The following is a 56263-nucleotide window of genomic DNA, read 5'->3' as shown; positions in this document are numbered from 1 at the left end:
TCCAAGGTGATCGTGGCGATCAACAAGGACGAAGAAGCCCCGATCTTCCAGGTGGCCGACTACGGCCTGGTGGCGGACCTCTTCGAGGCGGTGCCCCAGCTTGAGGAAGAGTTGAAGAAAGTCCTCTAAAGGATTGTCTTCAAAGAAAAAAGGCGCCCAATGAGGCGCCTTTTTTTATGGCTTGTCAGGGTTTGCGCGCGACGTGTTGGCGAAGGCGTTTACGGGCTTTCTCCGACAGCACGGTATTGGCGAGCACATGGATGGCGCGATTGGTGCGCCTGACCGAGCGGTAGATCTGGCTGGTGGCTTCGTCATGGGTCATCCGGGCACGCCGGGCGTTTTCCTTCACCTTGTCACTGGACGAGAACCGGTCGATGGCCTCGAAGGTTACGGTGGTGATGGTGCGGTGAACCAGTTCGACGGCGGTGGTTCCCCCGGCGACGGTATCCTCCACCAGCTTGTTGCGATTCCTGACCTCCTGAAGGTCCATGCGGTGCTTCTGCACGATGCTGCGCACCCGTGCGTGGTGACTCTGAAGGCGGCGCAGCAATGCCTGGTTCCGCTGATAGTTCATAAGGGCGTAGCCGGTCAGCGTTGCCGCAGCGCCCAGTAACAGGTAACCGATGATCAGAGAGGGGTTCATGTTGGCTCCTAGCGGTACTCGATACTCATCTCGACGTCGATGTCGCGGGCGCGAAGCTCCTCATCCAGCTCTTTCATAACCTCCTGATACACCATCTTGGTGACCATCACCGGCAAACGGTCGGCCACCACCCGGGCCGACCGGCTTTCCCGCTTGGCGACACTGATCGGATCTACGACCCTTAGCGTAAGCACCATCTCCGGGTTGGATGGGGGCTCGTTCTGGTCGGTAGCCTCCATAAGTACCTGAAGCGTATGACGCTGTTCACGAACCTGCCAGAAAAGAAAGCCGGCAACCCCAATTAAGGCAATACTGAGCAGGAGCAGCAGGTAGTCCATTTGCAGTCTGACCTCCGCAGGTAGATTAAGCTGCTTGTGCAGCGTGGACACAGGCGCTCAGTTTGCAGCACTGATGCACCGAAACGATTGGCCGACGAGACGGATATAGGAGCATTTCGTGGTTTGGATCAAGGCTTTTGCCAGCGGGTTTCTGGCGACTCTGATTTTTCACCAGGGCTTGTTCGCCCTGTTCTGGCTGGGCGGCAAAGTGCCGGTACCACCCTTCAATCTGACTCCGGTGCCGCCGTTCGGAGTTCCTGCCGTGGTGTCTTTGGCCTTCTTTGGGGGTTTATGGGGTCTGGTTTTGTGGGGCATCATAGGACGCCTTAACCGCTTCGGGTTCTGGGCGGGCAGCCTGATTGCCGGCGCCCTCGGGCCGACGGCGGTGGCAATGCTGCTGGTGTTTCCGCTCAAGGGGCTCGAGGTGACGGCCCAGACCTGGGTTGGCGGTCTTGTTCTGAATGCGTTCTGGGGCTTCGGGGTAGCCCTGCTGATGACATTAATGACGTCCCGCGCGGCGCGAGCCGGTAACTGACCCGTACCCGACTGCGGTAATTTTCAAATCTGAGGATGATCCATGACCAATCCGGAGCAGACGACAGCCACGCTGGCCACTGACTATGACATCGTTGTGTTTGGTGCGACCAGTTTTGTGGGTCAGATCCTGACCCGTTACCTGGCCGACACCTACGGCGTCGGTAACCAGGTACGCTGGGCGATCGCGGGTCGTTCGCCGAGCAAGCTGGCCAGTGTTCGCGACAGCCTGGGAGGCAGCGCCAGCCAGTTGCCCATTATCGCGGCGGATGCCGGAGATGCAGTGTCTCTGGCAGCCATGTGTCGCCAGAGCAGGGTGATCATTTCCACCGTTGGGCCCTATGCCCTTTACGGGGAACCATTGGTCAAAGCCTGTGTTGAACACGGCACCGATTACTGCGACCTCACCGGGGAAGTGCAGTGGATCCGCCGGATGATTGAGAAGTACGAAGTGCAGGCCAGGGAGAGCGGCGCGCGGATCGTCCACTGTTGCGGATTTGACTCCATTCCCTCCGACATGGGGGTATGGTTTCTCCAGCAGGAAGCGGAAAAACGGTTTGGTCAGCCCTGTGAGGAGGTCCGGATGCGGGTTAAGGTCGCCAAGGGCGGCCTGTCCGGCGGCACTGTTGCCAGCATGATGAATGTGGCCAGGGAAGCCGCGGCGGACCCGGCTTTGCGCAAGGAACTGGCCAACCCGTTCTCTATCTGTCCGCCCGAGCACCGTTCCAGCAAACGTCAGCCCAGCCTGAAGTCCGCAGCCTACGACGAGGATTTCGGCGTCTGGTTGGCGCCGTTCGTGATGGCCGCCATCAATACCCGCATCGTGCATCGCTCCAATGCCCTGATGGGCGCGAGATATGGCAAGGAGTTCACCTACGATGAGGCGATGATGACCGGTAAAGGGCTGAAAGCCAGAGCGACGGCCTACGGCATCACCGGCGCCTTGGGAGGCTTCCTGGTGGCAGCAGCCATTCGCCCTTCCCGCTGGCTGCTTGAACGCTATGTCGTCCCCAAGCCGGGTGAGGGCCCCAGCCCGGAGGCCCAGCGCAGCGGCTTCTATGACCTGAGATTCATCGGGAAAACCGCCAGTGGTGAGGAAATCCGGACCAAAGTGACCGGAGACCGGGACCCGGGGTATGGCTCGACCGCAAAAATGCTGGGTGAAGCAGGTAACTGCCTGGCGTTTGACATTGCCAAGTCGGATAAGGAGGGTGGTTTCTGGACTCCGGCATCCATCTTCGACGGACAGTTGCTGGCGCGTCTTACCGCCAAGGCAGGGTTGACGTTCGAGGTGATCGAACCCCGCTAGGGGTTACCGGACAAGGTCGTTGCCCGCCTACAGCCGGACAATTCTGTCGAATCCTGGCAGGGCCTCGGGACCGTGCCCGAGGGCAATGACGGTCTTGCCGTCAAGCCAGGGATCGATGGCCCTGGCAATCCGCTCACGGCTGGCATCGTCCACCCCAGTGAACGGTTCGTCCAGCACCAGCAGGCTGCGCTGACTTAGCAAGGTTCTGGCCAGCGCAATTCGTCTCGCTTCGCCCCCGGACAGCTGGTGGCCATAGGCGCCCATCCAGGTGTTCAGTTGCCGGGGCAGGGCCGCAAAGCGGTCCGCCATGGCGACCGCTTCCAGTATCCGCCAGAGGTCCAGGTCCGATGCCTGCGGGTTTCCGATCAGCAGGTTGCTCTTCAGGGTATCGTCAAACAGCACGCTTGCCTGGGTAAGGTAGGCGCAGGGAGCGGCAGTTACCGTACCGCACGTGGCGGTCTGCAACCCGGCAATCAGATCGGCGATGGACGATTTGCCGCTGCCGGACGGGCCAACTACGCCGAGGCGATCACCCGCGTTAACCATCAGCGAATAATGTTTCAGCAATGGGGGCTGCGCGCCGAACCGCACGGTCACATCCGCAAGGATAACTGCGTGGTCGCCTGTACCGGCGCCGTCCGTGGCGGTCTGGATACCCTTGTCTGCGTGGTTGGAGGTCGCGCTATCACTGCCAGTGTCGCTGCCACAATCGCGGTTTAGCCGCCGTGCCGCCCCCAGCATCGCGCCCATTCGCCCGAATGCGTCGGGCAGGGTGCTGTAAATCTCGGCAAGCCCCAGCACCGCCAGCGGCAGCAGCACCACCACCGGCCCTGTCATGGCGTCGCGGTTGAACAGCCCCAGGCCAAACCAGAGTGCGGCTACTGCCGCAAGGTTGACGAGTACGCCACTGCCGGCCAGGTGCCAGCCAATCCGCTGGTCTGCGGTGGCCTGGTCCCGGGCTACCGAACCGGCGAGGCGACAAAGCCGGGCACCGTGTTTGCCGGCGCGTCCCGCCGCTGTCAGCTCTCCGAAGCCTTCCAGGTGTTCCACCACCGTTGTCCTTACCCGATCAAGGTCGTCGGCCCGCTTCAGCGTCAGCCGCTGGGTCCGCAGACTGACCAGCACGGTGGTCAGAATCAGTGCCAATACCAGCAGGCCGCCGAGTACGGCAGCAAGCTCCCCATCCCCCAGCAGCCAGGCTCCCCCAACCACCACACCCGTCACCAGCACGGCAAGTCCGGCGGGTGCAAGCAGCCGCAAATACAGGGTATCAAGCGTATCGACATCACTGGTCAGGCGTGACAGCCACTCGGGGCCCCTCAGCCGTGCCCGTGAAGCAGTATTGCTGGCCGACAGCCGGGTGAACAGGCGGATCCGGATGTCGGCCAGCAGGCGCAGCACTGTGTCATGGTTGTAGACCCGCTCGGCATAGCGGGCCACGGTACGGGTGACGGCGAACAGGCGGATACCGCCACCCGGTACATAGAGGTTCACATACGCCTGGACGCCGGCTGCCAGCATCAGTCCGGTAATCGCCGTAGCCGTCAGGAACCAGCCCGACAGCGCGAGCAATCCCATGCCGGCCAGTAACGTCAGCAGGATCAGCAGGGCGCCGGCAAGCAGCCGGCCGGGACGGCGAAGGATCAGGGCCAGCCAGGGTTTGAGGTCACGCATCCCGCACCTCCCCGTTATTGACCAGCAGAATTCGGTCGGCCAGAGTCAGCAGGGCCTGGTGGTGCGTTGAAAAGACCAGCGTCTTGCCAGCCTCCGCCAGCTGGTGCATGGCCTCCAGCACATACACCTCACTGTCGGCATCGAGGCCGGCGGTCGGTTCGTCCAGCAATACCAGGTCGTAGTCGGCAATGAACACCCGGGCGAGGCTGAGGCGGCGGGCCTGGCCCCCGGAGAGGCCGACGCCGCCTTCACTGACGGTACTGTGGATACCGGCGGGGCGGCTGTCGAGCAACGGACCGAGACCAACCCGGCGAAGCGCCGCCGCGATCGCGACATCTGATGCTTCGGGCACGGTCATCCGCAGATTGTCTGCCCAGCTACCCTGAACCAGGAACGGTGACTGGCTCAGCCAGCCGAACGGCCGGTTACCCGGTGGCTCGCCAAAAACCGACAACTCGCCCTGGTCCGGATGAATAAAACCCGCCAGCAGGTGGAGCAGGGTACTCTTGCCACCCCCGGACGGCCCGGTAAGCGCGACAATCTGGCCCAGCCGAATGGTGAGGTCCAGGCCATCAAGCACGGCCGGCTGGTGAGGATAAGCAAGGTGAACGCCGGTCGCCCGGATCAGGTCCGGTGACGCCGGCGCATCCGCCGCGCCGGATACCAAACACGGCTGCGGCCGGGGCGCCAGCCGGTCCATGCGGGCAAGTAACTCGCTGGCAGCGCCCAGTGCCGCTGCCCGGTCATGATAATGCTGCGACAACAAGCGGATCGGCTGGAAAAACTCCGGTGCCAGTAACAGGATAAACAGCCCGCTGAACAGGGTCAGCTCCGGCGAGGGACCGTAATTGATGTAGCCCAGCAGGCCAAAGCCGATATAGATGGCGACCACGGCGATAGCCACGGAGGCAAAAAATTCCAGGACGGCGGAAGACAGAAACGCCACCCGCAGGGTCTTCATGGTGATCCGGCGATAATCGTTCGATCTGCTGCGGAGGGCGTCGGTTGCGGATGCGGTCTGGCCAAATATCTGCAGGGTGGTCAGCCCCCGTACCTTGTCGAGAAACTGGCCCGACAAACGGCCGATCACCTCGAAATGCTGTTGGTTGAGTTTTTCTGCGCCCATGCCCACCAGTGCCATGAACAGCGGGATGAGTGGGGCAGACAGTAACAGGAAGATGGCGGCCAGCCAGTCGAGCCAGAACACCACCACCAGGATCATCAGCGGAACGATTGCGCTCAGCGCCAGCTGGGGCAGGAAACGGGCGAAATAGCCGTGCAGGGCCTCGACGTGATCCAGCCACTCCCGCGCCAGGGTGCCGGCGGATACCTCCCGCAGGCCGACCGGCCCGCTGCGTCGCCAACTGGTATTGAGCTCACGGCGCACCCGGGCCCGCAACGCGCGACTGCAATTGGCCGCGTAACTGGCCTGCAGCCCCTGGGCAAAGCCCCGCAGCACGATCACTGCGATCAGGGCCAGGAACCAGGGCAGCAGATCCGGGGGCGGAACCCGGTCAATAATGCCGCGGTGAACAATCGTCGCCAGCAAGCCCATCTGGATAATGGTGGCCAGCCCGGCCACCATTCCGGCGGCTACGGTCCGGGTAATCAGGGGGCGTCCGGTGCCCGCCAGCTGGCCAAGCCACGCCCGGGCGCCGGGGCGAGCCCCGGGCCGGGCGTCAGCTGCACCCTGGTTACTCACTCAGTGATAGCCCGCGTCGGCCCGGACCTTGCCGCGGAACACCCAGTAGGTCCAGGCGGTATAGGCCAGTACGATGGGAATGACGAACAGCAGGCCCAGCAGCAGGAAGAGCTGTGACTCATAGGCTGACGCCGCCTCCCAAAGGGTGTATTCCGGCGGCACCACGTAGGGCCAGCGGCTGACCAGCAGCCCCAGGTAGGTAAAGATGAAAAGCCCCATGGTGGCGACAAAGGGCATGCCCTCTGAGCGGTTGCGAACCGAGCGGAAAATCTGCCAGGCGCATAACAGCGTCAGTACCGGTAAGATCCAGATAACACTGAGGTTGGAGAACCAACGCTCACGCACCAGGTCGTCCACAAAGGGTGTCCAAACACTGATGATAGCGAAGATCACCAGCACACCCAGCAGCAACGGTGTGGTAATGCGATAGGCCCATTGCTGCAGGTCGCCCTCGGTTTTCAGGATCAGCCAGGTCGATCCCAGCAGCGCGTAGCCCGCCAGCATTCCCAGGCCAGTCAGCACCGTAAAGGGCGTCAGCCAGTCCAGGGCGCCGCCCACGTAAACTCCGTTGGCGGTTTCGAAACCCTGGATGTAGGCGCCGACCACCGCGCCCTGGGCAAAGGTGGCGACAGTTGAACCACCGGCAAAGGCCCAGTTCCAGAGGTAGCGGGAGGTCCGGGCCTTGAAGCGGAACTCGAACGCGACACCGCGAAAGATCAGGCCAGCCAGCAGCAGGAACACGCCAATGTACAGTGCCGGCAGGAAGATCGTGTACACCAGGGGAAAGGCGGCCAGCAGGCCGGCACCGCCCAGCACCAGCCAGGTTTCATTGCCGTCCCACACCGGCGCCACCGAGTTCATCATGGTGTCCCGGGCCTGCTCGTTGGGAGCAAACGGGAAGAGAATGCCGACACCAAGGTCAAAGCCGTCCATCAGCACATACATGATGATGCCGAAGCCTATAATGAATGCCCAGATCAGGGCCAGATCGAACAGTTCCATAATCAGTGACCTCCCCGGGTGGCTGGCTGGTCAGCGTTGGCTGACTCGTTGCCTTCGTCGTACTCGAACGGAACGTGCGTTGCCGAGAGCGGTCGCATGGGCCGGTCACTTTCCAGGTCGTGCTCCTGTTCCGAGCCTTCCAGCCCTACGTACAGCACCCGCATCAGGTAATAGACTCCGGCGGAAAACACCATGGCGTAGACCACGATGTAGCCGATCAGGGTGAACAGCGCCATGCCGCCGGTAAGTGACGGAGTGACGGCTTCAGCATGCGTCATCAAGCCGTAGACCAGCCACGGAGAGCGCCCGACTTCGGTGACAAACCAGCCGGTGAGCACCGCGACAAACGGCGCGATACTCATAAACCGGAGGGCCTGCAGGAACCAGGGTGTACGCCAGTAACGACCACCCGCCCGCAAGACCAGACCCGTCAGGGCGAACAGGATCATCAGGGTGCCGATGCCCACCATGATGCGGAACGACCAGAACACGATCGCCACCGGGGGCTGTTCTTCCCGCGGCACCTCGTTCAGGCCGGGCACGACACCATCCCATTCGTGGGTCAGGATCATACTGGCCAGGCTCGGAATACCGATTTCGAAGTGGTTGGTCTGGTTTTCCTGATCGGGTATGGCAAACAACAGCAGTGGCACATTGGAAGAGGTCTCCCAGTTACCCTCCATGGCGGCGACCTTGGTGGGCTGGTGCTCCAGGGTGCTCAGGCCATGGAAATCGCCCACCACCAACTGGGCCGGGGCAATGAACAACAGCAGCCACAGGCACATGGACAGCGCCTTGCGGTTGGCCTCCACCTCACGGCCCCGCAGCAGGTACCAGGCACTCACGCCTGCCACCACAAAACTGCCGGTAAGGAAAGACGCCAGCGCCATGTGCATGAAGCGGAACGGGAATGACGGATTGAAAATGGCCTCGCTCCAGGAGGTGACATGGAAAATGCCGTCCCGCAACTCAAACCCGGTCGGGGTCTGCATCCAGCTGTTGGCAGAGAGAATCCAGAACGACGAAATAAAGGTCCCGGTAGCCACCATGATGGCGGAGAGCAGGTGAATGCCCGGTGGAACCTTGTCCCGACCAAACAGCAACACCCCCAGGAACGCCGCCTCGAGGAAGAACGCCGTGATCACCTCATAACTCAGAATGGGCCCGAGGAAATTGGCCGAGGCCTGGGCAAAGTTGCTCCAGTTAGTCCCGAACTGGAAGGACATGACGATCCCCGAAACCACGCCCATGCCGAAGACCACCGCAAACACCTTGGTCCAGAAGCCCGACAGTTTGAGCCAGACCGGGTTGCCGGTTTTGAAGCCCAGAGCTTCAAGCACCGCGATGTAGGAAGCGAGGCCGATCGTGAAGACCGGAAAGATGGCGTGAAATGACACCACGAACGCGAACTGGATTCGCGATAGTAAGAGAGGATCGAGTTCCATTGGAACCTCCGGTAATCGGTTACACTGGATACATACAGGCGAACACAGCGTGCCCGCCCGGCCGCTGCCTTATATCGTTTGTATCTATTGTTATTACCGGCAGATGATTGCAATCATACGCTGATAATGCGGTAAACCGGTGAGACCGAATGTCGCAGTTGGCGTCCTGCTCACAGCCTCGGGAATGATTATGGTCGATATCAAGGAAATTTACGAAGAACGGCTCTTGCCGCATATCATTGATAAGGCTTGCTCCATGGGCCAGATCATGAAACTGCGGAGCCAGGTGGTCCCTGAAGCTCGCGGTATCGTCCTCGAAGTGGGCATGGGCTCCGGCATCAACCTGCAGTTTTATGACCGTGCCAAAGTCGACCTGGTCTACGGGCTCGAACCCTCCACTGGCATGCGTCACAAAGCCCGGGCGAACCTGGACCGATCCCCGGTGGCAGTGGAATGGCTGGATCTGCCCGGTGAACAGATTCCCCTGGCCGACAACTCGGTGGACACCGTGTTGCTGACCTTTACCCTGTGCACCATCCCGGACTGGCAGGCTGCACTTGAGCAGATGGCCCGGGTACTCAGGCCCGGCGGCAGATTGTTGTTTCTTGAACACGGAGAGTCGCCGGACAGCGGCATCAACAAATGGCAGCACCGCATCACCCCCGGCTGGAAAAAACTCGCCGGCGGCTGCCATCTCAACCGCAACATCAGCGAACTGATCGGTAGCGCCGGGTTTGTAGTGGACTCCCTGGAAAACTTCTACGTCCCCAAGGCGCCGAAAATTGCCGGTTACATCTACAAGGGCCGGGCACACCTGCCGGAATAACCCCCGGCCCCAGGCAACCGCAATTGCGTTAGCGGGCAGGGCCTTATACAATCCTGCCCCTCAAAACCTCCCTCCGATGCCCGGATGGTGAAATTGGTAGACACAAGAGACTTAAAATCTCTCGACCGCAAGGTCGTGCCGGTTCGATTCCGGCTCCGGGCACCATTCCGTGTTGTTCCAGTAATCCGTTGCATACCCCCCACACCGACCTTCGGCTAACGCCACCGTCACCCCGTGCTATGCTTTAATGGCTCAAGCATTCAGCTGAATCGGTTTTAAATCAGCGCATTAACCTCCAGGGCGGGCATCAGGTGAGTGACGATTCCGGGGTGCATGTTATTCGGGTGCATCTTTCCAGTATTTCCCAGCTCTTCAACTCCCTTGATCCGTCGCCTTTTGTGGGGCGGGATCTGGATGTGAATGCCGAGTCGTTCATCATGGAATGGGCGGAAGAGCATCCGGCGCGGGGGGCATTCCGGCTGGAGATTCTGCTCAACCAGTGCGATGACCTGGCGGCGGCGCGGGATCGGGTGGTGCAGGCGGTGCATGCTTATTTTCTGGAGCGGGAACAGTTGGCGCGGCGGGACTTCCGGCGGCTGATGGGGGAGGGGCGGCTCAGCCTGGCCATCGGCCTGGTGTTTCTGGCGGTGTGTCTCGGCGTCAGCCGCGCGCTGGAAGCCCACACTCCGGGCAGCGGGTTACTGAGCCTCGTCAGCGAGAGCCTGTGGATCGGTGGCTGGGTGGCGATGTGGCGGCCGCTGGAGATTTTTCTGTATGACTGGTGGCCGCTGCTGCGGCGGATCCGACTGCTGCGCCGGCTGTCGGTGATGGAGGTCCATCTGCAACGGATCGCCGGGGCCCCCAGTGAAAAACGATAACGACAAGGAGACTCAACAATGACCAGCACGACGGATTCTTTGATCCTCCGGTATACGGAGAACGGCGTTACCACACTGACCCTCAATCAGCCTGCCAGCCGCAACAGCCTGTCCATGGCGATGCTGAGGGCTTTGTCGGCGGAGCTGGAACAGATTGCCGGTGACGGCATCACCCGGGTGGTGGTACTCACGGCCCAGGGGCCGGTGTTTTGCGCCGGCCATGATCTCAAGGAGATGCGTGGCAAGTTCGACAGCGAGGCGTTCCAGCTCGAGTTGTTTGAGCAGTGCAGCAAGGTGATGCAGCAGGTGGTCAACCTGCCCCAGCCGGTGATTGCGCGGATTGCCGGCGTGGCTACGGCGGCGGGTTGCCAATTGGTGGCAAGCTGTGACCTTGCGGTGGCCACGACGGCGTCGCGCTTTGCCACCCCCGGGGTGAACATCGGTCTGTTCTGTTCCACTCCGATGGTGGCGCTGTCTCGCAATGTTTCCCGCAAGCATGCCATGGAGATGCTGCTGACCGGAGAAATGATCAGTGCGGAACGCGCCGAGCAGATGGGGCTGATCAACCGCGTGGTGGAGGAAGAGAGCCTGGATGCGACGGTGTATGACCTGGCGCGGATCATCGCCTCCAAATCCGGCCACACCCTGAAGGTCGGTAAAACGGCGTTCTACCGCCAGCTGGAAATGGGCCTGGCGGAAGCATACAGCTACACCTCCGAGGTGATGGCAAAGAACCTGCAGGCCGAGGATGCCCAAGAGGGCATCTGTGCCTTCCTCGACAAGCGCGATCCGCAATGGAAGGACCGCTAACCGCCCGTAGATGGGCGGGGAGCGGTGCCTGGAGTAGCTCTGGGATGGCGTAGTAGTTGCGCTGAAGTGGATTTATAGCCCGAGCTTAAAGCGCGCTGCGGGGATGCAGGTTCACCTGGAACGACGGCGACGCCCAGCCTGCAACGGGGCCCGGGTGGGCTGGCAATGGTTCACCGCCGATGACGGCCCTGGTACCGTCGCCATAATGCAGCCAGGTCTCGGTGGGGACCGTGCCGACCGGTGGCCGCGAGTAGTCGCAGACGCCATCAGGGAAGATCTTCGCCACTTCCCTTGCCAGGGCCTCCGGGTCATAGGTGCCGGTCAGCAGGTTGGCGGGATAGTCCGCCGGGTCCACCGGTCTGAGTGCGCACTTGTTGTTCAGGGTTTCTATGCTGTCGCCCGCCACGGTACGCGGTGTGCCAAAGCGGGTTTGCACGATCAGGCTTTGCGCCGCGACGACCTCGTCGGTAATCGGGCTGAGCACATCGGTAATGACTGACGGTAATCCCAGCGCACCGAGATCAAGGCCACAGACTTGTCCGGTCACCACGTCCACGATCTGCCCGAGTGCCGCCGGTGGTCGGGGGAGGGCTGTCATGTCCGGCTGGCTCCAGGTCGGATCCGGGGTCAGCAGGTTGCCGGTGTAAGGGACGAACGGGCCGTATTCACTGAACACCGACGAGACCGGCAAGCAGCGGTCCCGGGCTTCGATGGGCTTGTTGGCAATCACCTTGTCATTGATGTCGGCGTCGCTGCCGTCAGTTTCGATCCCGGCCAGCCAGGCATCCATCACGTACAGGGCTTCGGTGGTAAAAATGGTGTCGCCGGCCAGCGGAAAGGCGCCGTACCAGATGGTGTGGTTGCGGGCATGGCCCTGGGCTTTCTCAAGGCGGGCACGGGTTTGCCAGGAGTGGTAGGCATCATGGGCGATGCCGGGGTCCGGCCCCCGCAGATCAATAATCGGCACGTTGGCCAGGTTCTCAGCGGTGTTGATGGCACCGGTGCGGTAGGCGTTGGTCAGCGCCTGCAGGTCGGCGCTGGTGCGATGGGCCTGGTAGTCGATATCGACATCGAAACCGCCAATCTCGCGGTTCACTGCGAGGAACTGGTCGGCAGTGATCAGCCCCTCCTGTAAAGCCCGCAAGCCGTACTGCACGCCAACGTTATCCAGCGGAATGCCACCGAAGCCTCTCGCCAGCAACTGCTCGTTGGGTGACCAGACTTCCGGTGGCCGGGTGCCAAACTGGGTGGCCATGTAATCAATCAGACCGCAGCGCAAACCGTCCGGTCGCGTTTCCTTATGATAGGTGTCAGCCTTGCCATTCAGGCCAGGGCAATCCTCTTGGTCCGGGTAGGCGGAGGGAAAGAAGGCCAGGTCCGATACCACCGGATTGATTGGCAGGTGGCCATAGAGGGCGGGCCATTGCAAGGCCAGGTACTCGGAGGTCAGCAGGGCTTCAACAAACCCGGCCAGGTCGTCCGGTGACTGGGGCACCTGGTTGCCGAGATAGTTGTTGAGCAGGTTGTAATCCGCAAACTGGGTCGCGGTGGTCCAGACATCGGGGTAGGAGCACTGGACAATCAGGCCCTGGTAAATCCCCGGATAGGCGTTCGCAATGTGTTGCTGGGCAATGGCGCCGCCGGAACAGCCGGTACCGATGGCATAGCGGATCGGACCGTAGTGTTCAATGATCCGCTCCTTGGTCATCACCAGCGACTCGGCAGCGGTCACCAGGTTCACGTTATGGCCGAGGTTGGCCTGGGCTGTAGACAGAGTGACGAAGCCGCGCGCCAAGGCTACCGAAATACTGTCCCCCAGCAACACCTCGAAGCCATCGGGTGCGGTGCCGGCAATGTCACCGTTGGGCGGATTACCCATGCCGTAGCTTACCCCCACATTGCCACCGTGGTGAATCAGCACCTTGCCATTCCACTGGGGTTGCGGCGTTACACCGCTCCAGTCCCGGTCCGGCTGGTAGAGCGCCATGATCTGGTAACGATCGCGGTTCAACACGCCCCGCTCAATGCGGACGATGAAGGGCGTGGTTACGCCGTGATCGGTAGTTACTGTGGCGATGTCCTCCGGCGGCGGCGGATTACCGGGATCGTAGGGCACGAAGGCATCGGGAATACCGGGAGCCTGTGGATCAAAGTTTTCCATGAACCGGGTGAAGCTTGAGGCCGGAACATAACGGATTTCATATTCCGCCGGCTGGTTACACTGGTCGTCGACGGCTGCCGGGTTGGTGCAGGTCCATGGCTGTACCTGGGGGCCGGAGAATACCGGTCCGCCGGCCGGGTGGTTGGTGATGGATGTTGCAACGGTGCCATTGCCGGGCAAAACCAGGCGCAGCTCATTGGCACCGACGGCAAGGCCCGTCAGCAGTGCCCGGCTGGTGCCCGGACTGCCGGGCACAGCCATCAGTCCGGCACTGACATCGCGGCCGTTAAGCAACAGCCTGGTGCCGTCCCGGTCTTGCGGGTCCGGAATATTCACTTCAATGAGAGCGTCGCCGGCGCTGACCAGGTCCGGCCGGTTCGAGAGCACGCGAAGGCTTGCCGTGCCGGTTTCGGTTGACGAATCCCGGTCCTGTTTGTCGACTTCCTGGCCGACAACCGGTTGCGGACTGCTGGTTACTTCGCTGTCGCCACCGCCTCCGCAAGCGGTAAGACCGACCGCGATGGCGAGGGTAAGGGCTCTGGTTCTGGTGTCCATGAGGGGCTCTCTTTTGTTGTTATTTCTGTCCGGGTGCTAGGTCCCCCGTGATGAAATAAGAACAAAAATACCGGCCTGGTACTTTGACCGGATGGACGGCAGGCTATGTCATTGCTGTGAACCCGGTCACATCATTCCGGCAGCAATTGACCGGATTAGCGGCCGCAGGTCCGCGGATCTCGACTGAACCGGTCGCCGGTACGAATGTTGTGGTCCTGGAAGAACCCCTGATTCACTTCCAGTGCCTGGGTGAAGGCAGTCCCGGCCGGGTAGGAGGGGCAGCCGACACCGTTGCCGGCGCGGCAGGGGTACATCTGGCGAATGGAGCGGATGACTCCCGCGTTATCGATGTAGGCAATGTCGAGGGGAATCAGGGTCTTGAACATCCAGAAGCCGTGGTCGGGGGCTCGCGGGCTGTCGTAGACAAAGAGCATCCCCGCATCCGGAGCCAGGGTTTTCCGCCCCATCAGGCCGGTCTGGCGTTGCTCGTCGGTCACCGCAACCTCCACCTGCAGCGGGACCACGCGCCCGTCCGTCAGCAGGCAGGCTGCCTCGATCGCCAGCGCTGGCTGCGGCTGGCCGTCCGAGGCGTCCGCCACCGTACAGCCGGCCAGCGCGACCATGGCGACGGCGAGAGCGAGGCTCCGGACAGCTGCGCGGGCAGTTCGCTGCAGGCTCATGAGCGCAGCCGGTACCCCGTCTTGAAGATGTACCAGATGGCGGTCAAACAGGCGGCCAGAAAGGCCATGGTCATACCCACGCTGATGCCCACATGGATGTCCGACACACCATAGAAGGCCCAACGGAAGCCGCTGATCAGATAGACCACCGGATTGAACAGGGTGATGGTCTGCCAGACCTCCGGGAGCATATCAATGGAGTAGAAAGTACCACCGAGGAAGACCAGCGGTGTTACGATCATCAACGGCACAATCTGCAACTTCTCGAAGCCGTCCGCCCAGATCCCGATGATGAAACCGAACAGGCTGAAGGTTACCGCGGTCAGTACCAGGAACGAAAACATCCAGATCGGATGGAGAATGGTGTAATCGACGAACATCCGCGCGGTCAGCAGAATGATGATCCCCAGGATCACCGACTTGGTGGCGGCGGCGCCGACATAGCCCAGCACTACTTCCACGTAGGACACGGGCGCAGAGAGCACTTCGTAGATGGTGCCAGAGAATTTCGGCATGTAGATCCCGAAAGAGGCGTTGGAAATGCTCTGCATGAGCAGCGACAACATGACCAGGCCGGGAATGATGAAGGCGCCGTAGTCGATACCGTCAATGTTGCCCATGCGGGAGCCGATCGCCGACCCGAAGACCACGAAATACAGGGATGTCGAGATCACCGGTGAGGCAACGCTCTGCATCAGCGTGCGCCACATGCGGGCCATCTCGAACTTGTAGATTGCTCGAACTCCATACAGATTCATTGCTTACTCCAGCAAGGCTGTGACGTCATTCGTGAACCAGGCCGACGAAGATCTCCTCGAGGGAGCTTTCGCGGGTCTGCAGGTCGCGGTATTCGATGCCCAGGTCGCCCAGTTGGCGCAACAGCCGTGCCACGCCGGCCTGTTGTTGCTGGGAATCGAAGGTGTAGATCAGCTCGTAACCATCTTCGGACAGCTCGATGGGCTCGAGCACAAGTTCACCGGGAATCGCCTCCAGCGGCTGCTGGAGCAGCAGGCGAAGCTCCTTTTTGCCCAGCTTGGCCATCAACTGATCCTTGTCTTCCACCAGGATAATCTGGCCCTGGCGGATGACGCCGATGCGGTCGGCCATTTCCTCGGCTTCTTCAATGTAGTGGGTTGTCAGGATGATGGTAACGCCGTTGGCCCGCAGGCCCCGGACCATCTCCCACATATCCCGCCGCAGCTCGACATCGACGCCCGCTGTGGGTTCATCAAGAAACAGGATGCGGGGTTCGTGGGACAAGGCCTTGGCGATCATGACCCGACGCTTCATGCCGCCAGACAGCGACATGATGCGGTTGTTGCGCTTGTCCCACAGCGACAGGTCGCGCAGGACCTTCTCGATGTGTTCGGGCTTGGGGGGCTTGCCAAACAGGCCACGACTGAACGAGACCGTATCCCAGACGGTTTCAAAGGAGTCGGTATTCAGTTCCTGGGGCACCAGACCGATACTGGCGCGGGCCTCGCGGTACTCGCTGACAATATCGTGGCCGGCAGCTTTCACCTCGCCGCTGGTCTTGTTGACAATGCCGCAGATGATACTGATCAGTGTGGTCTTGCCGGCACCATTGGGGCCGAGCAGGGCGAAGATCTCCCCCCGCCGGATTTCCAGGTTGATGTCTTTGAGGGCCTGGAAGCCACCGGCGTAGGTCTTGTTCAGATGCTTGACGGATATGTCCGGCTGCACGGTGCTGTCCTGTTGCTGGTGATTTGAAGCGCGGTATTTTCTCACGTGAGCGCCGTTTTGCGGAACCCTGTTAGTACGTATTGCGTGGCCATCGGGTTTGTTTTGCTGATGGTAACGGCCATAATGCCCCGGTCGTCGGGGGAGAGATCATGTTATACCGTGCCATTGCTGTTGTTGCATTGATTGTCGGCCTGCTCGCGTTTGCTGTGCTGGGCCCCCGCTGGCTGACGTCCGACAAGCCAGGGGATCCGTCGATGGCCCCCATGGCGGAATGCCGTGTGATCCAGGGCCCCTGTGAATGGCAGTCCGATGGCGCCCGCTGGTCGGTTCGCCTCGCCCGCATCGGTACGGCTGGCGAGGGCGAGCGGCTCCGGCTTGAGGTGGTCACCGATGCCCGCCCGCAGCGGCTGCTTGCCGTGCTCCGCGGTGAGTCCATGTACCTCGGCGAGTACCCGGTTGCTCTGAAATCCGGCGCGGCGGAAGGACGCTGGACGGCGACTTTCGTGGCGCCCTTCTGCACCATTGAGCCGGATATGACCTGGCGACTGGATCTGCAGGACGGCACCGAGGCATTAACCGGAGCGCCGTTCAAGCTGGTGTTTGCCGCCTCCGGCGAACACTGAACCGTTGATTGCCGCCGGCCGCCATCAACAGGTCGGCATGGTCTGCAGGGCAAGGCGGCGGCGAATGTAGCGTGACAGCGCATCGATGCCGATGTTCAGTGCTGCCGTCAGCAGGATAAGCACCAGGGCGCGGTCAAACTGGATATTCTGGATGGCGCTGTCGACATAAAAGCCGAGGGTGTAGATGCCCAGAATCCCCAGTATCGCGGTTTCCCGCATGATGATTTCCCACCGGTAGAACAGGAACGCCAGAAAACCCCGGTAAACCCGCGGCACCAGCTCGTAGCTGTAGCGGTTGAACCCGGCCGGGGCATCCGGCCGCAGGCGGATACCGTTGGTCTGACGGCCGATCAGGTGACCGATAATGCCGCCATTATGTAAGGCCAGCGCCACCACCGCCGGCAGCATCGAGGGGCCCCACAGCTGCAGCAGGATGTAGGCCAGGATGTATTCCGGGGTCGACCGCGCTATCACCAGTGCAACATGGCCGGAAGTGCGGCGTACCGGGCCACCGAAGTGGGTTGAGATCAGCGGGAATGCCAGCAGGGCAAGGAGTCCGGTGGCGACCAGGGCAATCTGGGTCAACAGCAGGGTGTTCCAGATACCCGGAAGCGCCTCGCTGATCATCAGATCACCAAACCAGCTGCCAAGCGCGGTGAGGCCTTCGTTATTGCGGAGCGGCGCGGGCACGATGTCCTCGGTAAAGAAGCGCGCGACATTGCCCCAGACAATCGGCAACCCCTCGCCCAGGAAGAAAGGCGCAGCGACCAGGTAAAACGGCAAGGCCTTGGGGCGGACCCACAGCGGCATGGTGGCGATCAGCACGTAGAACAGCACGAGCATGGCGCCCGCCTCGGAATAGAGCCCCTGGGAAAACGACGTTTCCAGATAGAAGCCCAGGGTGGGGAGCCCGACAAAGCCGAGAATCGCACTGGATCTCAGACCGCATTCCAGTCGGTAAGCGGTGTAGGTGCGTAACTGAACCCAGCAGTCCGGAATCCGGGCGAACAGAAATGTTGCCACGGCACCGGTACCTGGCGGCAGCAAGCGGGCCGGCTCGGGGTCGGCTTCATCGAGGATTTCCGAGTACACCTTGGCAAAGATGCCGGCGTAGGGAATGGCGATGGCAAGCACACCGGTGAGTGGGTGAAAGCCGAAGAACTGCAGGAAGATCAGTGCCCAGAACAGCTCGTGGATCGCCCGGATGAACGCACAGAACATCCGCACCGGGTAGGCCTTGTACACCAGTGCCAGAATGAAGCCGAAAAAACTGCCCAGGGCAACGCCGACAAACGCGAACGCGATGGTGCGGAGCAGGGCGGTGGCGAGGCCTTCGGTGGAGAAAAAGTCCGGGGTTACCACGCCCAGGAAAAAGCGCCCCAGATCCCGCCACGGATTGGAGGTGGTAATGGCAATGTCGGCAAAGACCAGCCCCGCCAGTGCCACGGCGACAAACAACAGGCTGACTCTGACGGTTGGAGATGCAAACATGGGTTGCCGGTACCGGGATCAGTAGAGGTTGAGGATGTCGTTGGCAGACAGCCGCTTGCTGCTTTCGTCCAGGGCCACCTGGCCATCCTGGATGCCGATGATCCGGTTACAGTATGCCAGTGCCATCTCCACATCATGAAGAGCGATGACACTGGTCTGGAAACGTTCGCAGAGCAACGTCATCACCTTATGGGCCATGGGGCCGTCCAGTGCCGAAATGGGTTCATCGGCCAGCAGCAGGCCGGCATTGCGATAAATGGCCCGTCCAATTGCCACCCGTTGCCGTTGGCCGCCAGACAACGACGCCGTCGGAACCCAGAGCTTTTCCTTCATATCCAGACGTTCAAGCAGGCTGCGGATTTCCTCGCGGTCCTTGCGGAATGGCCGGATCAGGGTCAGCGCGTTGTACCAGTTGGCATGTTCGTCCAGTCGCCCCATGTAAATGTTATGGAACACCGGGAGTGCGTTGACCAGCCCCAGTTCCTGGGGCACCAGCGCGGCATGGCCGGCAACCCGCTGGTAGATGAGCTTGATCAGCGTGGATTTGCCGGCACCGCTTTTGCCTACCAGGGCGACTTGCTGGCCCGCTTCCACCGTCAGGGAGAGCGGGCCGATAACCCGCTCGCCGCCGAACGATGCGGTTAATGCCGTAAGGTCGAACCCTGCCATCAATCGAGTATTCCGATCTCTTCGGCCACCTTGCGGATCGGCTCGTAGTCCGCGTTGGATGCCGGGATGAAGCCGGAGCGGGGGAAGCTTTCCAGCAGCGCCGGATCATCCAACTCCAGCAGGGCCTGGCGTACCCGATCGGTGAAGCCTTCGCCATACTGGGCGTCCACGTCGCCGCGGATGGTCCACTGGTAGTCCGGGTAGGTGGGGGTTTTCCAGATCACCCGAACCGCGTCGGTGTCGATGGTGCCGTCGGCCAGTTCCTTTTCCCAGACCTGGAAGTTGAGTGCGCCCACCTCGTAGGTGCCGGCTTCAACCAGGCGAATGGTGCGGCTGTGGTTGCCGCTGAAGCCCACCCGGGAAAACACCTCCTCGGGCGCTTCACCGAACGTTTCACGAATGTGGAATTCCGGCATCAGACGGCCGGAGGTGGAGCCCTTGGAGCCGAAGGTGAAGGTCTTGCCACGGACATCGTCCGTTAACTCGTCGGATGGTTCCAGGCCCGTCGAGGTGTTGGCGATAAAGTAGGTCACAAAAGCCTCGTCCTCAACGCCCTGGGCAAGCGCCTGGGAACCGGGCACCAGGCCGCGGGCCTGAACGCCGGAGAGGCCACCAAACCAGGCCAGCTGGACCTGATTGTTGCGGAAGGCGGACACCGCCGCTGCATAGGACTTCACGGGGATGTAGCGGACATCTACGTCCAGCCGGCTTTCCAGGTACTCCGCAACGCCGCGGAAGCGCTCCACCAGTTTGGTTTCGTCTTCATCCGGAATGGCGGTAAACACGAACGTCTGCGCCATGGCGGAGGCAAACGGAGTGGCAATGAGGAGAGCGGAAAGCGTGAATTTCCGTATCAGCTTGAGCGACATGATCTTCCCTTGAAGTATTAACGAACGATGATTGAATGACAGAGAGGGACTGTCTGAAGTGACTATGGCAGGATACCCTGAAACCGAGTCATTATGAACTCGTATACGCTCTGACAGGGCTGTCGGGTTACCCGTAACAACAAATTCCATCACAAGCCATCCAGACAACATGCACATCACTCTGATAACACCGGCGCCGCCCGGTTCCCGTGCAGGCAACCGGGCCACTGCTGAACGCTGGGCCCGCCTGCTGACTTCCGCAGGACACCACGTACGGGTGCTGACAGAACCGGATCCGCAAGCAGCCGATTTGTTCATTGCCCTCCATGCCTGGCGCAGCCACGACGCAGTTTGCCGGCTGAAGGCGGATTTTCCGGACACGCCGCTGATCGTCGTGCTGACCGGCACCGATATCTACCAATTCCAGCACAGTGCTCCGGCGCCTACCCTGGAGTCAATGGCGCTCGCTGACATCCTGATCGGCTTGCATGATCGGGTGGCGGCGGACATTCCTGCCGAATATCACCCGAAGCTGATGACCGTCCTGCAGTCGGCGGATCGGCAGCGCCATGACCCCGGTACCGGTGATGACGGCGGCTTCGATGTCTGTGTGATCGGCCACCTGCGAGAGGAGAAGGATTCGTTGCGGGCCGCCCGGGCGGCACGGCTGGTCCCTCCGCACTCCCGGTTGCGGATCCTCAATGCGGGTAAGGCGCACAATCCGCAGTGGGAGGCCATGGCACGGGCCGAGGAGGCCGGCAATGACCGTTTCTGCTGGCTTGGTGAGCTGGATCAGGCCGCAGTGAGAGGGTTGATGCAGCGTTCCCGGCTGATGGTCATCAGTTCGGTTATGGAGGGTGGTGCCAACGTGGTGTCGGAGGCCTGCCGTGCCGGGTTACCGATTCTGGCCTCCAATATCCCAGGCAACCGGGGGCTGCTGGGCGACGATTATGCGGGCTATTATCCGCCGCAGGATGAACAGGCGCTTGCCCGTCTGCTGTGGCGCGCGGAAAGCCAGCCGGCTTACCTGGCCGGCCTGGCGGATCAGGTAGCCGAACGGGCGACGCGTTTCACTCCGGAAGCGGAACAGGCGGCCTTGCTGGCCGCCGTTAATCGCGCAAAGGTCAGGCCCGCAGGATAATCGGCTCGATGGCTTCCCCCTGGGGGAGAATCCGACCGATGATTGCGGTGTGGGGGTAGCCAAGGGATTTCAGCTCCGCCACACAGGCTTCCGCCTTGTGGGCGGGAACGCTGGCCAGCAGACCGCCCGCGGTCTGGGGATCAAAGATCAGCGGGTAGCGGGGATGTTTGATCCAGCGTTCCTGCTCACGGATACCGCGGCGAAGGCGGATATTGGCCGGTTGCAGTGAACTCAGGATGCCGGCCGCGGCTGTCTCCTCGGCGCCCGGCAGTACCGGGATGGCGGTCAGATCCAGTTCGGCATCCACGCCGGACGGGCGGGTCATCTCCACCAGGTGGCCCAGCAGGCCAAACCCGGTAACGTCGGTACAGGCCTGGGAACCATAGCGACGCAGGCAGGCGGCGGCACTCTGGTTGGACTGCATCATCGAGGCCAGGGCACTGTCGATCCAGCGCCCCTTGGCAGCGAGCCGGGCATGGGCGGCAAACAGCGTACCGGTACCGATCGGCTTGGTCAGGATCAGCGCGTCACCGGCCCGCAGGCCGCCCTTGCTCATGATCTGGTCCGGGTCGATCAGCCCGTTGACGGCAAAGCCCAGTGCCAGCTCCTTGCCTTCGCCGGTGTGGCCGCCGACCAGGGCGCAGCCGGCTTCGTTGAGGACGTCAACGGCGCCCGACATCATCTGGAAGACAACATCCTCGACTTTGGATTCAATGCCATAGGGCACTGTCGCGACGGCAGTTGCACTCTGGGCTTCGGCACCCATGGCAAAGATATCCCCCAGGCTGTGGTTGGCGGCAACCCGGCCGAATATGTAGGGGTCATCGATAAAGGCGCGGAAGAAATCCACCGTATGAACCACCGCCTTGCCGGGGGGAACACGCAATACAGCCGCGTCGTCCGGTGCGTGCAATCCGACGATGATGTCATCCCGCTCGATGGGTTTGAGTTCGCCCAGTGCGCGGGACAGTACGGTGCTGCCCACCTTGGCGCCACAACCGCCGCAGCGCATGGCCACGGCAGAAATGGCCTGTGCCGCCTCTTCCTTGCTCTGTGCCGCCGAGGTGTCCGGCAAAGTTGCGGATTCTTCCATCGCCGGCAGGTCGGTGAACTTCTTCATGAAGCGGCGATCTATCCAGTCCTTCCAGCGCCACACCAGGCGGCCGGCATGGGCAAATTCGCCGCGGGAAGCCACGGCGTACTTGTCACCGGTACTGATCAGTGCCAGCCACTTCTTCTGGGGATGGAACGGCTTGGGTGCCTGGCCGAGAGCGGCACGGCGCAGGTTGTCCGCCAGTGGCCGCCCCTGTCGCACCGCAAAGACCCCGGCTTTTTCCCGCGGGTGGTTGGTTACGTTGGCGATATCGCCGGCCGCGAAGATAGCATCATCGTTCTCCACTTGCAGGGTGTCGCGTACCCGGAGGAAGTTGCCTTCATCAAGGGCGAGGCCGGTGTCTTCCAGCCAGCGCGGGCCTCCGGCGCGGGTTACCCAGAGGACTTCGTCCACCGCCAGGCTGTCGCCGGCTTCGGTGGTCAGCCGCTGGGCCTCCACCTTGACCACCGGTGAACCGAGGTGGACGCGGATGCCGCGCTGTTTGAGCTTGCGGGCAAACTGCTCGCGCACTTTGGGGTTGTGCGTCGGCAACAGTTCGGTGGCAGCGTCAAACAGGTGGAAGTGGAGTTCGCCGGCGTCATCGCCACGCTTGGCAAGCTCCTTGCGCAGGCGGAACTGCATTGCCAGCGCCAGTTCCACGCCACCGGCACCGGCTCCGACGATGGCGACGGTCATCGGTCCCTGGTGATTTTCCAGGCGGGCGAGCAGGCCGAGCCAGCGATTGTTGAAACCGTTGATCGGTTTGACCGGGACGGCGAATTCACTGGCACCGGTGACATCGCGGACCCTGGGCGAGGAGCCTATGTTGATGGACAGCAGATCGTAGGGTACATCGGGCCGGTTACGGCAGTGGACCCGTTTCCGGCTACGGTCGATGCCGATGGCTTCGTCCCGATAGAAACGGGCCCCGGCGTATTCGGCGAGCTTGCTCAGATCGATGTGAACATCGTCGTAGCTGTAGTGACCGGCTACGTAGCCGGGAAGCATGCCGGAGTAGGGCGTATGGGTGTCGCGGCAGATCAGGGTCAGCCGGACACCCGGCACAGGGTTCATCGCAAAGCGCTTCAGAACCCCGACATGACTGTGACCACCACCAATCAGGACGATGTCCCGCAATACAGGCTGTTCGGTCGTTCGCATCAGAGCAGTTTCTTGGCTTCAGAGGACCAGTTGGCAAAGCCTCTCATCTTGGAAAACCCGGCGAGTTTTTCCTGCTCGGCGGCAGAAGGATTGGCGATCTGCTCGATCGAGGTGATTCCGGCTTCCTGGAGTTTGCTGGCAGTCGCCGGGCCGATGCCCTTCACGCGAGTGAGGTCGCCCTTGTCATCAGGTTTGGCTTTGGCCGGTGCCTTTTTGGTTGCGGGCTTTGCAGCCGCAACTTTCTTGGCGGACTCGGCTTTTGGGGTTTTCGGAGCCTTGGCTGGCTTGGTTGCAGCCGGCGTTTTGGTGGCAGCCTTGGGTTTTTCCTCCAGGGCAGCCTTGGCGGCTTGCTGACGCTCTTTCTGGGAAATGCCCAGGCGATCGAGGATGGCGTCCTGCAGGTCGTGGAATTCCTTCAAGCGGCGCTCGAATTCCTCGTTGAAGCGTTTCATTTCACGCTCACGAAGGTCGTCCATTTCCCGCAGCAGTTTGCGAACCGGATCCTGAACCTGGTTCTGCAGAGTGTCGAACTGTTTGAGGGCATCATTGATGAGGCTCTCAATCTGGGAGGATGTACGCTCGAATTCCTTGTTCACCTTCTTGACGATCTTTTCAACACTGGGCTTGTTCTTCTTCGCCATGATGGGCGTCTCCTGAGAGGTGCGATGGTTTCGTTACGAGGTCTACGGATGGTGCGGGCTTTTGGCTTTCACGCCAGGTTCCTGAGGTTGGCTCCCGATCCGGAGGAGCGCCGGGAGCGCAACGACTGCTTTTTACTGACGACCTCGCGAATACGCTGAAGCTTCTCTCCGAGAGAGTCGCTGATTGATGGTTCAGTTTTAATAAAATCAATCGAGTAGAAGAAATTGCTACAGTGTTTTCTACGCTCGGTGACGAGACCCGAAACGCCTTCAGCATGAATGTTCTCGAACGGCATGTTCATGATGAGGTCGAGAGTCAGCGTATCGCCGGGGGTGAACACCTTGTCGGTTTTCAGCACACAACCGAACTGGTCAAGTTCGAACAATCTGGCTTCGACGACTTCCTTCCTGAACAGTCCGTGACGGATGCGGAAGCGTGCGATGAGGTCGGGTAAAGCTTCGTTCATGAACGTCTACTCTGCTATTGCGTGCTGCCCCCGCATCTGAAACCCCTGGCGGGAACATTGCCGGTTTTCCCGGCAACCTTAGGTTAAACCATAGACAGCCGGATGCCTTTTGGCAATTGGCTCAACTCAATACCGTACACCCCTCAGGCGCTACATCAACTTTCCTGAGGGGCGTTTGGAGTCAGATTACTTGGTTCTGACGTCGTACATGTCGGTGCGCCGGTCTTTCAGGTTGGTCACCGAACCTTCATTTCTCACCAGTTTCAGCTTCTCGAGGTCCATGTCGGAAAACATGATCATCTCGGTATTGGGCGTGGTTTCAGCCATCACCGCATCGTGGGGAAAGGCGAAATCCGACGGTGAGAACACCGATGACTGGGCGTATTGTACGTCCAGGTTTTCTACCTTGGGCAGGTTTCCGACACTGCCGGTAATAACCACGTAGCATTCATTTTCAATCGCCCGCGCCTGGCCGCAATGACGAACCCTGAGGTAGCCATTCTTGGTGTCCGTCCAGAAGGGCACACAGATAATATCAACATCCTGGCTGGCGGCAATCCGTCCGAGTTCCGGGAACTCGATATCGTAACAGATCATGATCGCAACCCGCCCGGCGTCGGTTTCAAACACTTCGAACCTGTCACCGCCCTCAATGACCCAGTCGCGGCGTTCGTGGGGGGTAATGTGGATCTTGCGCTGTTCGTCCACCCGGCCGTCGCGATGACACAGGTAGGAGACGTTATACACCCGGTCATTTTCCAGCAGGGGCATGGAGCCGGTGATGATGTTGATGTTGTAGCTCACCGCCATCTCCGACATCTCGTTCCGGAACTGTTCCGTGAACCCTGCGAGGAAGCGGATTGCGCGGGTCTGGTCCATCTGGTCGGTGAGGCCCATCAGCGGAGCGTTGAAAAACTCCGGGAACAGGGCGAAGTCACTTTTATAGTCGGATAACGCATCCACGAAGTATTCCACTTGCTTGAGGACTTCCTCAACAGAGTGGAATTCCCGCATCTGCCATTGCACCGCGCCCATCCGGACCTGGCTCTTCTTGACGTTCAGCACCGACGAGGGCGGGGTATACAGGATGTTGTTCCATTCCAGCAACGTCGCATAGCCAAGGGATTTCTTGTCCTCGGGCAGGTACTTGTGCATCAGGCGGGTGACCTGGAAGTCGTTGGAGAGCTGGAAGCTCAGGATCGGATCGTAGATTTCCTTGCGGTCCACCCGCTGGATGTACTCTGCAGGCGAGTACTGGTCGGAGTATTTGTGGAAATTGGGGATGCGTCCGCCGGCAAGTATTGCCCGCAGGTTCATCGACCGGCATAGCTCCTTGCGGGCTTCATAGAGCCGGCGCCCGAGCCGGTAGCCCCGATATTCCGGGTGAATGAACACATCCAGGCCATAGAGCGAATCCCCTTTCGGGTTATGCCAGATTTTTTCATTCCGGAGAATCAGGTCGTCGTAGGTGTGCGGGTTGCTGAATCGCTCGTATTTGACGCACACGGTCAGGGCGACAGCAATCAGCTGGCCGGAGTCCTCGATACAGATCTGGCCATCCGGGAACTGCTCCACCAGCGCCTTGATTGTCTCCCGTGGCCAGGAGCCACCGATGTCGTCATAGATTGAGTCCATCAGTTCCTGGAGCTGGTCGTAATCCTCCAGGGTCAGGTTGCGGAGATTCAGATGCAGTTCTTCATGGGCCATAGAGAAAAGGCTCCCCTGTCCTTTGAAATACGTTGGTGCTGCCGGCCTCTCCGGAGAGTTACGGTCCGGCCCGGGTCACGGTTCAAAATCTTAACAGAAGGCAACGCAGACTTCGCGGTTACCGGTGTATACGCTCACGAAGCGCCTTCAGGGCGGTACGGCCAATCGACTGCGAGTCCTCGCTCAGATAGGGGTTCTCCAGCACCAGCATTGTCCGGCTGGCCAGGTCCAGCCGCTCTACGGCGGTCTGGTAGTACTGCTGCAGGAAATCCTGGAAGCTGCCGTCCTGGATGGCGCGCTCCATACCCAGTTGAAGTCGCTGCGCAGTTTCATGATCCTGCTGGCGGACGAAGAAGTAGGAGGGCATGGGGTAGGCAATCAGCAGGTTGGGTTCTATGACCAGCGCCGGATCGTTCTCCAGTTCCAGGTCGTAGAGCACTTCACTCACCCCGCGGGCAAAGCAGTCGAAGCGGTTGTTGCGCAGCATTCGGAACAGGGTCTCGAAGCGGGCGTGGGTAACCACACGAATACCGCTGGCGGAAAGCACCGGCGTATCCGGCCAGTGCAGCCCCTGGCCGATACTGAGCCCGCGGGTCCGCAGGTCATTGATGGTCTGGATGCCCTCGAACAAGGGCAGTTTGTCCTGCAGGGTAACGCACACCCGAAGCCCGAGGAGGCCGCCGTCAATGGGAATGGGGATAGCTACCAGTTTGCGTTCCCGCTCACTGTTGGTGGCGACATTGGCAATGTCGATAGCGGTGCTGTTGGCCAGGGTGAGTTCCCGCAGGGCCCGTTCCTGCACCATGACGGCGCTGCGCAACACGCGGAAGCCGCCGTATTCGGGGGTTTTTTCCAGCGCCAGCCGTACCAGGGCGAGAATGGCCGGGCTGTCGAAATTACGGTACCAGAGGACATAGTCGCGGCTGGTGGCATCGGGTGTGGGGGCGGTGGGAGCCGGTCCGGCAGCGTGTGACGGTATCGAAATGGCCAGTAACACAACAACGGCCAGGATCTGCCGGCCTGCGAAGCTGCCTGTAAAAACCATTGTCCCTGGTACTCCCTGCGCCGACTGCAATTATTGTTTTTCAATCGATTATAGACGGTTTTTACCAGCCCCGCGGGCAATCCCTGATGCGGTGCGTTTAGCGGGCCTCCAGTCCTGCAAGTGCGGCCAGGAAGCTGTCGCCGTATTTCTCGAGCTTTGCCCGACCGACGCCATTGATTTCCGCCAGCTCGTCGAGGGTTCGGGGGCGTCGTTCAAGAATCTCGAACAGCGTGGCGTCATGGAAAATAACGTAGGGCGGCACACCCTGCTGGTCTGCCAGTTCTTTCCGGCAAGCTCGGAGGGCATCCCAACCGGGCTGGTCGGTAATCTGGTCCCGGAAGGCCTGGCGCCGAGACGTGCTGTCTCCACGGCCGGAGGTTTTTCTGCTAACCGGGTCCTTGCGCAGCAGGGTAGTTTCCTCTCCCCGCAGCAGCGGGCGGCATTCCTCGGTGAGCTGCAGGGCGCCATAGCCTTCCGGGTCTGCCCGCAGGAAACCGTTCGCCACCAGCTGGCGGAAGACCGATTTCCAGTCGGCCGCACTGAGGTCGTTGCCGATGCCGAAGGTAGAGATCTGGTGGTGGCCGGCCTGAAGGATCCGCTCGTTCTCGACACCGCGCAGCACATCAATCAGGTAGGTCACACCAAAGCGCTGGCCGGTACGATAGACGCAGGACAGCGCTTTCTGGACCGCCACCGTGCCATCCCAGGTTTCCGGTGGTGTCAGACAGGTATCGCAATTGCCGCAGGGTTGTTCCAGCTGGTCACCGAAGTATCGCAGCAGGGCCTGGCGGCGACAGCTGGTGATTTCGCAAAGGCCAAGCATGGCATCCAGTTTCTGCCGTTCCACCCGCTTGAACTGGTCGTTGCCCATGGAGCCTTCGAGCATCTGGCGCAGTTTGATCACGTCTTGCAGGCCATACACCATCCAGGCCGTGGAAGGTTTGCCGTCTCGACCGGCGCGGCCGGTTTCCTGGTAGTAGGCTTCCAGACTCTTGGGCAGGTCCAGGTGGGCCACAAAACGCACATCGGGCTTGTCGATGCCCATGCCAAAGGCAATCGTTGCCACAATGATGACGCCATCCTCCCGCAGGAAGCGTTCCTGATTCGTGGCACGCTCGTGGGCGGGGAGGCCGGCATGGTAGGGCAGCGCGGTGAAGCCCTTTTCGGCCAGCATCTTTGCGGTGGCGTCTACCTTGTTTCGGGACAGGCAGTAGACGATGCCGGCATCTCCGGGATGTTCAGCTTTGATAAAGTCCAGTAACTGCTTGTTGGCGTTGGTTTTTGCTGTAATGCGGTACTGGATGTTGGGGCGGTCGAAGCCGCTGATGAAATGACGGGCGGCGGTAAGCGACAGGCGTTCGGCAATTTCTTGCCGGGTCCGTTCGTCAGCAGTTGCGGTGAGGGCAATGCGCGGAATGCCGGGAAACTCACGGGCCAGGACATCCAGTTGCAGATAGTCAGAACGGAAGTCGTGGCCCCACTGGGAAACACAGTGGGCCTCGTCGATGGCAAACAGCGAGACCGAGGCCTGGCGCAACAGGTCCAGTGTGCGGGGCTGGATCAGCCGTTCCGGAGCGCAGTAGAGCAGGTCGAGCTCGCCGGTCATCAGGGCATTTTCGGTGTCCCGGGCTTGCTGGAAATCCATGGTGGAGTTGAGGAAGGCCGCCCGCACCCCCAATTCTCTCAGTGCTGCCACCTGATCCTGCATCAGCGCAATCAACGGAGAGATCACCACGCCGGTACCCGGGCGGACCAGTGCCGGCACCTGGTAACAGAGTGATTTGCCGCCACCGGTCGGCATCAGCACAAGGGCGTCGCGACCGGCGACCAGCTCCTGGATAATATCGCCCTGCAGTGGCCGGAAGCGTTCGTAGCCGAACACCTGGTGCAACACGGTTTCCGGATCACGGCCGGTGGAGACGGGCCGGTCTGTGGTCAGTTGCTCGAAATCCATGGTTATGCAAGCTCCGGCGTTTGTGCTTTCGATAGCGCTTTGGTGAAGGTCGGTGTCAGTGACAGGCGCGGAATGATAACAGAATCCGGATTTGAGTTTTTGCCGCGCACCAAGTGAGGCACAAGTCCCGGTTAAGCGTTACAATAGCCGCATTTTTCTGATCGCCCCCGACGCTGCGTTATCTTGCCGTTCTTTCGGGCGGTATCCGGCGGGCGTTATCTGGCAAGTAAAACAACGGGACCTACATGCAGGAATTTGATGCGATCCGTCCTTATTCGGACGACGAAACCGACGCTGCCCTGAACCGGCTGATCCACGATGCCGAGTTCCTTGATCTGATTGCCAGGTTCAAGTCCCCGACGCTGGCCCGTTGGATGCCGGCGCTGGTCCGGATCCGGATCAAGCACTGGCTGGTGCGCCACTTTGGCGGCCTGACGCGGATCGATGATCTGCAGGCCAGACTGTACCAGTATGTCGAAGACCTGGTCACCAAAACCACCACCCGGGTCACCCAGACCGGCCTGGAGAACCTGGACAAGCATTCCGCACACCTGTTCATCTCCAACCACCGGGACATCGTGTTTGATCCGATGGTGGTCAACTACCTGCTGTTCCGCGAAGGTTTCAAGACCACCCGTATTGCCATTGGTGACAACCTGCTGGCCAACCGGGTGTTTGCCGAACTGATGCGGCTCAACAAGAGCTTTGTGGTACGTCGGAGCATGACCAGCCCGCGGGAAATGCGGGATGCCTACATGACGCTGTCGGCATTTATCTGCCACAGCATCGATACCAACCACAGTATCTGGATTGCCCAGCGGGAAGGTCGCGCAAAGGACGGCATCGATCAGACCGATCCGGCCATCATCAAGATGTTCTACATGAGCAAGAAGAAGAGCGGCCTGCAATTTGCCGAGGCCATGAACCGGCTGCACATCGTGCCGGTATCCATCGCCTATGAATATGATCCTTGCGACCAGGAGAAGGCGCGGGAACTGGAAACCCGGGCCCGTACCGGCCGCTATGACAAGCAGCCGGACGAAGATACCAACCAGATTCTCCGCGGCCTGACCGGTTTCAAGGGGCATGTCCACGTGCACTTCGGCAAACCGATCACCGACTCGCCCGCCACGCCGAAAGAGCTGGCCGAGCGGATCGACCAGGAGATGCACGCCAACTACCACCTGCATGCGTCGAATCTCGTGGCATTCCAGCAACGGGGTATTCACCCGTCCTCCCACAATACCCCTGAAACCCTCAGTGATTCACTGTATACCGCGGAAACGCTGACGCCTGCGGAACTGGATGCCGCGGAGCAGGAACTCGACCGCCGGCTAGCCGCCTGCGATCCGGCCATCCGGCCTTATCTGCTGGACATGTACGCCAATCCGGTGGTCAGTGCCCTGGAAGCCAGCGATTCGGTGTGACCGCGATACTCGCCAGTCCCGGGATCAGCGGGCAGTGCCGGAGGTATTGGCGGCGGGCATGCCGCTGACTCCGGCGACGGTGTGACTGTGGCCGGGACTCCAGCAGAAGTCGTCACCCTTGGTGGCGGGCGCGTCCGGGTCCACGGCCAGCCGCTGACTCAGCCGGGCCGGCTGGAGCAGGACAACCGTCCGTCCGGTGATGTTGATCAGGCCCTGCTTGTGAAGGCTGCCGAGAATACGGCTGACGGTTTCCACCGCGAGCCCCAGAAAACTGCCCATATCACTGCGGGACATCGGAAGCCGGAACTGTAGCGGGCTGAGCTTGCGCTGGCGGTGGTGCTCGGAGACATTCAGCAGCAGGGCAATCACCCGTTCCTCCGCAGTATTGCTGCTTAGCAGCATGCTGATGTTCTCGGCATTGGCGATTTCCCGGCTCATCAGGTCGAACAGGTGGTGCTGCAGCTCCGGAATGCTCCGTGCCAGCTGTTCCAGTTGGCGGAACGGCAGCTCGCATATCGAGGTATGTTCCAGGGCGATGGCCGAACAGGAATAGGAGCGTCGGTTCATGCTGCTGAGGCCGAACACATCACCGGGCAGATAAAATCCCAGAATACGCTCGTCCCCGCGCTCACTGACGGTGACTGTCTTGACCGCACCGGTCTTGACGAAGTAACAGGAGCTGAACGGTGTGTTTTGCGAAAACACCCGCTGGCCGCGGGTCAGCGGGCCAAGCGAGCGTACCAGCGCGCTGACGTCCCTGATTTGCCCCGGATTCATTTCCCCGGGCAGGCACACGCTGGACAATGCGCAGCAAGAGCAGAGGTTTTGCTGACAGGATAGTGCAGACATTGGTTCACCGGCATCCCTGGATGATTCGTTCCCTATTTATCTATACAAGGTAGATGGGGCCAACCGAGTGCGCAATGATCAAATCGTTCTTATTGCGGCTCGGGTTATTCGGCACTCCGTGATCGGCAGCTGTCGCGCAGCGGCCTTCGGGCTACCCTGACCGGCTACGAGGAATGCATGGGCACTGCGGCGGGCCTCACCGTGGGGCGCACCGGACTGTTATAACCTATGATTGTGACAGGATCATGGTGCGATGACAGGGAGGTTTGAGATGGATAGTTTCCGTAACCGGGATGAGGCGGGCCAGGCCCTGGCGGGGGCACTGGATAAGTCCGGGGTGTCGCCGGATACTCTGGTACTGGCGCTACCCAGGGGAGGCGTGCCTATAGCTGCGGTAATTGCAGAGCAGCTGGGCCTTGAGATGGATGTGCTGAACGTCCGCAAGCTCGGGGTTCCCTGGCAGCCGGAGCTGGCAATGGGGGCGCTGGCGGAGGATGGTACCCTTTACCTGAACAGCAGCCTCATCCAGACCTTGCGGATCACCAACTCGTCAATCGAGGAGGTCAGTGCCCGAGAACGCGGGACCCTGGTGCGGCGCGCAGCCCTGTTCCGTGATGGTACGCCGGCGCCCGTGGTCCGTGGCCGCCCGGTGATACTGGTGGACGACGGACTCGCGACCGGGGCCACCATGGAGGTGGCAGTCAACGCCGTGCGCCATCAGCAGCCGGCGGAGATTACCGTTGCCGTACCGGTGGCGGCCCTCGGTAGCAGGGAGCATTTCAGCCGGTTTGCAGACCGCTTCGTCTGCATTCTTGAACCGGCCCACTTTGAAGCCGTCGGGCGCTGGTATATGGATTTTGACCAGGTCAGCGACGAGGAGGTGCTGCGCCTGTTGCGGTTATCCCGCGACCGACACGGTGGTCCCCGGCCAGGTTAAACCCAGACCATGTAGCCCATTTCCAGCGGATGACTGAGGCCGTCGTGATAAGGGTAGGCGCGCAGGGTGAGGATCTGCAGCCCGGGGAAGGGCGGCGACATCACAAGGCTGAACAGGCTCAGGCCGTCCTTGTCCTCGTCGAAGGCGAGGATGAAGCTCTCGGGTATTTCCTGCTCCTCCGGCCCGGCATTACCCGGCGCCACCAGACATTCGACCCGGACATCCTCCGGTCGCAATCCGTTGAGCTGGGCCGCCACTTTTACCGTCATTTCGCAGTCGTGCAGACACTGCATCTGGACCTCGCCAACCACTGACAGCGACACGCCGTCCCAATGCTGGCTTATGCGCCGCTTCCAGCGGGCAAGTTCGGTGGCCAGCCGGCCGTTGTCGCTGGTAAAGCGGCTGGCCTGGCGGGTGGCCGGTTCGTAGTATTTCTCCACGTAATCCATCACCATGCGCTGGCTGTTAAAGCGGGGGATGATGGTCTTCATGGCCGCTTTGGAGCGCCGTACCCAGTGCTTGGAATAGCCCTGGGACAGCCGGTCGTAATACAGCGGCGCCACCTCGAATTCCAGCAGATCCAACAAGTCTCGGGCTTCTTCCTGGTTGCGGAACTCCTGGTCATGGCTCAGGTCCCGCGGGGTGATCGCCCAGCCGTTGGTGCCGTCGTAGCCCTCAGCCCACCAGCCATCCAGTACACTCAGATTGAGCGCGCCATTAAGCGCTGCCTTTTCACCAGAGGTGCCGCTGGCCTCTTTGGGGTATTCGGGGTTGTTAAGCCAGACATCCACGCCACTAAGCAACCGACGGGCCATCGCCTGGTCGTAGTTTTCCAGCAGAATCACCCGACCGATGAACTCTGGCCGCATGGACAGGTCGTGGATAACCTTGATCAGTTGCTGGCCGGGGCGGTCCTTCGGGTGGGCCTTGCCGGCGAAAATGAGCAGAACCGGTCGCTCCGGATCGTTCAATAGCCGCTGCAGGCGCTCAAGGTCCGAGAAGATCAGGGTGGCGCGCTTGTAAGTGGCAAAGCGCCGGGCGAAGCCGACTACCAGCAGGTCTTTTTCCTGGCTGATAAGGTCCCGGGTCATCCGCTCGGTGACCGAGTGACCGGTGCCATTGCGGCGATGCTGGCGGCTGAGGTGGCGGGCAACATAGTCCCCCATCTGTTGCTTGAGGGCCTTGTGGATACTCCAGAAATGATAGTCCGGCACGCGGTCGACAAACTGCCAGAACGCGGGATTACGCAGCTCACTGCGCCAGGTCGGCGCCTGGATATCAAACAGGCTGGACCACTCGGGTGCCAGGAAGGTGGGAACATGTACACCGTTGGTTATGTAACCGATGGGGTTTTCCTCGGCCGGAATCTGCGGCCAGATGCCCCCTTCCATCCGGGAAGCGACACCGCCGTGGATACGGCTGACTCCGTTATGGAAGCGGGATCCTCTCAGCCCAAGGGTGGTCATATTGAAGGCATCACCGGCCGATGTCGCGCCAAGGTCAAAGACTTGCGCGGCGTTCAGCCCGGCGGAGTCCAGGTACTCACCGAGCATGGTCAGCAGCAACTCCCGTGGAAAGATATCATGACCGGCGGCGACGGGGGTGTGAGTGGTGAACAGGGTGCTGGCGGCAGTGGCCTCGATGGCTGCCTCGAAGTCGAGCCCGGCCTGTACCAGAGAGCTGCAGCGCTCCAAAATCTGGAAGGCGGCGTGGCCTTCGTTGATATGCCACGCGGTGGGTTCGAGGCCAAGGGCCCGCAATACCCGGGTGCCACCGATGCCAAGCAGCATTTCCTGGCTGATGCGGGTGGTTTCGTCACCGCCATAGAGTTGCAGGGTCAGTTCGCGGTCGGCGGAGCTGTTCTCTGCTACATGGGTGTCCAGCAGGTACAGCCTTATGTGGCCGACGCGGGCCTCCCACGCCTGGGCATACACGGTCCGTCCCGGGAAGGGCACACTGACCTGTAACGGCTTGCCATCCGACATCACCCGGGAAATCGGCAGATCTTCGCTGAAATGGGAGCGATATCGTGCAATTTGCTGGCCTTGTGCGTCGATACTCTGGATAAAGTAGCCTTGCTGGTATAACAGGCCGACGGCCACGAAGGGCATGGCAAGGTCGCTGGCAGCCTTGCAGTGATCTCCCGCGAGGATGCCCAGGCCGCCGGAATAGATCGGAAAGCTTTCATGGAAACCGAATTCGGCACAGAAGTACGCCACAAGGGCATTCTGCGGATCCAGCCGGTCGGTGATCTCCGGCCCGGGTGCTGCATCAAGATAGGCATCGTATGCACTGAGAATCCGGCGATACTCCGCGAGGAACGCACGATCTTCACTGACCTCGTTGAGCCGGTGCTGGGCAACCCGTCGTAAAAACAGCTTGGGGTTGTGCTCCACCTGGCGCCATAGCACGGGGTCGATTCTGGCGTAGAGGCTGCGCGCTTCGTGGTCCCAGCTGTAGAACAGGTCGTTGGACAATTCCGCCAACCGGTTCAGCGATTCGGGGATATGGGGGCGCGCTTCAAGTTTGAATCGGGTGGGCTGTTTCATGGCAACTCCCTGGGCGCTTGGCCAACGTTTGTCCTGTCATCGTCCGGCACGGACACCAGCCAGTGCCGTCCGGTAAATACCCTCATAGGTCTGCGCCCGCTGCTGCCAGGAATAATCCGCTGCCATACCGTGGTCCTGCAACTTGCGCCATGCCCGCCGGTCCCGGAACAGGGTGGCGGCGCGCTGAATGGCCTGTGCCAGGCCCTCCGGAGACGGTGCGTCGAAACAGAAGCCATTGGCTTCCTCGGGGTCGACGTCGCGGGGGTCAAACACGGTATCCTGCAGTCCGCCGACACGATGGACCACGGGAACGGTGCCATAGCACAGGCTGTACATCTGGTTCAGGCCGCAGGGTTCGAACCGCGAGGGCATGACAAATATGTCCGCGCCAGCGGTTATGCGATGGGCCAGCCCTTCGTCATAGCCGAGCGTGACGGCAATGCGTCCCGGGAAGCGGGCAGCCAGTGCGAGCAGTTCCTGTTCGTAACTGTGCTGGCCGGAGCCGAGAATGACGGCCTGCATGCCCTGGGCAAGGGCTGTTGGCAACACCTGCAGCAACAGGTCGATGCCTTTCTGCTCCACCAGGCGGCCGATAAAGCCCAGCAGGGGCTGGCCGTCCGTGGCTTCGAGGCCGAGTTCCTTTTTCAGCCACTTACGGCAGGACCCCTTGTTGGCAAGATCGCCCTGACTGTATCGGGCCGGAATGTGCTCATCACTTGCCGGATTCCAGTGGCGAGTGTCTATCCCGTTGAGGACGCCCGTCAGCACGTTCTGGCGGAAGCGCAGCAATCCGTCCAGACTATAACCGAAGGCCGGTGACTGGATTTCACGGGCATACGAGGGGCTTACCGTAGTGAGCTGGTCGGCGAAGCCGAGTCCGCCCTTGATGAAGGAGAGCTGGTCGTAGAACTCCAGCCGGTCGAACCGCCACAGGTGATCCGGCAGGCCCAGGGCTCGGAAGGTTTCATGGGAGAACAGGCCCTGGTAGGACAGGTTATGGATGGTGAAAACCGTTGCCGGCCGATTGGGTATCGGATCTAGCAGGACCGGGATCAGGCCGGTCTGCCAGTCGTTACAGTGGATCAGTTCCGGCAGCCAGCCGACACCGGCTTCTCCCAGGGCGATCATGCAGGCAACCCGGGCAAACAGGTGGTAGCGATGGGCATTATCCCACCAGTCGGCGCCCTCGCTGTCCTGGTAAGGCGAACCGGGCCGGTCGAACATCTCCGGGCAGTCTACCAGCCACAGGGGCACCGCCGTGCCGGGAAGGCGGGTTTGCCACAGTTCGACCCGGTGAAATCCGGCGCTGAAGCGTGCAATCCGCTCGCCGTCACCGTCACGCACAGCGGCCATGGCCGCCGGATAGCCCGGCAGCAGGATTTTGACATCGATTCCGCTACGACATAGCGCATCAGGCAGGCTGGCAGAGACGTCGGCAAGGCCGCCGGTTTTTACCAGGGGGAAGACCTCACTGGTGGCAAACAGCACACGGGTCATGGTTGCGGTCTCAGAATGATGGCACCAAGGGGCGGGAGGGTCAGGGTGATCGTCGCCGGGCGCCCCATCCACTGCCGCGGCTCCGCCGTCACTGGTAGCGGATTGCCGATGTCGCCGCCACCATAGAACCGGGAGTCGGAGTTGAAGACTTCCTGGTAGGTGCGATCGGCGGGAACCCCAATGCAGTAGCCGAACCGCGGCACCGGCGTGAAGTTGATGACCACGACAACATGACCATCGCCGCTGTGGCGCATGAAGCTGATGACCGACTGGGTGGCGTCGTGACAGTCGATCCATTCGAATCCCTGGGGACTGAAACTCTCGCCATGGAGTTCCGGAAGTTCCCGGTAAAGCCGGTTGAGGTCCCGCACCAGCGTCTGCACACCTTTGTGCAAGGGGCGCTCCAGCAGGAACCAGTCCAGTTCACCGGCAAAATTCCATTCCCGATGCTGGCCGAATTCTCCGCCCATAAACAGCAGCTTGGCGCCGGGATAGCTGTACATATAGGCAAGCAACAGTCTCAGGTTTGCCTGCTGTTGCCACTCATCTCCGGGCATCTTCCCCAGCAGGCTGCCTTTGCCATGCACCACTTCGTCATGGGAGAGCGGCAACAGGAAGTTCTCGCTGAAGGCGTAGAGCAGGCCAAAGGTCAGTTTGTCATGGTGGTAATGGCGATGGACGGGGTCGTGGTGCAGGTAGTCCAGGGTGTCGTGCATCCAGCCCATGTTCCATTTGGTGCAGAAGCCCAGGCCGCCGACCCAGGAAGGCCGGGTAACCTGTGGCCAGGAGGTGGATTCCTCGGCCATAGTCAGGATGCCCGGGTAGCGGCTCTGGCAGATATCGTTCAGCTCCCGCAGAAAGTCGATGGCTTCGAGATTCTCATGGCCGCCGTGCACGTTGGGAATCCACTCACCATCCTTGCGTGAATAGTTCAGATACAGCATGGACGCGACGGCATCGACCCGCAGCCCGTCAATATGGAAGGTATCCAGCCAGAACAGCGCGCTGCCAATCAGGAAGTTGCGCACTTCGTGGCGACCGTAGTTATAGATCAGGGTGCCCCAGTCCTGGTGTTGTCCCTTGCGGGGATCCTCATGCTCGTAGAGCGCCGTGCCGTCAAACCGCGCCAGGGCGTGATCGTCGCCGGGAAAGTGGCCCGGGACCCAGTCGAGGATGACGCCGATTCCGTGGCGATGGCAGTGGTCGACAAAGTAGCGGAAGTCATCAGGGGTGCCGTAGCGACTGGTCGGGGCAAAGTATCCCGTGGTCTGGTAGCCCCAGGAATCGTCCAGCGGGTGCTCGGTTACCGGCATCAGTTCGATGTGGGTGAACCCCATGTCCACCACGTAGTCCACCAGCTGGTGGGCCAGTTCCCGGTAATTGAGCCAGCGGCCGGAGCCATGAACCTGCCAGGAGCCGGGATGCACCTCATAGATGGCAATCGGCGCGTGCTGCCAGTCCCAGTGGGCGCGGCGGTGCATCCAGTCACCGTCCTGCCAGTTGTACGGGGTCCGTTCCGTCACTACGGCAGCGGTGGCCGGCCTCACTTCGAACTGTTGACCGTAGGGATCGGTTTTCAGAAGCAGCGCGCCGGTATCCGACCGGATGGCGTATTTGTACAGGTGCCCCGGGCCGGTTCCGGGAACGAAGGCTTCCCAAACGCCCCCGGGACGATGGGCCGTCATCGGATGGGCGAGGGGATCCCAGCCATTGAAATCGCCGACCACGCTCACCGCCTCGGCCCCCGGCGCCCAGGTCGCAAAGCGAACCCCTTCCTCGCCATTAAGGGAGCAGGGATGGGCGCCCAGCACATTATAGATATGCCAGTGCCGGCCTTCGCCGAACAAGTGCAGATCGAACTCACTGATAAGATGAGTTGCCACGACGGTGGTGTCTGATGGTTCCATGGATGCGTGCCTTGCCAGTCTCTTCGCGGACTCCTGCGGGAGTCGGTTCATTGAACGGTAATCAGTCTGGGCAAATAATGATCTGAAACAAGTTTAGCCGGGTTTCCCGGTGCTAACTTTTCAGACGCCTTCGCCTATATTGACAGAGCGGGCCGGTGATTGCCGGCCAGACAGCTGATACAAGGTCCTTCATGGAGTGAGACCATGCATACCGCAAAACGCTATGTGAGCCGCCTGACCCGTCAAACCCTGGCACTTGTGCTGGCCGGGGGCAGGGGATCCCGGCTCCATGATCTCACCAAGTGGCGGGCCAAGCCCGCGGTGCCGTTCGGCGGCAAGTTCCGCATTATTGATTTCCCGCTGTCGAACTGCATCAACTCCGGCATCAACCAGGTGGGGGTGCTGACCCAGTATAAATCCCATTCCCTGATCCGCCACATCCAGCGCGGCTGGGGCTTTCTCCGGGGCGAACTGGGGGACTTTGTCGAGCTACTCCCCGCCCAGCAACGCATTGAAACGTCGTGGTACGAGGGTACGGCGGATGCGGTAATGCAGAATCTCGATATCATTCGCAGCCACCAGCCCATGTACGTGCTGATCCTCGCCGGTGATCACGTCTACAAAATGGACTACGGCACCATGCTTGCAGCCCATGTGGAACAGGAAGCGGATGTCACCGTTGGGTGTATCGAAGTGCCGCTGGAGGATGCATCGGCCTTTGGTGTGATGTCGGTGGACGACCAGTATCGCATTACCGAATTTGACGAGAAACCGGCCAGCCCCAGGCCCATGCCCGGTAATCCGGACCGGGCGCTGGCCTCCATGGGGATCTATGTATTCAGTACCCGGGTACTGTTCGATGAACTGACCCGCGACCATGGCCTGACCGACACCTCCAGCCATGACTTCGGCAAGGACATTATTCCGTCGATGATCCGCCGCCTGCGGGTAATGGCGTTTCCGTTCCGTGATCCGGTCAACAACCGGGTCGCCTACTGGCGGGATGTCGGCACCATCGACGCCTTGTGGCAGGCAAACCTGGAGCTGATCGGCGTCAGCCCGGAACTCAACCTGTACGATCCGGACTGGCCGATCTGGACCTATCAGGAACAACTGCCCCCGGCCAAGTTTGTCTTTGACGACGAGCAGCGCCGCGGCATGGCGGTGGATTCCATGGTGGCTGGCGGGTGCATTGTTTCCGGGGCCCGGGTACGGCATTCATTGCTGTTTTCCCAGGTCAGGGTGCATTCCTACAGCACGGTAGCGGATTCGGTGATCTTTCCCGATGTGGAAATCGGCCGCAACTGCGATATCCGCCGTGCGGTCATTGACCGGGGCTGCCGTATTCCCGCGGGCACCAGAATAGGCTGTGACCCCGAGGCAGACCGCAAGAACTATCATGTTTCGCCCAAGGGTGTCGTTCTGGTCACTCCGGAAATGCTCAATCAGGACTACCCTCATGGCCTCTGAACCTGCTGCCCAAGTCGTTCTTTGCTGGCACATGCACCAGCCCGGCTACCAGGACTTGCAAACCGGCGCCTTCCTGTTTCCGTGGGTATATTTACATACCATCAAGGATTACAGTGACATGGCAGCACATCTTGAAGCACATTCTGATGCGAAGGCGGTGGTCAACTTTGCGCCGGTGCTGCTTGATCAGATCGAAACCTACCTGACCCAGATCGAGCGCTGGCGGCATGGTGCGGGGGAGATTGGTGATCCATTGCTGGCGGCGCTGGTGGCGGAAACTCTTCCCGAGGCGGGCTCGCCGTCATTCCTTGAACTGGTGGAGAAGTGCCTGCGGGCCAACCGGGAGCGCATCATCGGCCGTTTCCCGGCGTTCTCGCGCCTCGCCGAGATTGCGGGGTTCTACCGCAGCAAACCGGAACTCCAGCGGTATATTTCGTCGTCGTTCCTGGCCGACTTGCTGGTCTGGTATCACCTGGGCTGGATGGGCGAAGACCTGCGACGCAAGAACGATTGCATCCGCAGCCTCCAGGAGAAGGGCGCCGGATTCACCATGGAGGATCGCCGGGCGTTGATGGAGGTGATCTTCGAGACCCTCGCCAGTATCGGCCCCCGTTACCGGCGGCTTGCCGAAAAAGGCCAGGTCGAACTGGCAGTCAGCCCTTATGCCCATCCGATGCTTCCCTTACTGCTTGACCTGGGCAGTGCCCGGGAAGCCCTGCCGGAGATCAGCCTGCCGGTCCATGAACATTATCCGGGGGGCGAGGTGAGAGCCCGTTGGCACCTGGCACGGGCAAAAGAGGTTTTTCAGCGGTTTTTCGGCCTTGAGCCATCCGGCTGCTGGGCCTCGGAAGGCGGACTGAGCCAGCCGACATTGGCCTTGCTGCATGAACAGGGCTTTGTCTGGACTGCCAGTGGCGACTCGGTCCTTCATAACAGCTACAACAAGGCAAAACCCGGTGCCAGGGAAGCGGGTAAAGCCAATATCCACACCCCCTGGCGGTTTGGCGACGCTCCGATCACGGTGTATTTTCGTGACGATGGCCTGTCCGACCTGATCGGTTTCAACTACGCGGACTGGCATGCCCGGGATGCGGTGGGCGACCTGGTCCACCACATGGAGACGATTGCCTCCCACAAGGGTGGTCGCCCCGAACCCTGTGTAATTTCGGTAATTCTGGACGGTGAAAACGCCTGGGAGTACTTTCCCGAAAATGGCTTCTATTTCCTCGATGAGCTCTATCAGGTTCTGGCGAACCATCCACGCCTGCAGATGACCACCTACCGGGAGCTTGCCGAACGGGCTGCGACCGCAGCGTCGGAACTGCCGGGGCTGGTCTCCGGCAGCTGGATCTACGGGACCTTTTCTACCTGGATTGGTGACAGCGACAAGAACCGCGCCTGGGATCTGCTTTGTGAAGCAAAGCTCCATTTTGACCGGGTGATGGACAACGGCAGTCTCACCGCCGAGCAGAAAGAAAAAGCGGCTATGCAGCTGGCGCTCTGTGAAGGCTCCGACTGGTTCTGGTGGTTCGGGGATTACAATCCGGCGCAGATCGTCAGCGATTTCGAGCATCTTTACCGCCGTCACCTGGTCAACCTCTATGAATTAATCGGCTATCCGGCGCCGCCGTCGGTATTTCAGCAACTCAGTCAGGGTGGTGGCGAACCGGCCCGAGGCGGCGCCATGCGGCCCGGCCATACCGAGGGCCCGGCATGAGCGAAGTGTCACGGCCCTGTCCCACGGCGTTGCAGGTCCGCAGGGCAGGGGTCCTGCTCCATCCCACCTGCCTGCCCGGCCAGTACGGAGTGTTGGGCAGTTCTGCGCGGCGCTTCATGGACTTTCTGGCGGAAGCCGGTGTGTCGGTCTGGCAGATGCTCCCGGTCGGGCCCACCCACCGTGACCTCTCGCCCTACCAGTCGTTGTCTGCCTACGCCGGTAGTCAGGACCTGATTGACCTGGAAGACTTGCTCCATTGGGGGCTGCTAACGGACGCGGAGCTGGCAGGTTTTTCAAATGACACGTCCCGTAAGGCCCTGTTTGAGCTGGCTGCCGGTCGATTTCACCGCGGTGATTACGCCCCCGGAGTCGACTACCCTGAGCTGTCCGGTTATGAAGCGTTTATCCGGCACAACAGTTTCTGGCTCCACGACTACGCCCTGTTCCAGGCATTGCGTGAGGATTACCCTGTGGACGGCTGGCAAAGCTGGCCACGACCGTTGCGTGACCGTGAGCCGGCAGCACTGCAGGCATTCGCACAGCAGCGGCAGGGAACCCTGGAGCGGATCCGCTTCGAGCAATTTGTGTTCTTTCACCAGTGGCATAACCTTCGACGCTACGGCAATGAAAAGGGACTTTACCTGTTTGGAGATATTCCCATTTTCGTTGCCCACGACAGCGCCGATGTCTGGTCCCGGCGCGACCAGTTCAAACTGGATCCGGACGGCGCAGCCATCGTAGTGGCGGGTGTGCCGCCGGACTACTTCTCGCCCCGTGGCCAGCACTGGGGCAACCCCATCTATGACTGGTCGGCGATGGCTGTGGACGGATTTCGTTGGTGGCTTGATCGGCTGGGAATGCAGCGGGAACTGTTCGACATTATCCGCCTGGATCATTTCCGGGGACTGCAGGCCTACTGGGAAATACCGGCAACGGATCCGGAACCCGTCAACGGCTGTTGGGTGAGCGGGCCAGGCCAATCCTTTCTCTCTGCCTGCTTTGAGGCCTTTCCGGATTTACCTCTGGTGGCAGAGAACCTGGGGATTATCGGCGCCGAAGTCGAAAATCTGCGGCATGATTTTCAGCTGCCGGGAATGACCGTTTTGCAGTTCGGCTTCGACGGCAGCCCCCACAACCCCCATTTACCGCACAACCATAAGGCATGGGACCTGGTTTACACGGGCACCCACGACAATGACACCACGCTTGGCTGGTATCGGAGCCTTGATGAACGGACGCGGGAGTACGTCAACCGCTACACCGGCCACACCGGGAGTGACATGCCCTGGGAGCTGATCCGTATGGCGATGGCCTCGGTGTCCGTGCTCGCCGTCGTCCCGCTGCAGGATCTCCTGGCCCTCGATAGCGATGCACGTTTTAACACACCGGGTACGGCACAGGGCAACTGGTTGTGGCAGCTCTCGTGGGACAGCTGCACGCCGGCTCTGGCGTCCCGACTCCGCCACCTGCTCGGCCTTTACGGCCGGCTTCCGTAGGGCTGGTTAAAGTTTGATCTATATCAACGGAGCGAGGCACGTCCTGGGCTATAACACTGGGGCACGAATGTTTATTCCCGGAGCAGGAGGGCTCATGGAACACAGACAAAGTATCCGGACACGGGGTCGCCTGGCGTTGCTTGTCTATAAGAGGGGGCTGCCGGTTGCTACCGGCCAGGTTCATGATGCCAGTCGGAAGGGGCTGTTTATCGCGACGGATTATGAGGATGTTGATCTTAACCAGAGTCTTGAGGTGGAGTTTCAGCTTTCCGGCCAGCATCCCTGCCAGTTTCGCCGCTTGAAGGGGCATGTGGTCCGCAAATCCGACCGGGGGCTTGGTCTTGAACTTGAAGGCCTCGAAATCAACGATCCGGCGGTGCTGAGTGCATTGATGACATCCCTGAACGGTGAACGAAGCCTGATTAATGCCAACGATTGACCATTCTGCAGGATGACCGACACGGTTAGTCACCCGCACCTGTTCGACCAAGAAAATTGGAGCAACCATGGACAGACTCAAAGGTAAGGTAGTCATTGTGACGGGCGGATCCATGGGCATTGGCAAGGCAACGGTCTGCCGGATGGTCGAGGAGGGCGCCTCGGTCGCCATTCTCGATGTGATGGACAAGGAAGGTGAGGCCCTCGCCAGTGAACTGGGTAGCCAGGCCGGATACTGGCACTGCGATACCGGCAATGAGGACCAGGTAGCCGGCGCCATCAATGGGGCTGTCCATCACTTTGGCCGGCTCGATGCGCTCGTTAACAATGCGGGCATCGCCGGGACCAACAAGCCAACCCACGAACTCACCGAGGAGGAGTGGGACCGGGTTCAGCAGATCAACGTCAAGGGCGTTTTCTTCTGCACCAAGCATGCCATTCCACATCTCAAAAATGCCGGCGGCGGCAGCATCATCAACCTGTCGTCAATTTACGGCCTGGTGGGCGCCCCGGACAGCCCGCCATACCACGCCGCCAAAGGTGCGGTACGGCTGATGAGTAAAACCGATGCCATGATTTATGCGCCGGACCGCATTCGCGTCAACTCGGTCCATCCGGGATTTATCTGGACACCGATGGTTGAAGGCCACCTGAAGAATGCCGGGGACCTGGAAGAAGGCAAGAAAGCCACGGCGGCCCTTCATCCGTTGGGGCACCTGGGCGAGCCGGACGATATTGCCTGGGGAATTGTCTATCTGGCGTCTGACGAGGCGAAGTTCATAACCGGATCGGAACTGGTCATCGATGGCGGGTATACCGCTCACTAACGCCGGAGTGCGGATGCCTCATCATGAATAATCAGGGGCCACCCGGGCCCTATATCCCGAGGCACATGCCTGAAGCCCTCAAGGGCCTGGTGGGTCTGGCACTGGATTTGCGGTGGAGCTGGCACCATGGCAGCGACCAGCTGTGGAGCACGCTTGACCGGGAGATGTGGGAGTCCACCGCCAACGCCTGGCTGGTGTTGAACAGCGTGTCAGGCCAGCGCTTGCAGGAACTGGCCGGGGATGCCGACTTTCTCGCCCTGCTGGCCGCACAGATAGCCGAGCAGGACGCGTACAACCTGCGTGACACCTGGTGTGACAGCAGGCATGGCGAGCAGGCGGTTGATCCTGTTGCGTTTTTTTGCATGGAATTTGGCATCACCGAGTCCCTGCCGCTGTATTCCGGCGGGTTGGGTGTGTTGGCAGGCGACTACCTCAAGGCGGCCAATGATCTGGGCGTCCCCGTTGTTGCCGTGGGCTTGCTGTATCAGCAGGGTTTCTTCCGCCAGGCCCTCAATCTGGACGGCGAACAACTCGAATTCCACCCCTACAATGATCCCACCATGCTGCCGCTGGCCCCGCTGCGGGATGACGCCGGTGAATGGGTCCGTGTGGCTATTGAGTTGCCCGGGCGCCAGGTACACCTGCGCACCTGGCGTGGCCGGGTGGGGCGTTGTGAACTGTTGCTACTGGACAGTAACGATCCACGTAACGAACCGGGAGACCGGGGTATCACCAGCGAGCTGTACAGCGGCCAGCTTGAGAAACGGTTGCAACAGGAGCTGGTACTGGGCAGCGGTGGCTGGCGTCTGCTTGAGCAACTGGGGTTGAATTGCCGCATCCTGCACCTGAACGAAGGCCATTGTGCCTTCGCTGCCCTGGAGCGGATTCGCAGTTTCCGGCAGCAGCATGGCCTCAGCTTTGAGCAGGCCCGTCACAGCGTAAGGCCGGGCAATCTTTTCACCACCCATACACCGGTGGCATCAGGGATTGACCAGTACCCGCCGGCACTGGTTCGGCTGTATCTGGGTTCCTGTTGTGCCGATCTGGATCTTTCCGTCGACCAGCTGCTCGCCCTCGGCCGTGATCCCTGCAACGGCCTGGGAACCACCGATCACGATTCCACCGAGCCGCTGAACATGGCGTGGCTTGCGATACGGCTCTGTGGTCGTGTCAACGCGGTCAGCCAGGTGCATGGAAAAGTTTCGCGCAAGTTATTCCGGCCCCTGTTTCCGCGCTGGCCGGAAGCGGACATCCCCATTGAGGTCGTCACCAACGGTGTCCATACCCCCAGCTGGGATTCACCGGAGTCCGACGCTGTCTGGACCCGAGCCTGCGGCAAGGGCCGCTGGTGTGGCGCCCAGGACCTCCCCGCGGAGCCGCTGTGCGCCGTCACCGACGAAGAGTTGTGGCGTATGCGCTTCCGCCAGCGCCAGCGGCTGATCGGATACGCCCGGGCCCGGCTGGTGGCCCAGCACTGTGAACAGGACAACCCGGCCCAGGTGGCCGAGGCCTGCGGGCTGATGCTGGACAGCGAAGCGCTGACCCTGGGGTTTGCTCGTCGTTTCACGGCTTACAAACGCCCCGACCTGCTGCTTTATGACGAGGAGCGGTTAGTCAGGCTGCTCAATGATCACAATCGGCCGCTGCAGATCGTACTCTCCGGTAAGGCTCATCCCAACGACAGTACCGGCAAAGCGATACTCCGGCGCTGGTACCGCTTCATCAACCGGCCGGACGTGGTCGGCAAGGTGGTGTTCATCGAGGATTATGATCTCCAGGTCGCATCCCAGATGGTGCAGGGGGTGGACGTATGGCTCAACTCCCCCCGCCATCCCTGGGAAGCCTGCGGGACAAGCGGAATGAAGGTGCTGGTGAATGGCGGATTGAATCTGTCACAGTTCGATGGCTGGTGGGCCGAGGCCTACCAGCCCGGGGTTGGCTGGGCAATACGGCCGTTCCCGGAGTTTTCCCGCCTCGACGATTCGCCGGCCCACGACGGTCCGGATGCCGAAGAGCTGTTCGACTTGCTGGAGAACCAGGTCATTCCTGCCTTCTACGACTGTGACGAGCAAGGGCTGCCGAACGCGTGGATCGGGATGATGCGGGCCAGTATGGGTCAGCTCACGCCCTACTATTCCGCCAACCGAATGGTGCGGGAGTACTGTGAGCACTTCTACCTGCCCATGAGGCAGCAGCTTGAGGCGCGGACGCCGGAGGTAGGACGGGAGCTTGATGCCTGGCACTCGGAACTGACACTGCACTGGCAGCAGTTGCGGTTTGGCCAGCTGGTGATCGCGCAGGAAGGTGACGAAACCGTGTTCCGGGTTCAGTTGCACCTGGACGGCCTCCGGCCGGAATGGGCAAGCGTGGAACTGGTGGCCGACCCGGATGGTGAATGGCCACCACAGAAGGTGGTTATGAGCCGGTCGGGGCCATTGGCTGGCACCAATACCTACACCTATGAATGCCGTGTCGTCACCGGGCGACCTGCCGCGCATTTCACTCCCCGGGTAGTGGCGGCCCATCCACTGGCCAGCCTGCCTCTTGAGTTTCCGGGTATTCTCTGGTTCCGCTAGCTTGCGATCAGCCGCGCCAGAAGGCCGGTGACAGCACGATAATGACGCTGAGGATTTCCAGACGCCCCATCAGCATGCCAAGTGACAGGATCCACTTGGCGCCGTCGGGCAGGCTCTGGAAGTTGCCGGCTGGCCCGATGATGTCCCCGAGCCCGGGGCCAACGTTGGTCAGCGAGGTGAGGGCACCGGTCAGGCTGGTTACAAAGTCCAGCTGCATGCTGGCAAGTGCGACGGTAATCACCAGCAAGCAGATCAGGAAGATAAAGGTATAGGCGATCATCGACGAGATAATCTCGTCGCTGACGGCGCGTCCGTTGTAGTTTCGGGTAAGTACGGCCCGCGGGTGGAGCAGTCGCATCAACTGCTCCCGCAGAATGATCAGGGACAGCTGGAAACGGAAAATCTTCATGCCACCGGAGGTTGAGCCGGAACAGCCGCCGACAAACATCAGGAAGAAGAAGGTGACAAAGGCCAGCGGGCCCCAGGCAGCGTAGTCTTCCGAAGCGTAACCGGTGGTGGTTACCACGGAAGTCACGTTGAACAGGGTGGCGATATAGCCGTGCAGCGGATCAAAGTCACCCGTCGCAACGTACCAGCGATACAGTGTGAGGAAGAACGGCACCAGGAGCAGAATCGTGATGAACAGCCGCACCTGCTGGTCACGCCAGATAACCCCATGCTGGCCGTGCATTTCACGCACGAACAGGAAAAACGGCATGCCGCCGATCATCATGAACAAGCTTGCTTCCAGCAGGATCAGATCGGAATTGAACTTGCCCATGGACAGGTCAGAGGTGGAATAGCCTCCGGTGGCGATGCTGGTCAGGCCGTGGTTGAAGGCATCGAACAGGGACATTCCGGAGAGCCAGTAGGTAAGCACTGCCACGACGGAGAACACTACATACACCACGAGCAGGCCACGGCTCAGGGTTTTCATTCGCGGCAGGGCCTTGTCGGTCCATTCCGAGGATTCGGTGGCAAACAGCCGCATGCCACCAACCCGAAGAAAGGGGAGTACGGCAACGAACATGCCGATGATGCCGATGCCACCGATCCATTGCAGGATAGAACGCCACAGGAGCAGGTCCTGATCCATGGTATCGAGGCCGGTCAGCACCGTCGCCCCGGTGGTGGTAATGCCTGAGGTGCCCTCGAACACCGCATCCGCCAGGGAAATCCCCTGATGACTGAGGTAGAAAGGCAGTGAGGCAATCAGGGAGATAATCAGCCAGCTGGATACTGTCAGTACAAACATGTACCGCGGTTTCAGGTCTCTTGGTTTACGGTATGTAAAAAGCATACCGAGGAGCCCGGCGCCCAGCACAATGCCGGCGGATTCCGCAAACGCGGTGGCGTTGGGGCTAACCGATCCGGCAAGCAGGATGACCGGCAGCGTCATAAAGATGCTGAGCAGCACGAACATGACGCTGACAATATAAATAACGGGGTAAAGGTTTCTCAAGAGACGCTCAAACCGGCTGAACAGTGAGACGAGCGTCAGAATACATGCGGTGCCTGCGATTCGCAATAAAGGCTTCGCAACAAAACAGGGGCTTGCAGCAACTTCCCGGACTTGCCGGCAGATTGACGGGAGCGGGGTGACAAGGGCGGCAGAATGGGGGCGAATGGATACGCCGGAAGACGCAAGTGACTGGTTGCCGGCAGATTAAAGCTTGGTAAATTCAGCGTAAATTACGTTCGGGGCTCTGGCACCGCGAGTTGTATTGGTGCAACTTAGAACCATGGACGTAATACCAACAAGCAGTACAGCCAACAGGAAGAGGTGAAGTATGAACAAATACGTTCCGGTTTTTCTCGGTGCCGCGGCGCTGGGGGCAATGGCAACGCCCGTGATGGCTCAAGATATCTACAAGTCCGGCGGTGCCGGCTTGTACGGCGGCGTGAACTACACATTCGTCAATATCGATGATGATGTTGTCGATGCCGATCTCGGCACTTTGTCTGGCAAGGTGGGGGCCATGGTAACGCCGTTCTTCGGTGTTGAGGCCAGGGCAGGTTTTGGCGTCGATGACGACACCATCAGTGGCGTGGAAGTGTCTGCCGACAACTTTTTCGGCGGTTACGCCACGCTTAACATGGTCAACGAATCACCCATGACTCCCTACGTCATCCTCGGTTTCACCCGGTTTGAACTGGAGGCATCCGGCCCCGGAGGTTCGGTTTCTGACGATGACTCCGATGTCTCCTACGGCATTGGCCTGAATGTGGATGTAGCACCTCAGGTTGCCGGTAACGTCGAGTACATGCGCTACTACGACAAGGACGGTGTCACGGTCGACGGCCTCGGCCTGGGCGTCACCTTCAGCTTCTGACCGGCATGATCAGTGCAGTGGCAACGTCGGAAGATGACCGGGGCTGCCACTGCCTCAATTGCGGATTTCTGCTTTGAACCACCTCGCACATCTGTTCCTGGCCCCCGATTCCCGGGAAGCGCGTATTGGCAGCGTACTCGGAGATTTCGCCCGTGGCATCCGGCCCGAACAGCTCCCGGCCCCGGTAGCGCGTGGCCTGCGGCATCATCGCGCGGTCGATGCCTTCACCGATCAGCATCCCGAGGTACTGGCCAGCAAGGAACTGTTCTCGACGCAGCGGCGCCGCTTTGCCGGTATTGCCCTGGATGTGCTCTACGATCACTACCTGCTGCGTCACTGGCATCGCTTCAGCAGTGCTGATAACGACCGCTTTATCCGTGGTGTCTACCAGGATTTCCAGGAAAGTGAGCACCTGATGCCGGACGCCATGATCACGGTAACCCGGCGCATGGTAAGTCACGACTGGTTTGGCGCCTATCGGGAGATGGATAACATCGGCTATGCCCTCGACAGGATTGCCGGGCGTATCCGCTTTGCCAACAGCTTCCGGGGCGCGATCGCCGAGATTCGCCAGAACGACCGTGAACTGGAGCGGCGATTTCTTAAGTTTTTCCCTCAACTTGTTGAATTTGCAAAAGACTACTAAGGAGATCCAATGAGAAGGATAGCCACCCTTACCCTGGCGGCGACCCTGTTGGTGTCCGGTGCAGCCGTTGCCGCAGAAGACCAGAAGCGCCCTGCAGAAACCATGGGTTTTGTGGAGTGGATAGTCCTCCAGGACACCGGCCTGCGTTTGAAAGCACGGCTGGATACCGGAGCCAAGACGTCGTCACTGCATGCCGTAAACGTAGAGCCATTCACACGGGGCGATGAAGAGTGGGTCAGTTTCCAGATTCCCCTGGAAGACCACAAGGACCAGGAGGAGGGCAACGACCGGAAGGACAGCGGCAAAGAAGACGATAGCGTGGTAGAGGGCGTTGTGCTGGAGTTCGAACGGCCCATCGAGCGCACTGTGTTGATCAAGCGAAAGGGTGCCGACTCCCAGCGCCGTTACGTGGTGCGAATGGAGTTCTGCATTGGCGGCAGTGTCCATGAAACCCAGTTCTCACTCACCGATCGTGGACGTTTTACCTACCCGGCACTGCTCGGGCGCCGCTTCATGCGGGATGACAACATCCTCGTAGACTCCTCCGACAGCTTCCTGGCACAGAAGGAATGCGAACACAATACACTGGAGGATATCGCTACCCTGGCGAAGTGAAGACGGCTCAAGAACCCCGTCAGTTCGAAGTCCTTGTTGTATACTGTCGCGTTTTCCCGCAACACGTATCCCTCTGCCAAGGAGCACCGTTTTGTCTGACCACGACAAAATCTTCGGACTTGAGAGCATTATTCTTCATCACTCGTTTGACCAGGTAAAAGGTCGCACCATCCGGATTGAATGTCGGGAACGGACCCACCTTGGCGGGGTCAACGGTGCCGGTAAGACGTCGGTATTGTCGCTGGTGCCGGCGTTCTTCGGCGAGGAACCCGAGCGTATTGTGACCAAGGCTTCGGGCAAGCTGTCGTTCCTCGACTATTACCTGCCCACCTTCCAGAGTCTGATCATCTTTGAATACCGGCGTTACTCGGGCCTGTGCTGCGCGGTGATGTTCCGCCACAGCCAGGGCAAACCCTGCTACCGGTTTGTTAACGGTTCGGCGGAAGAGACCTTTTTTGCGCCGGAAATCCGAACGCTGATGCAGTCCGGCGCCAGTGCCGATGACATCTTCGCGGGGCTGCGTCAGCAGGGCGTAACGGTGTCGAAGATCATCGATACCATTACCAACTACCGTGCCATCATCCAGCGTAACCAGAAGCTGTTAAAACGATTGCCGGCCGACGCCCGCTGGTTGCGAGCGCTGTCCGCCGATTTCGGACTGGGCAACCGGGACACCCAGATGAGCCATATCGAAAGGCTGACCCATGTGGTGCTGAACAAAAATCGTTTGCTCAGCAGTTTCAAGACGATGATCTGTGAAACCCAGTTCGAGAACATTCACCAGCATAGCCGGCCCCGCGCCATCGACCGCAAGGACCTCATTGCGGATATCCGCAGTCTCGCCGCGTTTGCCAGGGAAGAGGACAAGATTCGCGATTGTTTGCGCAAGGACGCCGAACGACTGGCCATATTGCAGCAGACCGACAAAACCGTTGCCAATCTGAAGGCGTCGGTTGAAGAGGCGCACGAGAAACGGGCGGAACTGACCCGCGAGAGGGATCGCCTGGACGAGGAGCGGCAAAACCTGCGCGAGGCTTTTGCGCAGGCAGACAGCGAGTTCTCCCGCCGGATTGTCGGGAAAAAGCATGAGTTCAGCAAACTGGACAGTCAGCTGACCGAGCTTCATCACCAGAATGAGCAGTATGAAACCGCAGGTGTGCCCGCCAAAGTCCAGGACTTCAGTAACCTGGCCGATTATCGCCAGCGGCTGGCAACGGCCCGGGCAGACCATGAGCAACTGACCGGCAAGGTGTCTCGGCTTGAAGGTGAATTCGAGCGTGACCGTGCAGAGGCCGAGCGGGAGTTCGACAAGCTGCAGGGCCAGCGCCGGGATAAGCGGGCCAGTGCGGAGGAGGTACTGAGAAACGCTCGCCACCAGCATGAACAGAAGCTCAAGGCGGTCGAAATCGAACAGGCGAACGCCATTTCCCGCTACAAGGAGGCCCGGGCCTCGGAGCGGGTGGCGTTATCCAGTGACGAGGCACGGCTGATGGCGTTACGGGATAACCCGAGCCAGACCCCGGATGAGCGGCAGCAGATCACGGAAGCGGAAGCGGCCGTCGCAGTGGCGGATGAGCAGGTCGCCACGGTTAATGAAAACCGGCTGGAAGCGGTGAAGAAACGGGACCAGGCTGAGCGGGACTGGAAAGTCGCACAGGACCAGGTTGCCACCATGGACGAGACGGTGCAGCGACTGGAACAGGAGTTTGATGTCCTGCAGCGGCAAATCGCTCCGGAAGACGGCAGCTGGCTATCGCAGTTGAGAAGCCAGGATCCCGCCTGGGGGACGACCATCGCCAGGGTCATTGATCCTGCGTTGTTACACCGCAAGGATCTTGCCCCGGTTTTCTCCTCCCGGGACGCGACGGGTGGCCAACGCCATACCGTCATGGGCTGGTCGCTTCAGATCGGGGAACTGCCGATACCGGAATTTGCGGCTTCGGAGGAAGAATTGCAGGCCCGTGGCCGGGCCCTCGATGAGCGTCGGCAACAGGTCTGGAAGCAACGCACGGAAACCGAGCGGGATGCCAGGCGTCGCCAGGAGGCCTACAAATCCCGGTCCGATGCCCTGGACCGGCTGGAAACGGAATTTACCATTATTAAACGCACCCTGGACAACGCCAGGACCCGGCTGGAAAGCACCAAGGCCCGGCTTGCGGAAACACTGTCACGGCGCGTCGCAGAGTTCGCCCGGGAATACGAGGCTACCAGAAGCAAGCTGCAGGCCTTTGATGAAGAAACTGCAGCCGGCATCACGGCGGTAGAGGCGCAGTTCCAGCAACAACTAATGGATCTGCGGGCACATTGGTCGGAAAAAGAGGCCGATCTCCAGGGAGATATCGACAAGATTTCGGAGATGATGGCCTCTGCGCTACAGGAACATAAGAGCCGCCTGCAGCAGAAACAGCAGGTCCATGACCAGCGCCTGGCGGAAGACGGCATCGACCCGAAGGTTGTCCAGCAATCCCGTACTCAACTGGAGGCACTTCAGGCAACGGTGGATGCCGTTGTGGCGTCCGAGGATCTGGTCAGGGAGTATCAGGCCTGGAGAAAACGCGAGTGGGCCGGTGTCGAAAGTCTGACCGAGCAGGCCAATGCTGCGGAATCCGGACTGGCCACGCTGACCCGGCAACGGGAGGCGGGCGAAGCAGCCTACAAGGAACAGGATGTTAAGCTCAAAGCAGTCGTGGAGGAGCATCGCGGTGCTATCAAACAGCTGAAGGAACGCATCGAAGCAGCCGAGGGCGTACTGCGCCACTTTGGCGGGATTGCCGGGATTGCCGGTGAGATGACCGGCGAAGGCTTCCCCGGCAACCTGGAAGACCTGACCCGGGAACTCCAGAGCGCGCACCAGAAACTTGACCAGCTCCGCCGCGAGGTGGTGGCCACCTTTGACCGGGCGGCCGCCGTGCTCAACCAGTATCACAACACCCAGATCCACAAGTCGTGGCAAAAACTGAGCGCTTACCGGCGTGACCGGTTTGCGGACGAGGTATTTGAACACGACGAAGCGTTCAAACTCGCCCGGGTTCCCGATTTGCGGGAACTGCTGGATACCGACATTCCCCAGTTGCGCCATGCCCTGGTTGACCAGTTCATGTCGGAAGCCGGCAGCCTGGTGAAGTATTTTGAAGGCCTGGAGGTGATGGCCAGCGAAGTGAAATCCGTCTCCAGCCTGCTGAAGCGCAAGATCAACACCGACCAGCAAATCGACTCGCTCAGCGACATCCGCGTGGTACTGCACCCGCGCATTTACGAGGACGAAACCTGGCAACCCCTGAAAGAGTTTGTCGACGCCTGGCATGACTGGGGCCAGCTCCACAAGCGGGACTTACCCAGCGAAGCGCTGTTGCGGCGGTTCCAGCTGGTGACCGATACCCTCAGTGACGCCCGGGTGAAAGACAGTATCGAGTCCATGGTCGACATGCACCTGGAAATGATGGAGAACGGGCGCAAGGTGGTTATCCGCACCGATGCGGATTTCCTGTCGGCCAGCTCCACCGGCCTGACCTATCTCGCGATCATGGCCGTCTTCATGGGGCTGACCCGCTACCTCTGCCCGGATCTCAGCACCCGGATTACCTGGCCCATCGATGAGCTGGGCACCCTGAGTGACAACAATATTGCCCGCCTGGCGGAAATGCTTGAGCACAACAATCTGACGATGATCTCTGCCTGTCCGAAGCTGGACCGCGCACTTCGCCGGTTCTTCGAGAACAAGATATCCCTGAAAAACGGTCGGGTTCACACCTATGAGTCGGCCCGTGCAACCACCACCCGCTCCAACCTGTTTGCCGGTCTGAGCAGCGACCGGGCTGTAACCGCCGGGGAGGCAACCGATGTCGAGTAATCCACTCTTTGAGCGCGCTGTTACCGTTTTACTGGAAGGGCAGGTGGTCTGCGAATTCAGCCACGACGACATCTACAACTACCTGTTGCTGCCGGAACACCAGCGCAAGGTGAACAGTTTTCTGGGGCAACTCAATCGGACTTTGCGGCAGACCAGTGCCCACGACGCCTGGGTCTGTGCCTACCTCGATGTTTCCGATCCGGTCGCCCGGGAGGCTGTTCGTCAGCAGTTCCGTGAAGTTGCCAACAATCTCGAGGCTCTGGTTCAGTTCCTGCGCCTGGTGATGGTGCTGGAGTCCAGTGAGCGGCCGTTGCTGCCGGGGGAGAAACTCTCCGAGGGCGCCATGCTCGAGCGGATCGCCAATGTACCGACGCTGGAAACCCGGCTGCGCTCGCTGACCGAAAAGAATTTCTTCCGCTCCAAGCGCTCCGACAGCGCCGGGCAGATCCGCGCAGTGATGACCCGGCTGGTCGAAGCGGGCTACCTCAAGCCCCTGGGGACCAGTGGCAGCCTGTACCGTGCCACCGCAAAATGGAGCTGGCTCTACGATGCCATGACTTACATCCAGTCCCATGAAGGCATCCGCAGCGATGATGCGGACGAAGACAGCCAGATGAGGCTGCACTGATGGCCCGGTCACACGACGCCCATTCCACTTTGCGGGCACTGGCGACCTATGGCGAGGCCATCCTTGAGGCACACCTCAGCAATGGCAACCGGATTCCCGATGCGGATGAAAACCTCGGGCTGATCGAAACCCTGGAGCACCACCGCCTGGTCTGGCGTATCGGCGAGAGCGAGGATCTCCAGCTGAAGAAGGTCCTGGTGCAGTTTCTTGATCACATCACCGAATCGGACCGGCGGCGATTTGCCAGTGAGCAGGTCGATGCCCTCTGGCGCCAGCTTAACGAGCTGTTCGATGAATACAAAGCAGCCAAGCAGAAAAGCGCGCTCAGCGACATCGAGCGCCTGGAAGGCGAAATCAAGGAATGCCTGGCGGATGTCATCGAGGATATTCGCAGCGCAACCGATGCTTTTTCCAGCTACATAAACACCGGGTTCACCTATATCACCGACCTGGAGTTGCGGATTCGCAAGAACGAGCAGGTCATTGAGCGGGCCGGGCGGCTGATTACCCTGTTTGACAGCTTCCGCATCCGGGAACTGGCCGACCAGGCTGGCAGCGATGCCTTTCTCAAGAGATTGCTACTGAAGCACCTGCCGGCAACCCTCGAAGAATGCCAGAAAAACCTGTCCTACGCCCTCAACCAGCTGCGTATCCTGCTGGTGCGGATGCGGGAGGACCAACGGCTGAGTCGGCTGATTGGCGCGTTCGAGGCGCACTTTGTCACCCATCGCGGGTTTGTGCCGTCGATCGACCATCTGGACCTGGAAGCCTGCCCGCCGGAACTGAACACGGTGAGCCCGTTCCTGATGCGTTCGTTTGGCGACATCTACGACCCCGCCGACGATCTGGAACTCATTGAACTGGCGGCCTCCGCCCGTACCTTGCCCCCGGAGGCGCCGGTTAATACCGGCGCCCGGGCCGTAGAGGCCGTCGATTTCGACATAGACGGAGAAACCATCCAGGAAGAAGAAGACCCTGTCGACAGTGCAATCGAGGAACTCATCCAGACGGTGATTGAAGGCGGGCTGGGCCGCGGTGAGCTGCGGGCATCCGAGGCACTGGCTGCGACCGGGCTGGAGATAGATCGGGCATCCTGGCTGCAGGCTATTGTCAGCGAGGTTGAAACGCTGTCCCGCAATGACCAGCAGTACATTGAGCTTACCTACCACCAGGAGCCGGACGCGGTCTTCCCCGACAACCTTTACGTTTACGACCTGACCCTGAGAAATCCCCATGTCCGCTGAACTGGCCGCCATTGAGCGGCTGCTCCGACGGAGCAGGTCGTCGGTCCGTCGCAATCCGACCTGGGAGGCCATCCACCAGGAGACCGGTGCGGGCCGGATCGTTGCTGGTGAGATTCACTTTTCCGCCGAGGACAG

46 protein-coding genes, 1 tRNA gene and 1 pseudogene (1 of these 48 only partly in view) are annotated in these 56263 nt (G+C 60.6%); 24 read left to right on the top strand and 24 right to left on the bottom strand.

Annotated elements, in window-relative coordinates; all coding sequences use genetic code 11:
• Positions 1–129: pseudogene (locus tag CLH61_RS02985) on the top strand (electron transfer flavoprotein subunit alpha/FixB family protein); the annotation flags it as partial.
• A gap of 55 nt (positions 130–184) precedes the next feature.
• Here the strand turns inward: CLH61_RS02985 and CLH61_RS02980 are convergent.
• Together CLH61_RS02980 and CLH61_RS02975 are read right to left on the bottom strand one after the other, a co-directional pair.
• Complete coding sequence (locus CLH61_RS02980) at positions 185–643, bottom strand: hypothetical protein (protein ID WP_099613196.1); 459 nt, start codon at positions 641–643, stop codon at positions 185–187.
• 8 nt (positions 644–651) lie between these two features.
• Positions 652–981 carry a hypothetical protein gene (locus tag CLH61_RS02975; RefSeq protein WP_099613195.1) on the bottom strand — a complete coding sequence of 110 codons (330 nt, stop codon included), beginning with the start codon at positions 979–981 and terminating at the stop codon, positions 652–654.
• Between the two features lie 118 nt (positions 982–1099).
• Between CLH61_RS02975 and CLH61_RS02970 the strand changes: the two genes are divergently transcribed.
• Entirely contained in the window at positions 1100–1516 is a 417-nt protein-coding gene (locus CLH61_RS02970; protein ID WP_099613194.1) for a hypothetical protein, read from the top strand.
• 42 nt (positions 1517–1558) lie between these two features.
• The gene (locus CLH61_RS02965) at positions 1559–2824 is read left to right on the top strand and encodes a saccharopine dehydrogenase family protein (RefSeq protein ID WP_099613193.1); all 1266 of its coding nucleotides are present in this window, start codon (positions 1559–1561) and stop codon (positions 2822–2824) included.
• A 27-nt stretch (positions 2825–2851) separates the two neighbouring features.
• Here the strand turns inward: CLH61_RS02965 and CLH61_RS02960 are convergent, their stop codons facing one another.
• The 4 genes from CLH61_RS02960 to CLH61_RS02945 are packed head-to-tail and all read right to left on the bottom strand — an operon-like array spanning position 2852 to position 8647.
• Positions 2852–4498 (bottom strand): amino acid ABC transporter ATP-binding/permease protein, encoded by a 1647-nt coding sequence (locus tag CLH61_RS02960; RefSeq protein WP_099613192.1) that lies wholly within the window; start codon positions 4496–4498, stop codon positions 2852–2854.
• Entirely contained in the window at positions 4491–6200 is a 1710-nt protein-coding gene (cydD, locus tag CLH61_RS02955; protein ID WP_099613191.1) for a thiol reductant ABC exporter subunit CydD, read from the bottom strand. Before cydD ends, CLH61_RS02960 begins: the two co-directional genes overlap by 8 nt.
• The gene (cydB, locus tag CLH61_RS02950; protein WP_099613190.1) at positions 6201–7202 is read right to left on the bottom strand and encodes a cytochrome d ubiquinol oxidase subunit II; all 1002 of its coding nucleotides are present in this window, start codon (positions 7200–7202) and stop codon (positions 6201–6203) included.
• Between the two features lie 2 nt (positions 7203–7204).
• Positions 7205–8647, bottom strand: a complete 1443-nt coding sequence (locus CLH61_RS02945; protein WP_099613189.1) for a cytochrome ubiquinol oxidase subunit I — start codon at positions 8645–8647, stop codon at positions 7205–7207.
• 190 nt (positions 8648–8837) lie between these two features.
• On the opposite strand from CLH61_RS02945, the gene CLH61_RS02940 reads away from it, so the two are divergent.
• From CLH61_RS02940 to CLH61_RS02925, 4 genes are all read left to right on the top strand, one after another.
• A complete protein-coding gene (locus CLH61_RS02940) occupies positions 8838–9473 on the top strand; it encodes a class I SAM-dependent methyltransferase (protein WP_228152508.1) in 636 nt (211 codons plus the stop codon).
• A gap of 78 nt (positions 9474–9551) precedes the next feature.
• Positions 9552–9638: transfer RNA gene (locus tag CLH61_RS02935), tRNA-Leu, on the top strand.
• Between the two features lie 146 nt (positions 9639–9784).
• Positions 9785–10351, top strand: coding sequence for a hypothetical protein (locus tag CLH61_RS02930; protein ID WP_099613188.1), 567 nt, complete (start codon positions 9785–9787; stop codon positions 10349–10351).
• A gap of 18 nt (positions 10352–10369) precedes the next feature.
• Positions 10370–11161, top strand: a complete 792-nt coding sequence (locus CLH61_RS02925; RefSeq protein ID WP_099613187.1) for an enoyl-CoA hydratase — start codon at positions 10370–10372, stop codon at positions 11159–11161.
• A gap of 85 nt (positions 11162–11246) precedes the next feature.
• Here the strand turns inward: CLH61_RS02925 and CLH61_RS02920 are convergent, their stop codons facing one another.
• The 4 genes from CLH61_RS02920 to CLH61_RS02905 all read right to left on the bottom strand — a co-directional run bounded on the left by CLH61_RS02920 (position 11247) and on the right by CLH61_RS02905 (position 16261).
• Positions 11247–13877 (bottom strand): DUF6351 family protein, encoded by a 2631-nt coding sequence (locus tag CLH61_RS02920; RefSeq protein ID WP_099613186.1) that lies wholly within the window; start codon positions 13875–13877, stop codon positions 11247–11249.
• 155 nt (positions 13878–14032) lie between these two features.
• Positions 14033–14557: a DUF192 domain-containing protein gene (locus CLH61_RS02915; RefSeq protein ID WP_228152507.1), complete on the bottom strand. Its 525-nt coding sequence runs from the start codon at positions 14555–14557 to the stop codon at positions 14033–14035.
• Entirely contained in the window at positions 14554–15315 is a 762-nt protein-coding gene (locus tag CLH61_RS02910) for an ABC transporter permease (protein ID WP_099613184.1), read from the bottom strand. Before CLH61_RS02910 ends, CLH61_RS02915 begins: the two co-directional genes overlap by 4 nt.
• A gap of 25 nt (positions 15316–15340) precedes the next feature.
• Positions 15341–16261, bottom strand: a complete 921-nt coding sequence (locus CLH61_RS02905) for an ABC transporter ATP-binding protein (protein ID WP_099613183.1) — start codon at positions 16259–16261, stop codon at positions 15341–15343.
• 149 nt (positions 16262–16410) lie between these two features.
• Here CLH61_RS02905 and CLH61_RS02900 point away from each other — a divergent pair, with 149 nt between their 5' ends.
• The gene (locus tag CLH61_RS02900; protein ID WP_099613182.1) at positions 16411–16884 is read left to right on the top strand and encodes a hypothetical protein; all 474 of its coding nucleotides are present in this window, start codon (positions 16411–16413) and stop codon (positions 16882–16884) included.
• 24 nt (positions 16885–16908) lie between these two features.
• On the opposite strand, the gene CLH61_RS02895 is transcribed toward CLH61_RS02900, so the two are convergent.
• Genes CLH61_RS02895 through CLH61_RS02885 form a run of 3 tightly spaced genes read right to left on the bottom strand, consistent with a single transcriptional unit; the run spans position 16909 to position 19913 of the window.
• Positions 16909–18375 (bottom strand): PhnE/PtxC family ABC transporter permease, encoded by a 1467-nt coding sequence (locus tag CLH61_RS02895; RefSeq protein ID WP_099613181.1) that lies wholly within the window; start codon positions 18373–18375, stop codon positions 16909–16911.
• Positions 18376–18393: 18 nt separating this feature from the next.
• Positions 18394–19044: an ATP-binding cassette domain-containing protein gene (locus CLH61_RS02890; RefSeq protein ID WP_099613180.1), complete on the bottom strand. Its 651-nt coding sequence runs from the start codon at positions 19042–19044 to the stop codon at positions 18394–18396.
• Positions 19044–19913, bottom strand: a complete 870-nt coding sequence (locus CLH61_RS02885) for a putative selenate ABC transporter substrate-binding protein (protein ID WP_099613179.1) — start codon at positions 19911–19913, stop codon at positions 19044–19046. The genes CLH61_RS02890 and CLH61_RS02885 overlap by 1 nt, the downstream gene beginning before the upstream one ends.
• 169 nt (positions 19914–20082) lie before the next feature.
• On the opposite strand from CLH61_RS02885, the gene senB reads away from it, so the two are divergent.
• Positions 20083–21054 carry a selenoneine biosynthesis selenosugar synthase SenB gene (gene senB / locus CLH61_RS02880; RefSeq protein WP_099613178.1) on the top strand — a complete coding sequence of 324 codons (972 nt, stop codon included), beginning with the start codon at positions 20083–20085 and terminating at the stop codon, positions 21052–21054.
• Here senB and selD read toward each other — a convergent pair.
• The 6 genes from selD to recQ form a co-directional block, all read right to left on the bottom strand.
• A complete protein-coding gene (selD, locus tag CLH61_RS02875) occupies positions 21038–23308 on the bottom strand; it encodes a selenide, water dikinase SelD (RefSeq protein WP_099613177.1) in 2271 nt (756 codons plus the stop codon). The two genes, senB and selD, sit on opposite strands and share 17 nt — an antisense overlap.
• Positions 23308–23949: a helix-hairpin-helix domain-containing protein gene (locus CLH61_RS02870; protein ID WP_099613176.1), complete on the bottom strand. Its 642-nt coding sequence runs from the start codon at positions 23947–23949 to the stop codon at positions 23308–23310. The genes selD and CLH61_RS02870 overlap by 1 nt, the downstream gene beginning before the upstream one ends.
• A gap of 68 nt (positions 23950–24017) precedes the next feature.
• The gene (locus CLH61_RS02865; RefSeq protein WP_099613175.1) at positions 24018–24416 is read right to left on the bottom strand and encodes a hypothetical protein; all 399 of its coding nucleotides are present in this window, start codon (positions 24414–24416) and stop codon (positions 24018–24020) included.
• 186 nt (positions 24417–24602) lie between these two features.
• Complete coding sequence (locus tag CLH61_RS02860) at positions 24603–26123, bottom strand: bifunctional GNAT family N-acetyltransferase/carbon-nitrogen hydrolase family protein (RefSeq protein WP_099613174.1); 1521 nt, start codon at positions 26121–26123, stop codon at positions 24603–24605.
• 118 nt (positions 26124–26241) lie between these two features.
• Complete coding sequence (locus tag CLH61_RS02855; RefSeq protein ID WP_099613173.1) at positions 26242–27168, bottom strand: type 2 periplasmic-binding domain-containing protein; 927 nt, start codon at positions 27166–27168, stop codon at positions 26242–26244.
• 97 nt (positions 27169–27265) lie between these two features.
• Complete coding sequence (gene recQ / locus CLH61_RS02850) at positions 27266–29122, bottom strand: DNA helicase RecQ (protein WP_099613172.1); 1857 nt, start codon at positions 29120–29122, stop codon at positions 27266–27268.
• A gap of 245 nt (positions 29123–29367) precedes the next feature.
• Here recQ and CLH61_RS02845 point away from each other — a divergent pair, with 245 nt between their 5' ends.
• Complete coding sequence (locus CLH61_RS02845; protein ID WP_099613171.1) at positions 29368–30549, top strand: 1-acyl-sn-glycerol-3-phosphate acyltransferase; 1182 nt, start codon at positions 29368–29370, stop codon at positions 30547–30549.
• Between the two features lie 24 nt (positions 30550–30573).
• Here CLH61_RS02845 and CLH61_RS02840 read toward each other — a convergent pair whose 3' ends face one another.
• The gene (locus tag CLH61_RS02840; protein ID WP_228152506.1) at positions 30574–31398 is read right to left on the bottom strand and encodes a cyclic nucleotide-binding domain-containing protein; all 825 of its coding nucleotides are present in this window, start codon (positions 31396–31398) and stop codon (positions 30574–30576) included.
• Positions 31399–31669: 271 nt separating this feature from the next.
• On the opposite strand from CLH61_RS02840, the gene CLH61_RS02835 reads away from it, so the two are divergent.
• The gene (locus CLH61_RS02835) at positions 31670–32335 is read left to right on the top strand and encodes a phosphoribosyltransferase (RefSeq protein WP_099613169.1); all 666 of its coding nucleotides are present in this window, start codon (positions 31670–31672) and stop codon (positions 32333–32335) included.
• Here CLH61_RS02835 and glgP (CLH61_RS02830) read toward each other — a convergent pair.
• The 3 genes from glgP (CLH61_RS02830) to glgB are packed head-to-tail and all read right to left on the bottom strand — an operon-like array spanning position 32332 to position 38288.
• Positions 32332–34884 (bottom strand): alpha-glucan family phosphorylase, encoded by a 2553-nt coding sequence (gene glgP, locus CLH61_RS02830; protein ID WP_099613168.1) that lies wholly within the window; start codon positions 34882–34884, stop codon positions 32332–32334. The two genes, CLH61_RS02835 and glgP (CLH61_RS02830), sit on opposite strands and share 4 nt — an antisense overlap.
• A gap of 36 nt (positions 34885–34920) precedes the next feature.
• Positions 34921–36381, bottom strand: a complete 1461-nt coding sequence (gene glgA / locus CLH61_RS02825) for a glycogen synthase GlgA (protein ID WP_099613167.1) — start codon at positions 36379–36381, stop codon at positions 34921–34923.
• On the bottom strand, positions 36378–38288 hold the full coding sequence (gene glgB, locus CLH61_RS02820) for a 1,4-alpha-glucan branching protein GlgB (RefSeq protein ID WP_228152505.1): 1911 nt from the start codon (positions 38286–38288) through the stop codon (positions 36378–36380). Before glgB ends, glgA begins: the two co-directional genes overlap by 4 nt.
• A 204-nt stretch (positions 38289–38492) precedes the next feature.
• Here glgB and glgC point away from each other — a divergent pair, with 204 nt between their 5' ends.
• The 6 genes from glgC (at position 38493) to glgP (CLH61_RS02790) (ending at position 46812) form a co-directional block, all read left to right on the top strand.
• On the top strand, positions 38493–39758 hold the full coding sequence (gene glgC, locus CLH61_RS02815; protein WP_099613165.1) for a glucose-1-phosphate adenylyltransferase: 1266 nt from the start codon (positions 38493–38495) through the stop codon (positions 39756–39758).
• Positions 39688–41475, top strand: a complete 1788-nt coding sequence (locus CLH61_RS02810) for a glycoside hydrolase family 57 protein (RefSeq protein WP_322868206.1) — start codon at positions 39688–39690, stop codon at positions 41473–41475. Before glgC ends, CLH61_RS02810 begins: the two co-directional genes overlap by 71 nt.
• On the top strand, positions 41472–42971 hold the full coding sequence (malQ, locus tag CLH61_RS02805) for a 4-alpha-glucanotransferase (protein ID WP_099613163.1): 1500 nt from the start codon (positions 41472–41474) through the stop codon (positions 42969–42971). Before CLH61_RS02810 ends, malQ begins: the two co-directional genes overlap by 4 nt.
• 94 nt (positions 42972–43065) lie before the next feature.
• Complete coding sequence (locus CLH61_RS02800) at positions 43066–43410, top strand: PilZ domain-containing protein (RefSeq protein WP_099613162.1); 345 nt, start codon at positions 43066–43068, stop codon at positions 43408–43410.
• A 67-nt stretch (positions 43411–43477) separates the two neighbouring features.
• Entirely contained in the window at positions 43478–44236 is a 759-nt protein-coding gene (locus tag CLH61_RS02795; protein WP_099613161.1) for an SDR family NAD(P)-dependent oxidoreductase, read from the top strand.
• 23 nt (positions 44237–44259) lie between these two features.
• Positions 44260–46812, top strand: coding sequence for an alpha-glucan family phosphorylase (gene glgP, locus CLH61_RS02790; protein ID WP_099613160.1), 2553 nt, complete (start codon positions 44260–44262; stop codon positions 46810–46812).
• Positions 46813–46819: 7 nt separating this feature from the next.
• Here glgP (CLH61_RS02790) and CLH61_RS02785 read toward each other — a convergent pair whose 3' ends face one another.
• On the bottom strand, positions 46820–48235 hold the full coding sequence (locus tag CLH61_RS02785; protein ID WP_099613159.1) for a TrkH family potassium uptake protein: 1416 nt from the start codon (positions 48233–48235) through the stop codon (positions 46820–46822).
• A gap of 367 nt (positions 48236–48602) precedes the next feature.
• Here CLH61_RS02785 and CLH61_RS02780 point away from each other — a divergent pair, with 367 nt between their 5' ends.
• From CLH61_RS02780 to CLH61_RS02750, 7 genes are all read left to right on the top strand, one after another.
• Positions 48603–49145: an outer membrane beta-barrel protein gene (locus CLH61_RS02780; RefSeq protein ID WP_099613158.1), complete on the top strand. Its 543-nt coding sequence runs from the start codon at positions 48603–48605 to the stop codon at positions 49143–49145.
• A 73-nt stretch (positions 49146–49218) separates the two neighbouring features.
• Entirely contained in the window at positions 49219–49791 is a 573-nt protein-coding gene (locus tag CLH61_RS02775; RefSeq protein WP_099613157.1) for an acyl carrier protein phosphodiesterase, read from the top strand.
• Between the two features lie 9 nt (positions 49792–49800).
• Positions 49801–50406 carry an ATP-dependent zinc protease family protein gene (locus tag CLH61_RS02770; protein WP_099613156.1) on the top strand — a complete coding sequence of 202 codons (606 nt, stop codon included), beginning with the start codon at positions 49801–49803 and terminating at the stop codon, positions 50404–50406.
• Positions 50407–50497: 91 nt separating this feature from the next.
• A complete protein-coding gene (locus CLH61_RS02765) occupies positions 50498–54256 on the top strand; it encodes an ATP-binding protein (RefSeq protein ID WP_099613155.1) in 3759 nt (1252 codons plus the stop codon).
• Positions 54246–54884: a condensin complex protein MksE gene (locus CLH61_RS02760; RefSeq protein WP_099613154.1), complete on the top strand. Its 639-nt coding sequence runs from the start codon at positions 54246–54248 to the stop codon at positions 54882–54884. The genes CLH61_RS02765 and CLH61_RS02760 overlap by 11 nt, the downstream gene beginning before the upstream one ends.
• On the top strand, positions 54884–56128 hold the full coding sequence (locus tag CLH61_RS02755; protein ID WP_099613153.1) for a hypothetical protein: 1245 nt from the start codon (positions 54884–54886) through the stop codon (positions 56126–56128). Before CLH61_RS02760 ends, CLH61_RS02755 begins: the two co-directional genes overlap by 1 nt.
• Positions 56118–56263: the start of a DUF7281 domain-containing protein gene (locus tag CLH61_RS02750; protein ID WP_099613152.1), read on the top strand. It continues 721 nt past the right edge of the window; only the first 146 of its 867 coding nucleotides appear in the window; its start codon is at positions 56118–56120; the stop codon falls past the right edge of the window. The genes CLH61_RS02755 and CLH61_RS02750 overlap by 11 nt, the downstream gene beginning before the upstream one ends.

The organism is Marinobacter profundi, assembly GCF_002744715.1.
Classification (GTDB): domain Bacteria; phylum Pseudomonadota; class Gammaproteobacteria; order Pseudomonadales; family Oleiphilaceae; genus Marinobacter; species Marinobacter profundi.
The sequence above is the reverse complement of the archived record's forward strand: the minus strand, read 5'-3'. Positions and strand labels throughout refer to the sequence as shown.

What these genes read in the sequence shown, in the direction of transcription:
- CLH61_RS02980 (WP_099613196.1), bottom strand. Translation starts at nt 643, where the DNA reads ATGAACCCCTCTCTGATCATCGGTTACCTGTTACTGGGCGCTGCGGCA.
- CLH61_RS02975 (WP_099613195.1), bottom strand. Translation starts at nt 981, where the DNA reads ATGGACTACCTGCTGCTCCTGCTCAGTATTGCCTTAATTGGGGTTGCC.
- CLH61_RS02965 (WP_099613193.1), top strand. Translation starts at nt 1,559, where the DNA reads ATGACCAATCCGGAGCAGACGACAGCCACGCTGGCCACTGACTATGAC.
- CLH61_RS02960 (WP_099613192.1), bottom strand. Translation starts at nt 4,498, where the DNA reads ATGCGTGACCTCAAACCCTGGCTGGCCCTGATCCTTCGCCGTCCCGGC.
- cydB (WP_099613190.1), bottom strand. Translation starts at nt 7,202, where the DNA reads ATGGAACTGTTCGATCTGGCCCTGATCTGGGCATTCATTATAGGCTTC.
- CLH61_RS02945 (WP_099613189.1), bottom strand. Translation starts at nt 8,647, where the DNA reads ATGGAACTCGATCCTCTCTTACTATCGCGAATCCAGTTCGCGTTCGTG.
- CLH61_RS02940 (WP_228152508.1), top strand. Translation starts at nt 8,838, where the DNA reads ATGGTCGATATCAAGGAAATTTACGAAGAACGGCTCTTGCCGCATATC.
- CLH61_RS02925 (WP_099613187.1), top strand. Translation starts at nt 10,370, where the DNA reads ATGACCAGCACGACGGATTCTTTGATCCTCCGGTATACGGAGAACGGC.
- CLH61_RS02920 (WP_099613186.1), bottom strand. Translation starts at nt 13,877, where the DNA reads ATGGACACCAGAACCAGAGCCCTTACCCTCGCCATCGCGGTCGGTCTT.
- CLH61_RS02915 (WP_228152507.1), bottom strand. Translation starts at nt 14,557, where the DNA reads ATGAGCCTGCAGCGAACTGCCCGCGCAGCTGTCCGGAGCCTCGCTCTC.
- CLH61_RS02910 (WP_099613184.1), bottom strand. Translation starts at nt 15,315, where the DNA reads ATGAATCTGTATGGAGTTCGAGCAATCTACAAGTTCGAGATGGCCCGC.
- CLH61_RS02900 (WP_099613182.1), top strand. Translation starts at nt 16,411, where the DNA reads ATGTTATACCGTGCCATTGCTGTTGTTGCATTGATTGTCGGCCTGCTC.
- CLH61_RS02895 (WP_099613181.1), bottom strand. Translation starts at nt 18,375, where the DNA reads ATGTTTGCATCTCCAACCGTCAGAGTCAGCCTGTTGTTTGTCGCCGTG.
- CLH61_RS02890 (WP_099613180.1), bottom strand. Translation starts at nt 19,044, where the DNA reads ATGGCAGGGTTCGACCTTACGGCATTAACCGCATCGTTCGGCGGCGAG.
- CLH61_RS02885 (WP_099613179.1), bottom strand. Translation starts at nt 19,913, where the DNA reads ATGTCGCTCAAGCTGATACGGAAATTCACGCTTTCCGCTCTCCTCATT.
- senB (WP_099613178.1), top strand. Translation starts at nt 20,083, where the DNA reads ATGCACATCACTCTGATAACACCGGCGCCGCCCGGTTCCCGTGCAGGC.
- selD (WP_099613177.1), bottom strand. Translation starts at nt 23,308, where the DNA reads ATGCGAACGACCGAACAGCCTGTATTGCGGGACATCGTCCTGATTGGT.
- CLH61_RS02870 (WP_099613176.1), bottom strand. Translation starts at nt 23,949, where the DNA reads ATGGCGAAGAAGAACAAGCCCAGTGTTGAAAAGATCGTCAAGAAGGTG.
- CLH61_RS02865 (WP_099613175.1), bottom strand. Translation starts at nt 24,416, where the DNA reads ATGAACGAAGCTTTACCCGACCTCATCGCACGCTTCCGCATCCGTCAC.
- CLH61_RS02860 (WP_099613174.1), bottom strand. Translation starts at nt 26,123, where the DNA reads ATGGCCCATGAAGAACTGCATCTGAATCTCCGCAACCTGACCCTGGAG.
- CLH61_RS02855 (WP_099613173.1), bottom strand. Translation starts at nt 27,168, where the DNA reads ATGGTTTTTACAGGCAGCTTCGCAGGCCGGCAGATCCTGGCCGTTGTT.
- recQ (WP_099613172.1), bottom strand. Translation starts at nt 29,122, where the DNA reads ATGGATTTCGAGCAACTGACCACAGACCGGCCCGTCTCCACCGGCCGT.
- CLH61_RS02845 (WP_099613171.1), top strand. Translation starts at nt 29,368, where the DNA reads ATGCAGGAATTTGATGCGATCCGTCCTTATTCGGACGACGAAACCGAC.
- CLH61_RS02840 (WP_228152506.1), bottom strand. Translation starts at nt 31,398, where the DNA reads ATGTCTGCACTATCCTGTCAGCAAAACCTCTGCTCTTGCTGCGCATTG.
- CLH61_RS02835 (WP_099613169.1), top strand. Translation starts at nt 31,670, where the DNA reads ATGGATAGTTTCCGTAACCGGGATGAGGCGGGCCAGGCCCTGGCGGGG.
- glgP (WP_099613168.1), bottom strand. Translation starts at nt 34,884, where the DNA reads ATGAAACAGCCCACCCGATTCAAACTTGAAGCGCGCCCCCATATCCCC.
- glgA (WP_099613167.1), bottom strand. Translation starts at nt 36,381, where the DNA reads ATGACCCGTGTGCTGTTTGCCACCAGTGAGGTCTTCCCCCTGGTAAAA.
- glgB (WP_228152505.1), bottom strand. Translation starts at nt 38,288, where the DNA reads ATGGAACCATCAGACACCACCGTCGTGGCAACTCATCTTATCAGTGAG.
- glgC (WP_099613165.1), top strand. Translation starts at nt 38,493, where the DNA reads ATGCATACCGCAAAACGCTATGTGAGCCGCCTGACCCGTCAAACCCTG.
- CLH61_RS02810 (WP_322868206.1), top strand. Translation starts at nt 39,688, where the DNA reads ATGTTTCGCCCAAGGGTGTCGTTCTGGTCACTCCGGAAATGCTCAATC.
- malQ (WP_099613163.1), top strand. Translation starts at nt 41,472, where the DNA reads ATGAGCGAAGTGTCACGGCCCTGTCCCACGGCGTTGCAGGTCCGCAGG.
- CLH61_RS02800 (WP_099613162.1), top strand. Translation starts at nt 43,066, where the DNA reads ATGGAACACAGACAAAGTATCCGGACACGGGGTCGCCTGGCGTTGCTT.
- CLH61_RS02795 (WP_099613161.1), top strand. Translation starts at nt 43,478, where the DNA reads ATGGACAGACTCAAAGGTAAGGTAGTCATTGTGACGGGCGGATCCATG.
- glgP (WP_099613160.1), top strand. Translation starts at nt 44,260, where the DNA reads ATGAATAATCAGGGGCCACCCGGGCCCTATATCCCGAGGCACATGCCT.
- CLH61_RS02785 (WP_099613159.1), bottom strand. Translation starts at nt 48,235, where the DNA reads ATGTTCGTGCTGCTCAGCATCTTTATGACGCTGCCGGTCATCCTGCTT.
- CLH61_RS02780 (WP_099613158.1), top strand. Translation starts at nt 48,603, where the DNA reads ATGAACAAATACGTTCCGGTTTTTCTCGGTGCCGCGGCGCTGGGGGCA.
- CLH61_RS02770 (WP_099613156.1), top strand. Translation starts at nt 49,801, where the DNA reads ATGAGAAGGATAGCCACCCTTACCCTGGCGGCGACCCTGTTGGTGTCC.
- CLH61_RS02760 (WP_099613154.1), top strand. Translation starts at nt 54,246, where the DNA reads ATGTCGAGTAATCCACTCTTTGAGCGCGCTGTTACCGTTTTACTGGAA.
- CLH61_RS02755 (WP_099613153.1), top strand. Translation starts at nt 54,884, where the DNA reads ATGGCCCGGTCACACGACGCCCATTCCACTTTGCGGGCACTGGCGACC.